This is a genomic window from Streptomyces sp. LS1784, from assembly GCF_020103755.1.
Classification (GTDB): Bacteria; Actinomycetota; Actinomycetes; order Streptomycetales; family Streptomycetaceae; genus Kitasatospora.
Window position 1 is genome coordinate 1 of sequence record NZ_JAHSQD010000016.1, and the last position, 40,483, is coordinate 40,483.

At 70.6% G+C, this 40,483-nt stretch carries 44 protein-coding genes, 1 tRNA gene and 2 pseudogenes; 9 read left to right on the forward strand and 38 right to left on the reverse strand.

Annotated features, from left to right (window positions below; all coding sequences use genetic code 11):
• From KS423_RS04105 to KS423_RS04115, 3 genes and pseudogenes are all read right to left on the reverse strand, one after another.
• Window positions 1-911: pseudogene (locus KS423_RS04105) on the reverse strand (hypothetical protein); the annotation flags it as partial.
• Complete coding sequence (locus KS423_RS04110) at window positions 904-1,167, reverse strand: hypothetical protein (RefSeq protein WP_224274920.1); 264 nt, start codon at window positions 1,165-1,167, stop codon at window positions 904-906. The pseudogene KS423_RS04105 and the gene KS423_RS04110, both read right to left, overlap by 8 nt.
• Before the next feature lie 5 nt (window positions 1,168-1,172).
• Entirely contained in the window at window positions 1,173-1,766 is a 594-nt protein-coding gene (locus KS423_RS04115; protein WP_224274922.1) for a hypothetical protein, read from the reverse strand.
• 394 nt (window positions 1,767-2,160) lie between these two features.
• Between KS423_RS04115 and KS423_RS04120 the strand changes: the two genes are divergently transcribed.
• Window positions 2,161-3,099, forward strand: a complete 939-nt coding sequence (locus KS423_RS04120; protein WP_224274923.1) for a hypothetical protein — start codon at window positions 2,161-2,163, stop codon at window positions 3,097-3,099.
• 164 nt (window positions 3,100-3,263) lie between these two features.
• Here the strand turns inward: KS423_RS04120 and KS423_RS04125 are convergent, their stop codons facing one another.
• The 13 genes from KS423_RS04125 to KS423_RS47175 form a co-directional block, all read right to left on the reverse strand.
• Complete coding sequence (locus KS423_RS04125; RefSeq protein ID WP_224274925.1) at window positions 3,264-3,833, reverse strand: hypothetical protein; 570 nt, start codon at window positions 3,831-3,833, stop codon at window positions 3,264-3,266.
• A 117-nt stretch (window positions 3,834-3,950) separates the two neighbouring features.
• A complete protein-coding gene (locus KS423_RS04130; protein WP_224274932.1) occupies window positions 3,951-4,379 on the reverse strand; it encodes a hypothetical protein in 429 nt (142 codons plus the stop codon).
• A complete protein-coding gene (locus KS423_RS04135; RefSeq protein WP_224274934.1) occupies window positions 4,372-4,620 on the reverse strand; it encodes a hypothetical protein in 249 nt (82 codons plus the stop codon). Before KS423_RS04135 ends, KS423_RS04130 begins: the two co-directional genes overlap by 8 nt.
• A gap of 111 nt (window positions 4,621-4,731) precedes the next feature.
• A complete protein-coding gene (locus KS423_RS04140; protein ID WP_224274936.1) occupies window positions 4,732-5,202 on the reverse strand; it encodes a phage head morphogenesis protein in 471 nt (156 codons plus the stop codon).
• Entirely contained in the window at window positions 5,202-5,543 is a 342-nt protein-coding gene (locus tag KS423_RS04145; protein WP_224274938.1) for a hypothetical protein, read from the reverse strand. Before KS423_RS04145 ends, KS423_RS04140 begins: the two co-directional genes overlap by 1 nt.
• Window positions 5,543-6,142, reverse strand: a complete 600-nt coding sequence (locus KS423_RS04150; RefSeq protein WP_224274940.1) for a hypothetical protein — start codon at window positions 6,140-6,142, stop codon at window positions 5,543-5,545. Before KS423_RS04150 ends, KS423_RS04145 begins: the two co-directional genes overlap by 1 nt.
• A 92-nt stretch (window positions 6,143-6,234) precedes the next feature.
• The gene (locus KS423_RS04155) at window positions 6,235-6,861 is read right to left on the reverse strand and encodes a hypothetical protein (RefSeq protein ID WP_224274941.1); all 627 of its coding nucleotides are present in this window, start codon (window positions 6,859-6,861) and stop codon (window positions 6,235-6,237) included.
• Window positions 6,862-7,043: 182 nt separating this feature from the next.
• A complete protein-coding gene (locus KS423_RS04160; protein WP_224274943.1) occupies window positions 7,044-8,303 on the reverse strand; it encodes a lipopolysaccharide assembly protein LapB in 1,260 nt (419 codons plus the stop codon).
• Between the two features lie 226 nt (window positions 8,304-8,529).
• Window positions 8,530-10,386, reverse strand: a complete 1,857-nt coding sequence (locus tag KS423_RS04165) for a glycoside hydrolase family 15 protein (protein WP_224274944.1) — start codon at window positions 10,384-10,386, stop codon at window positions 8,530-8,532.
• 177 nt (window positions 10,387-10,563) lie between these two features.
• Window positions 10,564-11,034: a hypothetical protein gene (locus KS423_RS04170; RefSeq protein ID WP_224274946.1), complete on the reverse strand. Its 471-nt coding sequence runs from the start codon at window positions 11,032-11,034 to the stop codon at window positions 10,564-10,566.
• Window positions 11,031-11,978 carry a phosphotransferase family protein gene (locus KS423_RS04175; protein WP_224274948.1) on the reverse strand — a complete coding sequence of 316 codons (948 nt, stop codon included), beginning with the start codon at window positions 11,976-11,978 and terminating at the stop codon, window positions 11,031-11,033. Before KS423_RS04175 ends, KS423_RS04170 begins: the two co-directional genes overlap by 4 nt.
• A gap of 32 nt (window positions 11,979-12,010) precedes the next feature.
• Window positions 12,011-13,174, reverse strand: a complete 1,164-nt coding sequence (locus KS423_RS04180; protein WP_224274949.1) for a ThiF family adenylyltransferase — start codon at window positions 13,172-13,174, stop codon at window positions 12,011-12,013.
• A gap of 84 nt (window positions 13,175-13,258) precedes the next feature.
• Window positions 13,259-13,387 (reverse strand): hypothetical protein, encoded by a 129-nt coding sequence (locus tag KS423_RS47175; protein WP_263454467.1) that lies wholly within the window; start codon window positions 13,385-13,387, stop codon window positions 13,259-13,261.
• A 185-nt stretch (window positions 13,388-13,572) separates the two neighbouring features.
• Between KS423_RS47175 and KS423_RS04185 the strand changes: the two genes are divergently transcribed.
• Window positions 13,573-14,883 (forward strand): M14 family zinc carboxypeptidase, encoded by a 1,311-nt coding sequence (locus KS423_RS04185; protein ID WP_224274951.1) that lies wholly within the window; start codon window positions 13,573-13,575, stop codon window positions 14,881-14,883.
• A gap of 62 nt (window positions 14,884-14,945) precedes the next feature.
• On the opposite strand, the gene KS423_RS04190 is transcribed toward KS423_RS04185, so the two are convergent.
• From KS423_RS04190 to KS423_RS04205, 4 genes are all read right to left on the reverse strand, one after another.
• Window positions 14,946-15,482, reverse strand: coding sequence for a LuxR C-terminal-related transcriptional regulator (locus KS423_RS04190; protein ID WP_224274952.1), 537 nt, complete (start codon window positions 15,480-15,482; stop codon window positions 14,946-14,948).
• A gap of 283 nt (window positions 15,483-15,765) precedes the next feature.
• The gene (locus KS423_RS04195) at window positions 15,766-16,269 is read right to left on the reverse strand and encodes a hypothetical protein (protein ID WP_224274954.1); all 504 of its coding nucleotides are present in this window, start codon (window positions 16,267-16,269) and stop codon (window positions 15,766-15,768) included.
• Window positions 16,270-16,283: 14 nt separating this feature from the next.
• Window positions 16,284-16,664, reverse strand: coding sequence for a hypothetical protein (locus KS423_RS04200; protein WP_224274955.1), 381 nt, complete (start codon window positions 16,662-16,664; stop codon window positions 16,284-16,286).
• A gap of 107 nt (window positions 16,665-16,771) precedes the next feature.
• Complete coding sequence (locus KS423_RS04205; protein WP_224274957.1) at window positions 16,772-17,212, reverse strand: ATP-binding protein; 441 nt, start codon at window positions 17,210-17,212, stop codon at window positions 16,772-16,774.
• Window positions 17,213-17,460: 248 nt separating this feature from the next.
• Between KS423_RS04205 and KS423_RS04210 the strand changes: the two genes are divergently transcribed.
• Window positions 17,461-18,798, forward strand: coding sequence for a hypothetical protein (locus KS423_RS04210; protein WP_224274959.1), 1,338 nt, complete (start codon window positions 17,461-17,463; stop codon window positions 18,796-18,798).
• Here the strand turns inward: KS423_RS04210 and KS423_RS04215 are convergent.
• The 7 genes from KS423_RS04215 to KS423_RS04245 form a co-directional block, all read right to left on the reverse strand.
• On the reverse strand, window positions 18,795-19,823 hold the full coding sequence (locus KS423_RS04215; RefSeq protein WP_224274961.1) for an NAD-dependent epimerase/dehydratase family protein: 1,029 nt from the start codon (window positions 19,821-19,823) through the stop codon (window positions 18,795-18,797). The two genes, KS423_RS04210 and KS423_RS04215, sit on opposite strands and share 4 nt — an antisense overlap.
• An 88-nt stretch (window positions 19,824-19,911) precedes the next feature.
• Window positions 19,912-20,457 carry an SUKH-4 family immunity protein gene (locus tag KS423_RS04220; RefSeq protein WP_224274962.1) on the reverse strand — a complete coding sequence of 182 codons (546 nt, stop codon included), beginning with the start codon at window positions 20,455-20,457 and terminating at the stop codon, window positions 19,912-19,914.
• 38 nt (window positions 20,458-20,495) lie between these two features.
• The gene (locus KS423_RS04225) at window positions 20,496-21,038 is read right to left on the reverse strand and encodes a hypothetical protein (protein ID WP_224274964.1); all 543 of its coding nucleotides are present in this window, start codon (window positions 21,036-21,038) and stop codon (window positions 20,496-20,498) included.
• The gene (locus tag KS423_RS04230; protein WP_224274966.1) at window positions 21,035-21,829 is read right to left on the reverse strand and encodes a hypothetical protein; all 795 of its coding nucleotides are present in this window, start codon (window positions 21,827-21,829) and stop codon (window positions 21,035-21,037) included. Before KS423_RS04230 ends, KS423_RS04225 begins: the two co-directional genes overlap by 4 nt.
• The gene (locus tag KS423_RS04235; RefSeq protein ID WP_224274968.1) at window positions 21,810-22,499 is read right to left on the reverse strand and encodes a hypothetical protein; all 690 of its coding nucleotides are present in this window, start codon (window positions 22,497-22,499) and stop codon (window positions 21,810-21,812) included. Before KS423_RS04235 ends, KS423_RS04230 begins: the two co-directional genes overlap by 20 nt.
• Before the next feature lie 284 nt (window positions 22,500-22,783).
• Complete coding sequence (locus tag KS423_RS04240; protein ID WP_224274969.1) at window positions 22,784-23,065, reverse strand: hypothetical protein; 282 nt, start codon at window positions 23,063-23,065, stop codon at window positions 22,784-22,786.
• A 173-nt stretch (window positions 23,066-23,238) separates the two neighbouring features.
• The gene (locus KS423_RS04245; protein ID WP_224274971.1) at window positions 23,239-24,555 is read right to left on the reverse strand and encodes a phage major capsid protein; all 1,317 of its coding nucleotides are present in this window, start codon (window positions 24,553-24,555) and stop codon (window positions 23,239-23,241) included.
• A gap of 307 nt (window positions 24,556-24,862) precedes the next feature.
• Between KS423_RS04245 and KS423_RS04250 the strand changes: the two genes are divergently transcribed.
• The 4 genes and pseudogenes from KS423_RS04250 to KS423_RS04265 all read left to right on the forward strand — a co-directional run bounded on the left by KS423_RS04250 (window position 24,863) and on the right by KS423_RS04265 (window position 27,642).
• Window positions 24,863-25,165 (forward strand): hypothetical protein, encoded by a 303-nt coding sequence (locus KS423_RS04250; protein WP_224274973.1) that lies wholly within the window; start codon window positions 24,863-24,865, stop codon window positions 25,163-25,165.
• Complete coding sequence (locus tag KS423_RS04255) at window positions 25,162-25,551, forward strand: hypothetical protein (RefSeq protein ID WP_224274975.1); 390 nt, start codon at window positions 25,162-25,164, stop codon at window positions 25,549-25,551. Before KS423_RS04250 ends, KS423_RS04255 begins: the two co-directional genes overlap by 4 nt.
• Window positions 25,552-25,995: 444 nt before the next feature.
• Window positions 25,996-26,946: pseudogene (locus KS423_RS04260) on the forward strand (glutamate--tRNA ligase); the annotation flags it as partial.
• 306 nt (window positions 26,947-27,252) lie between these two features.
• Window positions 27,253-27,642 carry a hypothetical protein gene (locus tag KS423_RS04265; protein ID WP_224274997.1) on the forward strand — a complete coding sequence of 130 codons (390 nt, stop codon included), beginning with the start codon at window positions 27,253-27,255 and terminating at the stop codon, window positions 27,640-27,642.
• A 60-nt stretch (window positions 27,643-27,702) separates the two neighbouring features.
• On the opposite strand, the gene KS423_RS04270 is transcribed toward KS423_RS04265, so the two are convergent.
• The 5 genes from KS423_RS04270 to KS423_RS47905 all read right to left on the reverse strand — a co-directional run bounded on the left by KS423_RS04270 (window position 27,703) and on the right by KS423_RS47905 (window position 32,197).
• Window positions 27,703-27,779, reverse strand: a tRNA-Met gene (locus KS423_RS04270).
• 49 nt (window positions 27,780-27,828) lie between these two features.
• Window positions 27,829-28,968 (reverse strand): HK97 family phage prohead protease, encoded by a 1,140-nt coding sequence (locus tag KS423_RS04275; protein WP_224274977.1) that lies wholly within the window; start codon window positions 28,966-28,968, stop codon window positions 27,829-27,831.
• Window positions 28,969-29,035: 67 nt separating this feature from the next.
• The gene (locus KS423_RS04280) at window positions 29,036-30,073 is read right to left on the reverse strand and encodes a hypothetical protein (RefSeq protein ID WP_224274978.1); all 1,038 of its coding nucleotides are present in this window, start codon (window positions 30,071-30,073) and stop codon (window positions 29,036-29,038) included.
• Window positions 30,074-30,158: 85 nt separating this feature from the next.
• On the reverse strand, window positions 30,159-31,184 hold the full coding sequence (locus KS423_RS04285) for a hypothetical protein (RefSeq protein WP_224274980.1): 1,026 nt from the start codon (window positions 31,182-31,184) through the stop codon (window positions 30,159-30,161).
• A 92-nt stretch (window positions 31,185-31,276) separates the two neighbouring features.
• The gene (locus KS423_RS47905; protein WP_224274982.1) at window positions 31,277-32,197 is read right to left on the reverse strand and encodes an Eco29kI family restriction endonuclease; all 921 of its coding nucleotides are present in this window, start codon (window positions 32,195-32,197) and stop codon (window positions 31,277-31,279) included.
• A 111-nt stretch (window positions 32,198-32,308) separates the two neighbouring features.
• Between KS423_RS47905 and KS423_RS04295 the strand changes: the two genes are divergently transcribed.
• The gene (locus KS423_RS04295) at window positions 32,309-32,488 is read left to right on the forward strand and encodes a hypothetical protein (protein ID WP_224274983.1); all 180 of its coding nucleotides are present in this window, start codon (window positions 32,309-32,311) and stop codon (window positions 32,486-32,488) included.
• A gap of 15 nt (window positions 32,489-32,503) precedes the next feature.
• On the opposite strand, the gene KS423_RS04300 is transcribed toward KS423_RS04295, so the two are convergent.
• The 6 genes from KS423_RS04300 to KS423_RS04325 form a co-directional block, all read right to left on the reverse strand.
• The gene (locus tag KS423_RS04300; protein WP_224274985.1) at window positions 32,504-32,749 is read right to left on the reverse strand and encodes a hypothetical protein; all 246 of its coding nucleotides are present in this window, start codon (window positions 32,747-32,749) and stop codon (window positions 32,504-32,506) included.
• Between the two features lie 9 nt (window positions 32,750-32,758).
• Window positions 32,759-34,867: a phage portal protein gene (locus KS423_RS04305; protein WP_224274987.1), complete on the reverse strand. Its 2,109-nt coding sequence runs from the start codon at window positions 34,865-34,867 to the stop codon at window positions 32,759-32,761.
• Window positions 34,868-34,876: 9 nt separating this feature from the next.
• Window positions 34,877-35,095 (reverse strand): hypothetical protein, encoded by a 219-nt coding sequence (locus tag KS423_RS04310; protein WP_224274989.1) that lies wholly within the window; start codon window positions 35,093-35,095, stop codon window positions 34,877-34,879.
• 26 nt (window positions 35,096-35,121) lie between these two features.
• Entirely contained in the window at window positions 35,122-35,490 is a 369-nt protein-coding gene (locus KS423_RS04315; protein ID WP_224274990.1) for a hypothetical protein, read from the reverse strand.
• A 468-nt stretch (window positions 35,491-35,958) separates the two neighbouring features.
• Entirely contained in the window at window positions 35,959-37,857 is a 1,899-nt protein-coding gene (locus KS423_RS04320) for a helix-turn-helix domain-containing protein (RefSeq protein ID WP_224274992.1), read from the reverse strand.
• 220 nt (window positions 37,858-38,077) lie between these two features.
• Entirely contained in the window at window positions 38,078-39,787 is a 1,710-nt protein-coding gene (locus tag KS423_RS04325) for a hypothetical protein (RefSeq protein WP_224274994.1), read from the reverse strand.
• A gap of 184 nt (window positions 39,788-39,971) precedes the next feature.
• Between KS423_RS04325 and KS423_RS04330 the strand changes: the two genes are divergently transcribed.
• Entirely contained in the window at window positions 39,972-40,421 is a 450-nt protein-coding gene (locus KS423_RS04330) for a hypothetical protein (RefSeq protein ID WP_224274995.1), read from the forward strand.
• Window positions 40,422-40,483 lie beyond the last annotated feature (62 nt).

Here is a 40,483-nt window from a genome sequence, read left to right on the forward strand (position 1 = left end):
GCCGCGCCGGCGGACTGCTTGTCCGCCTGGCCGAGCGCCTTAACGGCGGCACCGATGCCGGAGAAGGCGGCCAGCAGGGTGCCCAGGCCCTGGACGGCGGCGCCCGCCGCCCCGGGAAGGGCACCGAGCAGCCCGACCGCGGGCGCGGCTGCCGCACCCATCGCGAAGAGCCCGGCGGCAACCTGGGTGAGGGCCTGGCCGAGGGCGAGCGCCCCGGAGGCCATCGCGGGCAGGCGAGCCAGCCCGGCGACGGTGGAGCCGAAGCCCTCGGCAGCCTGGAGGAACCCCCCGGAGTCACCACCGCCGCCGGCGGAGCCCCGGGCGTTGAGGGGGACGTCGACCGGCCGGGACGCGAGCGTGCGGAACGCCGCGAGGCGGGTGGTCGCGGCGGCGGTGTCGACGTCGACCCGCACGCGTACCGACAGGCCGGTCAGCGCTTCCTTGACGCGGGCGCGCAGCCCGGCCGTCTCGACGTCCAGGTCGAGCTTGACGGTGGCGGCGGCAGCCTCGGCGGCGATCCGGACGCGCTGGCGCAGGTTGCCGGTGTCGAGGCCGACCCCGACGCGCACGTACGCGGCGCGGGCTGTCGCCGCCCGCACCTTCTCCGCCAGCCCGGATGTGTCCGGGTCGACGGCGACCTTGATGCGGGCGCGGGCGGCCTGCGTGGCCGCCTGGACGCGCTGGCGCAGCCCGGCAAGGTCGACGTCGACCGTGACCTTGATCCGGGCGCGGGTGGCCTGCGCGGCGGCTTCGACGCGCTCGCGCAGCCCGGAGGCATCCGGGTCCAACCGGACCTTGGCCCGCAGGTTGCGCACCGCCGCGTCGACACGGGCCTTCGCGTCCGTCGCGAACCCCGACGAGTCGGCGACGACCTCGACGACGAGGCGACCGGAGTCGATCTCCTCAGCCACGCCCGGCCGCCTTTCCGGTACGGCGCAGCACGGCGACAGCCCGGGCCATGCCCTGCCCGGCCTGCTCGTGCCCGCGGCCGGCCCTCAAATAGGCCGGACGCGGCAGCTCGACCGGCCTGCGCAGGCGGTGCTCCGCCGCCAGTACCGACACCAGTTCGACCAGCTGCGCCAGCAGCTCCTGCGTCAGCCCCCAGCGGTCCGCGCCGACCTCTGCCCCGTCCCGGCGCAGCAGGGCCTCAGCAGGCAGCCCCCGCATCAGGGTCAGGAGGCGTCGAGTGCCGACGAATCCAGGGTCACCAGGCCGTCGCCAGACACCGCGGGCGTCGAGCCGGTAGTACCGCTGGAAGTCGGCTTCGAGGTCGTCCCAGCGCTCGAAAGCAACTCGGACGGCCCCATGAGTTCCCCCAGGCCCGCACCGCCCGGGAAGTACTTCGCCCAGACCGCGCGCACCAGCTCGAAGATGTCCGGGTGGCTGGGGCGCTGCTCCATCAGCCGTGCGAACCCGTCCTCCCCGAGCAGACGGCGGCCCATCTCGGCGGCCGCGGCAAGCAGGTCGGACGGCAGCGACGGCTCCGAGCCGAGCACGTCCACGATCAGGCTCGCGGCCTCGGTCTGCTGATCGCCCTGCGCCTGCGCGGCCTCCACCAGGGAACGCAGCAGCAGCGGCAGGTACGGGATGCCGACCAGCGGCTCCCACACTGCGAGCGGCAGCTCGGCCGGCAGCATCGCCACGGTGGCGCCGCCGAAGATCAGCGGCTCCTCGCCGACGGTGTACTCGGCCTTGGCCGCGCGGGCCTTCTCGGCAGCGGCGGCCAGACGGCGCTCACGGGCGGCGTCGAGGTCGATCCCGGCCATGTCGGCTCCTCGGTCTGTCGGCAACGGATCGCCGCAGACGGTAGGAGCCCGTCGCGCTAGCGTCGCGCCGAGGCTTTAGAGCCGAGAATCCTGATGTCCATTCAGATTTCTCAAGTCAGCATGAAGGGTCATGAGTTGAGTACGCCTAGGAACCTGTGCTACATACCATCTCTCACGTGACTGCACCTTGGGGACTTCCATGACTTCTCAGCAGCCATCACCCCTCCCGCCTGGGGAGACCGGCCCCACCGCGTCCGGCACAGCGCCCGGACCTGGGTCGGGGGGAGGGGGCGGGCAGGCTCCGCCACCCCCGCCCAGCCCTGGGGCAGGAGAAGAAGCGGCGCAGGCCACTCCACCATCACCCAGCCCAAGGTGGTGGAGGAACGGCACGATCATGGCTCCGCTGATCGCGGCACTCGTCCCCACATTGATCTTCGGATCGATTCAAGCCTGGCAAACGACCCAGGGGAACGATTCAAATAAACGGAGCGCGGACGCCGCAAGTGCGGGCGAGCAGCGAGAAAAGCAGAAGGACGCCGAGGAGAAGGAGACCGCCGCCGGCCGGCCGGTCTCAATTACCATGGGATCGCCCGACTACTTGGCGGTCAACTATGCCATTCCCGGCCGGACGTACGATCTCGGCGACCTGGCGAAACGAACAGACTCGTTCGGCGATTGGCTAACGAAAAATAAGGCTCGCCCCATCAGCCTATATGCCATCAGGTTCACGATCAGGGCGCTTCGCGATGAAACTGCGATCATTCAGAATTTCAAGCTGAGAGACCGCGACTGCCCGAACGAGGTGGCCACAAGCGTCGAAGAGGTGATCAACCGTCCCAGAACCTTCGCCGGAACCCTCGTCTACCCTCCGCCAATCGGTGGATCGGGCGAGGACATCAAGCGCACCGTCATCGGTTTCGAGGTGAGCCAGTACGACGAAGCTGCAAGAAGCCTCTGGAGTGGCTATCCGAAACCCGGGAAGGTCTCAGGTGGAAAACCAACTGAGATCATGTTCGGCAAGCGCTTCACTGAGCGCCCGGTCGTCTTGAACAAGAAGGATGCGCGCACCTTCGACGTATTCTTCGCCGCGAAACTGGACTGCACGTTCTCTCTCGAGGTGAACGTCACCAGCGGTAATGACGATCTCTGGATTCCAATTAACGCCGGGGCGCGAGGAGAAAGTGAAGGCTCGATCGCAGCAGCGGAGGAACCCTACGACACACTCGTCAGGCCTAAGAGCGACGGTACAGCGATGGAACTCGGGAACCCTCTACGAGAGGGAGGGGTTCCTGGGCTGAGCATCACCGCCGACGACATCTCTCCCGGCTCGTAGGAAAGGAGTTGGGCCTGTCCACGGCGATGCCCCGGCCGAAGGGGAGGCCGGGGCATCGCGGGATCGGGCGACCCCAGGGGGGAGAGGGCTGCCCGACGTGATCCACAGTAGGTGCACGGGCCGCGAATGGGCACAGCCCCAAAACGGTTACTGACGAGGGAGGTTCACGGCGCCGCCGGGGTGAAGCCCGGGTCGTCGGTCAGGTCGTACCACGGGTCGACGGTATCCCCGCCGATCACCTTCAGCTCCAGCGGCAGGGTCGACTCCGCGTCGTTGGGGAACTTCTGGTTCACCGAGGCGACCTGCTCGCACAGCGGCACGATCCGCCGGTAGTGCTTCGCGCCGTCGACCAGCTCGACCACCGCCGCGAACTGCTTGCGCCCGCCCACCTTCGGCGGGTTGAACCGGTAGAAGGACTTGCCGCCCTGAGCGACGCTCGTGACCTCGCCGCCGCCGTACACCGCAACGATGTTGCCGGCGTTCCACTCCTGGAGCTCGACCTTGACAGTCGCGGCATCCTCGGTCTGGATGGTGCGGGCCGCGTACCGCAGCTGATGGCTCCGCAGCTCCTCGAACTTCGGGTCGGTGTTCCACTCCAGGCTGCCCGGCTTGAACAGCCCGGCCTCCTTCCACCCGGACGGCATCGCCGCCACCGGGTCCGTGGGCGCGACCGTACCCGGCGCCGCCAGGTACAGACGGGCCATCTGCGCAACGAACATGCTCTCCGCGGGCACGACCGGCCTCCTCAACGCGGACCGCCAGAAACGAGCCGGACCGTAGGCCGCGCCGAGCAGTAGCGTCGCGCCGTCACCGCGCGTGGGGCTGTCGCACAACTCGCGCAATTTCCCCCATCACCCGGTCGGCGGGTGCGCGGTGACGGCAACCACGGCGACGTACCGGGCCTGGCCGGTCGGCTCCGGCAGCCACCCGCCAGCCGACAGCGCCCGCACTGCTGTGACCACCGGCCGCCCCGGCACAGCGGACTGCTCAGCCAGCTCGTGCAGGGCCTTGATCGCGGTGGCGAACCCCCGGCGCAGCAGAGGACGGGGCGTCGACCGGTCCAGGTCGCCGAGCGCCTCCACCTGAAGGTGGAAGGTGGCGGTCCAGCGCCAGCCCGGCACAGAGCCCCCGGGAATCTGGGTGATGCGGATGCGGGGGTAGGGCGGGGTGTTGCGGGCCCCGACCCGGCCGGGCCCGCCGAGCGCCTTCGTCAGCTCGGCGTGCCCGGACAGCCAGGCGACAGCCAGTTCCTCGGGGTCGAGGGCGGCCAGGTCACCCACTCGCCAGCCCTGCCGCCTTGTTCGCCGTCGGCTTGGCCATGGCCGGCTTGCTCTCCGCCGGCGCGAGGGCCTTGGCGACCGCGGCCGAGTCGGCGGGGTCCACGTCGGCGACGTACCCGGCGCCGATCAGCTGCTGGGCCTCGTAGTGCGGGACCTCGATCTCGTCGCCGGGCAGCAGCTGCTCGCCGCCCCGGGTGAGGTGATGGGCGAGGACGATCCGGACGCTGTCGGGCTGGGCCATGGCGGTTCCTTCGTGCGGGAGTGGGTGACCGGCGAAGGAAAGCAGGGCGCGACCGCTACCGTCCGCCCCGCCGCACCGGACCTTGCGCTGGCCCAGGTACGGTGCGGCGGGTCAGCGGTGCCGGGCGGCGACCTGGGAGGCGGCACCGCTCATGAAGTGCGTGCCGTCGCCGTGCGCGAACTCCGCCTCGGCAGCACGCGGGAAGTCGCAGACGACTTCCGCCCGGGTACGCGTGCCGTCGATGGCGGCCTTGCCCGCCGAGATCGTCGCGGCGACGGCTTCCGGGTCCTCGGTGACCGTGCACCGGCACCCCGCGGTCTCCTCCACCGGGCCGTCGGGGTCGCGGGGGCCAGAGAGGGTGGTGTTGCCCACCGAGAACGGCAACGGCGCCGGTACGGTCTGGCCGTCGGCGGCCTGGTGGCTGGGGCGCGCGCGGCCATCTTCCTGGGTGTGCCAGGTCTTGGCCGCCGGGGCTCGCCGCCGGGCCTCCTCCTCGACTTCCCAGGCCAGGCGCTGGGTGTGTCGCAGCATCAGCGGGGCGAGGCGGCGGGCGATGTCGGAGGGCAGTTCGAGGTGCGCCATCACGGGTGTCCTTCCGGCCGGGTGCCGTCCAGGACACGGGCGCGTGCCTTGATCCGCACGTAGGCCAGCGCCGGGTCGTCGGTGTTCGCCAACTGGTCGGCCGCGAGGACGGTCCACTCGGCTCCGGTGGACGGCTCCACCACGACGTCACCGACCAGCAGGGTGCCGGCCTGCGCGTCCAGGGCCAGGTGCCACGTGCCGTCGGGCTGCGGCACGGCACGGCCTGGCCACCGTCCCCGCAGCGGGCCGAGCGGCCCGGTCACCTCCGCGCCGTGCGCGTCCAGGACGGGCACGCCGCGCGTGCGGACACCGAGCTGCCGGTCGGCCAGCAGGACCGCCATCAGAGCCCACCCGAGCCGAAGTGTCCGGGGATCGTGAGCCCGGGCGGGTTCGGCCTCGTCGGGGCCTGGTAGACCCGGCGGCCGCGCAGCCGCCACCGGTCGGTCGTGGCGAGGTCCGGCGGCGCGAGCATCACCGGCGGCTCGGCCGCAGTGTCGTAGGTGACCGACTGGCCCTCCACGGAGGCGGAGGCGACGCGACGCTGGCGTGCGGGCGCGTCCGCCAGCAACGGGTGGTGGCACGCTGTCGCGCGGACCCACAGGCGCAGCGGGGCGGTCTGCGGGTCCGCGCGGGCGTCGATGCCGGCGGTGTAGGTGACGGTGTACGTCGGCGTGCCGAAGGGGGCCGACGTTGTGCCCGTGTCCAGGACTGCGGAGATGACCGCGATGAGGGGGCCGTGGCTGAGCACCCAGCCGTCCGCCCCGGCCCGGACACCGCTCTCGGTGTACTGCGCGGGCAGCAGCGGCCGGCCGAGGTGCGCGGTCAGGGTGTCCTGGGCGTCCTCGACGGCGATCTCGATGCGCTGCCGTACCGGGTCGCCGAGGGGGGTGGGGTAGCCGAGGCGGCGGGCGACGTCCTCGGCTGTCACGATCAGCTCCACCGTCGTCCTCCTCGTGCTGCTGGGTGGCGAGGAGGGACGGTAGGTGGCGGCCGGGGGTCTTGTCGCTCCGGGCCGCCACCACCATTGTCCGGCTACCGGTCGGTGAGGGCCGTCTGCGGCCCTCCAGCCGGGGGCGCTACTGGAAGAGGGGGCTTCGGCACGTCGCACCGGGGCACGCCCGGCACGTTGATGATGCCGAGGACCGCTGCGATCAGGAGGGCGTGGTGGCTGTTCTTGGCGCAGAGATCAGCGCGCGCGGTGAGCAGGAGGTACTGGGCTTGGGCATAGCGGATCCCAAGTTTCGCGGCGGCTTTCTCCTGGCTCATGTTGCAGGCGAGGAGGGTCAGCAGGGCGGCGGTGTGGGCGGAGAGAGACACCTCGCCCCAGGCAAGCTCGCTGGGTACGACCTGCTCAGGCCGCACGTAGCCGCGTGCGAGCACGGCGAACATGGTCTGGAGCCGGCTCTTCATCCGCAAACCGGTGCTGATCCGGTGGTAGACGTGTTTCACCTGCTTCGCATTGGTGCAGTCCAGCTCGCCGAGTTCCTCGTACGACATGCCGTTCATGTAGCCGATCAGAAGCTTCACCTCGTGGCTCGTCAGTTCCGGTCGCGGTCCCGAGGCCACGTCGAGAGCTTCGAGCAGGTTTCCGCCCCACTCCAGCGCGGCCTTGGTGTCGTCGCCTCCCTCGAACGGTCGGCGGGGAGTCCGCTTCCCCACCCGCGGTGCCTCGGCCTGGAGCAGCGCCTGCGTTGCCCTCGCACGGCGCAGCCGCTGTATCCACCGGCCCCGGACCTGGCCGGGACGGTGACGCAGAACGCTCCTCACCGCTCGGCCACCAGATCGCATCGCAGGGCCGGGGCGCGGCCCACCTGCGTCTGTCCCGCCAGCCTGGCGCTCGCTCACGAGTTGGTCACCGCCCTGATGCGACGCTGAAGACGGTCGGTGTCGTGGCTGCTGGCGAGTTCGGTGTACTGAGCGAGGCTGGTGGAGTACCAGTCCATGGCGGCGTGGCGTTGGTCGGCGCGTAGGGCGGCTTGGCCCAGGAACTCCATGGTGTGCGCGGTCCAGTGGGGCGCGCGGAGGGAGCGGAACTGCTCCAGGGCCTTCACGAGGGCGCTGGCGGCCAGATCGTGGGCGCCCGCCAGCGAGTGGGCCTCACCGAGGTAGGCCAGCGCTCGTGAGATGTTGAGCGGGTCCGGGTCGGTCAGGCTGGAGAGAAGCGTGCAGGCCTCTTGGAGAACTGGCACGCCGGCGGCAGGGTTGCCCTGCCGGGCGTACGCCGAGCCCACGAGGATCAAGGCGAGGGCCTGGCCGCGCGCGTGGCCGAGCCGCTCGTAGCGGGTGGCGGCGGCGGTCAGCTGCGGCATGGCCTCCACGTAGCGGGCATCGGCGTGCAGGCACGCTCCGATGCCGCTGCTGCACTGGGCGATTCCCTCGAGATCGCCTTCCGCGAGGGTACGCGCGCGCTGGAGGCAGGAGGTCGCCTCGTTGTACTCACGGTTGTCGCGCAGGCCACCGGCGAGCGCAACCAGCATCTCGCGGATGGCCACGGTGTCGCCCCAGCGCTCGGCGGCGGCCAGGCCCTGGCGGTAGCTGGGAATCCACAGCTCGTGGCGTGTGTAGAGGAACAGCGGCCATGCCGCGTGAGTCACGCAGGTCGCGGCCTGGTAGTCACCGTGCCGAGTGGCGGCGGTGATCGCCGGGAGCAGCGCGCCGGCCATCGATTCCAGCCAGGCGAGCGCCACATGGCCGACAGCGAAACGGACGGGCTCGGCGGGCTCAGGCCGGCTGGCGTGCCCCAGCACGCGGTGATGGGGGGTGAGGACCCGAGCGGCGTTGTAGGCGGTGGTGGTCAGGTAGGCCAGGTAGCGCTGGAGGACGGCCGTACGGGTGCCGGGCCCGTCAGCGAGAGCCAGCGCCCGGTCGGCCGCCTCCGGGCGGATCGTGTACACCGGGCCGCGGGCGGCGACGACTCCGGCGTGCTCCAGCAGGTTCTTGGCCGTGAGTTCCCCGAGCCATTTCCTGGTGTGGCTGGTGAGAGTGCCGGTGGAAGCGGCGACGGCGTAGACGTCCAGATCCGGCGACGGAAGGTCGGCGATCTGGGCGAGCAGGCGTCGTTCTTCCGGGGACAGTCGGTCGATGGTGTCGGTGATCGTCATGAGCAGTGTTCCTCGTAGGGATGGGATCGGCCGGCGCTGGGGCCGGGCTGGTCTCGGGCGGCAGGCCGCCTCAGAGGTCGTCGGGGCGGGCTGCCTCTCGGAGTTCGGCGGCGACGCACTGCTCGCCGATCGTGCGGCGCAGCAGGGCGAGGACCTGCCTTGAGGCGGTCGGCGCCCGTGGAGGTGGCGCACGCCGCGGGCGGTGAGGGTAGGAGGCGCTGCGCCGCTACCCCTCTGCCACCGCCAGCACCAGTTCACCGTCGACGACGGTGGCCGTGCTCGCGGTGACGATGGCCAGGGCCGCCCGGATCAGACCGTCGTGCGACAGGCCCTGCGGGTAGTTGCCGAGCTGGGTTCCCTCGATGGGGTCGTACTGCTCGGCGAGGAGGCCGAGGTCGCTTCGCACTGCCAGCAGCCGGTCGAACAGATCCCGGGCGTCGGTGTTCCTGCCGATCAGAGCGAGGGCTTCGGCCATCCAGAACGCAGTGGCGAGGAAGGCGCCTTCGTGGCCGGACAGCCCGTCCACGTTGTCGGCCGCATCGGCTCGGGTCGGGTAGCGCTGGAGCATGCCGCCGCCGGCGGCGAGTTCGCGTTCGATCGCTTCGACGGTGCCGATCACCCGCTTGTCGTCCGGCGGCAGGAATCCGACGCGGACGATGTGCAGGAGGGAGGCGTCCAGGTCGTGGCCGTCGAGGTACTGGGTGAAGGTGTTGCGCCCCTGGTCGTAGCCCCGGGCGCACACCTCGGCGTGGATGGTCTCGGCGGTCGCCGCCAGCCGCAGCAGGGTCTCCTGGTCGGCGGCGCCGTGGCGTCCCAGCACGCGCACGGCGCGGTCGAGGGCCACCCAGGCCCACACCAGGGAGGAGACGTACCGGCGCGGGGTGCCCCTGCTCTCCCACATCCCGTCGTCGGGTTTCTCCCACAGTTCCTCGGCCTTGAGCGCGAGGCCGAGGAGCAAGTGGTCGGCGTCCGGGCAGGGCGAGATGCCTGCGTCGTCCATCTGGGCGAGCAGGTCGGCGAGTTCGCCGTAGACGTCCAGCTGGTGCTGGCCAGCGGCGGCGTTGCCGACCCGGACCGGCGTGGAGCTGCGGTAGCCCCGCAGGTGCGGCAAGTCCTCTTCGGCTGGCACCGGGCCGCCGCCGAGGCCGTACAGGGGCTTGAGGTCGTCCGGGTCGACGTGGGCGGTCAGCCAGTTCCGGTAAGCGGTGGGCTCCTCGATGAATCCCAGCACCAGGAGGGACTGCATCATCCACGCGGTGTCGCGAGGCCAGGTGTAGCGGTAGTCCCAGTTGCGCACGCCGCCGATGGGTGCGGGCAGCGAGGTGGTCGGGGCCGCGACCGCGGCGCCGCCGAGGTCGCACAGGCCCTTGAGGGTGAGCGCCGAGCGGAGTACGGCGTCCCGGTGGGGGCCGTCGTAGGTGCAGGCGGATGCCCACCGCGTCCAGTACCGCTTGGTCTCCTCCAGCGCGGTGGTGCCCGTCAGCGGGGCGGGTGCCGGGCTGCCGGTGCGTGTCCACGTCAGCGCGAAGACCAGGCTCTGTCCGGCCTTGAGCGGCATGTCGCAGGAGGCGCTGCCGCCGAGGTTGACGCTGTGACGGGGCGCGTCCAGCCAGTAGGTGTCGCTGCCGGCCGTCACGCGCAGCCGGGGTGTGCCGTGGCCGACGTATTGCAGGCTGGGGGTGAGTGAGCCGTAGTCGGGGCGGGGCCGGAACTCGGAGGCCAGGCGGACCATGCCGCTGCGGCAGGTGGCAATGCGGACGACCACCGGTGGCGCGTACCCGGTGGCGTCCGGGGCGGGCAGGACGTCGGTCACCTCCAGCACGCCGCTTTCGGTGTCCCAGGCGTGTTCGACGGCGAGGGTGTCGCCGACGTAGCGGCGCCGGCTCTCGGGCGGCGCGTTGGTGTACGTGGCCGGGCCGAGGCGCCAGGAGCCGTTCGAGGGGGTGCCGAGGAGGCTCGCGAAGACGGCAGGGGATTCGAAGCCAGGCAGACACAGCCAGGTCATCGTGCCGTCGGGCCGGGTGAGCGCTGCGGCGCGCGAGTTGCCGAGGAAGGCGTGCTCCTCGATCAACGGATCGGGCACGGTTGAACTCCTAAGGTGAGGTGGCCAGTTGGTGGGGTTGCGGCCCTAACCCGGACGGCCGCCATGGGTGGTGCGGGAGGTGCGAACGCGCGTGAGCGCGGTGTCTTCGCCGGGGCGCGGCCACGGCGATCCGCAGCAGGCCTCTTGCGGGCCTGCCAGCGTGGGTGGTGCATCCGGTCACGGACCAGGGACGGCTTCTTGTCCAGGGCGACCGGTGGGCAAGGATTCGGCGCCGACCAGCCGCAGCACCGGGAGACGTCCCCGGCCGCGCTGGTCGCGGGTCAGGTGGAACAGCGTCCAGCCATTCCAGATCCCGGCGCGCGCCGTCAGGCCGCCGTAGCTGGTCTCGGCGCCCCAGACCATCTCGCCGGGCGTGGCCAGGAGAACGGGCCGCGGCTTCGCGGCGTCGGGCAGCTCGCAGCGCACCAACTTCTCCGGCGTCGGGCCGCCGGGTGCGTGGACCTCGGCGCGCAGGCCGTCTTCGTACAGGGCGGTGGTGGAGGTGTAGCAGCGGGGCGTGCCGGTACCGATCGTCGCGGAGACCGTGGGCGTGCCGGGGTATCCGATGAGCAGGAGCACCGGGATGCCGGTGCGGGCCACAACGGCGGCGGCCTGGTCGCCCGGTGTCTGCGTAGTGTGGGCGGTCATCCTGCGGCCTTCATGACGGCCGCGTTGCCGAGGTTCCAGTGCCAGGGGGAGCCCGGCAGCGGGTCGGTGAGGAGGGTGGTGAGCCGCAGGTCGGCTTCGTGCTGCCAGTGGGGTTCGTCGCGTGCGTAGCTGGCGGCGGCCAGCCACGCGCTCACCGCGAACGCGGGGGTGAGCGCCTCACGGTAGGTGCGGCCGTCGGCGTGGCCGGTCACGTCGAGGCCGTAGGCGGCGGCGAACTCCTCGAATTCGGCGGGGTCGGCGCCTAACGCATCCCGGCGCCAGCCGTACGCGGCCAGGTCCCCCAGGACCGGCCCGACCGACATGCGCTCGAAGTCAATCAGGTGGGCGACACCGTCGGCGGTGACGATGCAGTTTCCCTGGCCGACGTCGCCGTGCAGCGGGGCCATCGGGCCCGGCCATGCGGCGGCCTGCCAGGCCTCGCGGGCCGCGTGGAGGAGCCGGTGCAGGCGTTGGCGGTCTCGGGCCGATCCGGCCGGGAAGAGTCCGTCGATGCCCAGGAACAGGCGGGAGAACGGGTCGATGGCCGGCAGGCGCAGGCGCGGCCCGATGGGCACCGGCAGTGCGTGAAGCCGACGCAGCAGGAGCGCGACCTGGTGCGGCGTGGCCGGGATGGTGCTCGGGCCGAGGTCTTCGGTGAACAAGACGTAGACGGTCTCGTGCCCGGTGTCGTGGCGGAACGGGTAGCGTTCCTGGCCCACCGGCCGGGCGGCCGGTATGCCGTGGCTCATCATGTACCGCGCGGCCTGCGTCTCCCGGTAGGTCTCCGTGAAGGTGGCGCCGCTGCGGGCCTTGGCGATGACCTTGCTGCCGGGCAGGCGCCAGGTGTGGTTCCGGCCTGGCTGAAGCAGCTGCGCACCGGTGGAGTCCAGGTGGTGCTTCCTGGCGGCCGCGCGGACGGCTGCCAGGCTGTCTTCTGGTGTCAACGTTCGTCCCGGGTTCGGTCGTTCGCCGCAGATCAGCGGGCGGCGAGGGTCTTCTTCGAGGTGGTGGGCGCGGCCTTGGGGTGGTACGGGGCGCAGGAGGGGCAGTCGGGGTTGCGGGGGTAAGTGATGGCGCGGGGCGTCTGGTCGGCGGGGGCGATGAGGCTGTGCCGCTGGATGGTGCCTGCCGGGTTGGTGCTACGGGTGCCGGTGAGGTGGGTGAGGGCGGCGTGGGCGGCGTAGGTGCCGGCGAGCAGTGCGCTGGTGGAGATGACGGGGTTGCCCAGGGGCCGGGGCAGGGCAGCGGCGAGGACGTCGCCGTGGGTGCCGGGCAGGCCGTAGGCGGTGGCGTCGAAGTGGCGCAGGCATTCCCAGCAGGGGCCGTCGCCGACGCCCGGCGTGTAGAGAGCGGTGCTGATCAGCGGGCCGTGGTAGCCGGGGTCGATCCACGCGCAGGAGGTGGTCAGGGCGGCGCGGTTGGCGGTCAGGCGCAGGTCGTCGGGTTCGTCGGCGGCGAGGATGAGCAGGTCGCACCGGCGCATCAGGCGCGCGAACTGCGCCTGGAAGGTGACCTGTTCGGGGTACAGGTCGATGTCGAGGTCAGGGTGGCGCTCCAGCAAGCGATCCCGGGCGGCGTCAACTTTGTACCGGCCGATGTCGGCGTGGGTGTAGAGGAGTTGACGGTTGAGGTTGGAGTCCTCGACACGGTCGTGGTCGGCCAGGATCAGGCAGCCGATTCCGGCGCCGGCCAGTGCAGCCGCGACGGTGAGGCCGACGCCGCCGATGCCAACGACAGTCACCACGGCACGAGCCAGGATCTGCTGGACGTCCGCACCGGAACGACCGGGGTCCTGGTCGACCATCTCCCAGTACTCGACGCCGCGTTCGTGGAGTCGGGCGCTGCCGGGGTCCAGTCGGATGGCCCGGCGGGCCGGGACGGCGTCCCGCACGTGGCCGGCCCGGGCGAGGTCGAGGAGCAGCTGGGCGACCTGGGCGGCCGAGACGTCAGGGTGGCGGCTGGTGACCGCCTGGCTGATCTGGTCTTCCGTCAAGGCACCGCCCAGGAGTCGAAGGAGGTGTCGGCGCCAGCCGCCCGGGTCTGGCAGGGTGCTCGCGAGGCCTGGCAGCGAGCCGATCTGGATTCGGCCGTCCGGTCGGATCGTGGGCTGGTGCTCGGCGCGCAGGCGGGGGTGACTCACGGTGGGGCTCCTCGGGTCGAGGGCGGGGTGGGGGCGGGGCGGGCCCGGCGCGCTGCCGGACCCGCCGCTGACGGTGCCGGTGCGCTACTGGCCGGAGACGGTGCAGCCGAGCAGTTCGTGGGCGGCGGCCGGGCGCAGACCGCTGTCCTGGGTCTGCTCGGCGTCCTGCGGGTCGGCGGTCGCGGTGCCAGCGGTGGTGTGGGTGGCGTCCATGACGTCCTCCTGGGTTTATCGAAAGGAATGGTGGCGGATAAGCCGGAACCCATGAAAGCATTCACGAGCCCTCCCCGGAAGTACTTTCTGGGGATTTCCCAAAAGGGTCTTTCATGCTCTTTTTGGGCAGCATTTCACCCCGCCTCTGAATTATTTCCGGGGCGGTTTCGAGAAAGGGTCTAGAAGTGGCTGATTTCCTTTCCAGCCTGGACAGTGCGCTGGCCGGGTACGCGGAGCTAGTGCCGACGGGGGAACTGGTGCCCTCGGTGGAGGAGCTGACCCGACGGTTGCACGAGGTGGCCCGGCGTGCGCCGGGATTGTGCCGGATGCGGCGGATCGGCAGTTCGCGTCAGGGGCGGGCGCTGGACGTGCTGTCGGTCGGGGCAGGACGGCGGCCAATGCTGGTGGTCGGTGGCCCTCACCCGAACGAACCGGTCGGCTACGCCACCATCGCGTTCCTGGCCGAGCTGGTAGCAGCCCGGCCGGAGTTGCGCGACGGGCTTTCGTGGCATTTCCTGCCGTGCGTGGACCCGGACGGCGCCGCCCTGAACGCGGAATGGACAAGCGCCCCGCTCGACCTGCACACCGAGCACCGCCATTTCTTCCGACCGGCCTTGGCGGAACAGCCGGAATGGACTTTCCCCATTCCATGGCGGCAGGGCGTCCACCGGTTCGGCCTGCCGGAGCAGCAGGCGCTGGCCGACCTGGTGGACGAGCTGGAACCGGCCGCCGTCGTGAGCCTGCACAACGCCGAGTTCGGCGAGCCCTTCTTCATCGTGAGCCGCGACGTGCCGGGCCTGGCGGCCCAGCTGGCTGCGGTCGCCGCACGGCACGGCCTGCCGGTCGGCGAGGCCGCCCCGTCGGACGTCGTCGGCTGGCCGGTCCTTGGCGACGGCGTCTACCGCATGCCGCCGATCGAGGAGTTGGTGATCCGCGACCACGACCGGCAGACCCCGACGTACGGCGCGCACCTGACCCACCACGCCGCCCGGCACGGGTCTCTCACCCTGCTGCCGGAGGTCCCCCGCTGGCACGCTGGCACCCGGTTCGACAGCGGCTCGCCGACCGCCCTCACGGCCCTGGCCCGGGCCCTGGCCGGTGAGAGCAACGAGGTACAGCGGCTGCTGGAGCAGGCTGGCCCGCACGACGATGTGTTCGCGCGCGCGGCCGCCGACACCGTGGCTGTGGCCGACACCGTCGCCCACTCCTGGCTGCGGCGGGCCGAGGACTCCACCCCGGTAACGGGGGTGGAGCTGGCCGAGGCCCACTACGCCCGGGTCGTCCTGACGCTGCGGTCGAACGCGATGGCCCTGCGCTCCATCGCCGAGGCACGGCCCGAGCGGGACGCACCGCACGTCCGCACGCAGCTGGAGAAGGTGCTGGCCGAACGCGCCAACCGCTGCCGGCGGCGGCTGCGCATCCGGCCGGTGGAGCTGCGCCGCTTGGTGGCGGTGCAGGCCTGCGCCGCGCTGGCGGCCGCCGCCCTCACCCGGTAGTCCGCGGTACCCGCGCGAAGGCCTTTCGCTCTGCGGCGCGGGCCGGCGCGGCCGGGTGCGGTTCACGAGGCACCTCCGGCCACGCAGAACGGGCACGGCGGAACAGTGGCGTTCAGGACCGGTGGCGCCACCCCGTGGAGCCGGTAGACCGCTGCCGCGTTCCACGAGGTGCGCATCCGGGCACGGACGACCGCCAGGTGGTTGGCGACCGTGTTCTCCGAGACCTTCTTGCGGGTGGCGATCCACGAGCGGGTGCCGCCCTCCGCCAGTGCCTGGAACGAGGTCACCGCGGTGACGGAGATCGGCGTCTTCAGCACGCCCCGGGGCGGGACCAGCAGTCCCGTCCGGCAGGCGACGTCGGTGATCTGCGGCGAGGTCGCCGCCCCGAGCTTGAGTCCCAGCGTGCTGAGACGGGTCCGGACGGCGTAGTCGGACGCGCGGGTGTGCTCGGCGATCTGCACGGCGCTGAGGTCGGCGGCGAGCAGTGCCATCACCTCGCCCTCCTTCGGCGTGAGGTCGGGGTAGTGCCCGCATGGGCGGACCCGTGGCTCCTCCAGCACCGGGATCTGGTGCTTGAGGGCCCGCTCGTGAAGAGGCATCTGGTCGACGCCAGCTTCCGCCGGCGTGTCGCTGGTGGAGCGCATCAGGGTCGCGCCTTTCCGGCCTGCCGTTGCGCAGGCCGTCGCGGTCGATCGTTGTGTGGGGCTGGGAGCTGACCGTCCCCAGGGGCGCGCAGCGGCACCACCCTGCGCGCGCCCGCGCCTGGGGACGGTCAGCGTGGGATCGGCCGTCTCCGATCCGTTCTGGCCTGGCCGTTCGGCGGGAGGTTAAACGGCCGGGCCAGGTGCCCGCTACGGCCCGAGCAGCCGGTCGTAGCGGGGTTCAGGGGTGGCCGTGGCGCAGGCGGGCATCGGCGTGCCGCAGGGCCACGGCCAGGTCTCCGAGGTCGGTCGGTTTTCGTTCGCCGTCCGGGAGGACGAGCCAGCTCCTTCCGGAGAGCCGCTGCATGCCGGGGGCCGGCATCGCGACCGTCAGGGGGTCGGCTCCGTCCGCTGGGCGGCCGATCAGTCGGGTCTGCGGCATGTCCCACTGCGTGGCAGCGCGGGTCGTAACCAGGAACTCGATGCACCGGTCGGCGCGGTTGTGCAGGACTGGGCCGACCGGTACGTCGGCCTGCCACAGGTCCGTCAGCGCGGCCAGGCCTTTCTGCACGTCGCTGATCCGCACGACGTTGAAGAGCTCGCCGGTCTCGATGTCGGCGAGCCGGCCCGCCTTCCACTGGTCGATGGCCGATGCCGGCTCCCGGTTGGCAGAGGCGAGCCAGGTCGCGCCGAGGTTGAAGTTCGGGGCAGCCGCTCGGAGTCGGCCGCGTCGCGTGTACGTCATGAGGGTCGTTCCCGTCAGACCGAGCAGAGCAGGTCTTGGATCGCAGGCTCCGTCTCGGCGCGAGCGGCCCGGGTGACGTTGATGATGTAGACGACGTTGCCGTGGGTGATCGCGATGGCGTGGGGGCGGCCCTTGGCGAGGTCGTCGGCGGCCCGTCCCTCGGCGGACGGGGCATCCAGCCACAGCAGCTGCTCGTCGCCCTCCGGCAGGCCGAGGTCGACGGCGAGAGCCTCGACTCGGTCGCGCAACGCCCTGACGGCCAGGCGGACACTGCCTGCGCCGCCGCTCCAGAGCGTGATCGGCTGCCCGAATCGGTAGTAGGCAGTAACCGTGCACCAGAACGGCGCTGGCGGTGTCCAGGGTCGCTCCCTGAGGAAGACGTTCTGGTCGGTCACGCGGTGGCGCTGCGGCGTGGAGGGCCTCGGACGAGGCGGTACGGGCCTCCGTCGGCGGCCGGGCGCGGGCCGCCGGCCGAACACCTGGGCAAGTTGGCTGAGCAAGGTCACCGCGTGGCTCCTGGCTTGTCGTCGGCGAGACGAACGCTCGCCCATACCTTCTTGGTTGTGGCCGTCGTCGCCACCCCCACGGCGAGCGCCAGGCCGTCGACGAGGATCAGTCCGCGGCCGTGCTCTCCACGGAACATGAAGACCTCGGGCAGCAGCCGGTCGGGCCGGGAATCCTGGACCTCGACCTGGCAGGTGCCGCTGCTCTCGTCAAGCTGCACCACGACGGGGTCGCCCGGCCTGCTGCCGTGCCGGATGGCGTTCGTCACCAACTCCGTGAGGATGAGCAGCAGATCGTCGGCACAGTCGCCGTTCACGTCCCATCCCCACTTCCCCAGTTCCGACCGCACGCTGTGACGCACCATGGGGACCACGGCCGTATCCGCCCCGAAGGTGCCCTTCCAACGGCGGACGGGCTTCGGCTGTTCGACGGCCACCATGTGCATCGCTCCCGTCAGCAGGAGCGCCTGAACGCCCCGTTCTTGGTTCGCTTGCAGTGATCAACCCTGGACTGGGGACGCGGACATAACCACTGGCAAAGCAGGGACACTTGATCTCCATTCCGGTGAGCCGAGGGACAAACCATGGACAGTTCGCGGACACTTCTCCCCGGCCTGTGTGATCTCCGGGCCGGCGGTGGTAGGCAGGGAGCGACGCAGTTCGCACGGGCTGCGGCGAAGGGTGCGCAATGAACCTGTTCGATGCCTTAGTCATCAAGTCCGGTATGGACTTTCGCAACTTCTTGTCCGAGTACCGGCGGGCTGCCGCGTTGCTCTACGAGAAGACCGGTGATCTCTCCTTCAGGAACGTCGCCCTGACGGAAAAGAGCTACGCGCGGTGGCGCTCCGGACAGGTCACTCGGCCCCACCACCCGGCGCCCGCGATCCTCAGGGAGCTCTTCGGCAGGCCGCTGGACGAGCTCTTCGCGCCCTACACCGACGAGCAGGCCCAGGCGCTGCGGACGGCAACCGCTCCTGTGTTCGACGAAAGTGAACTCGCCATGACTGCACGAGATGCCCGCGCCCACGCCTCGGATGCGGCTGCTCAGCTGCTGCCCGACCTCACGCTCGACCAACTTGAGGACGATCTGGTGGGCCTGGTCCAGGACACCAGTACGAAGCCGCCGCACCTGGTCTTCGTGTCGGCGACGGAGGTGCTCGGAGTCTCAAAGGCGCTGCTGGATCGCACCCAGGTGCTCTCGCAGCGCCGACGCCTGTACCTTGTGGCTGGCCAGGCTTCAGCGCTTCTCTCCGCCTGCGCCTTCGACCTTGGCGCGATACCTCACGCGTTCGAGCTGGCCCGGGCAGCTGCGCTGTACGGCCAGGTTGCCGAGTACGGGCCCCTCCAGGCCTACGCGCACAGCTACTTGGCCGTTCTGTACTACTGGACGGGCAAGCCCGCCCAGGCGGTCGGCAAGATCGAGGAGGCCCGGTCATTCCCCGATGTCGGTGCGACGGGCAAGGCCCGGCTGGCCGCGATCGCGGCCCGCGCCTACGCGCACCGCGGCCGGGCCGAGGATGCCCAACTGGCTATCGGGGAGAGCCTGGTCGATCGCGGCCCGGCCGAGGATGACCTCCATGGCATTGGTGGCGAGTTCGACTTCGACCTGGAGCGAGTCGCCATGAGCAACAGCTCCACCCTGCTGCTCCTTCAAGACGGACCGGGAGCTGAGACATCCGCCCGCCGATCGCTGGAACTGATCGCGGCCCGCTCGACCAGTTCCAGCCCGCTCGTCGTGGCTCCCCAGGCCCGAGCCGACCTGGCGTCCGCCCTGCTGATGCGAAACGACCTGGACGGAGCCGCCGAAGCTCTCAGCCCGGTGCTCGGCCTCCCCCGGGAGTGGCGCGGGGCCGGACTCACAGCAAGGGTCAACACGATCCAGGCCGCGCTGGCATCGCCCGCCTTCCGCGACGCCCGACTCGCGCAAGACCTCGCGGAGCGGATCGAAGCCTTCACCCTCGTGGCTACCCCGCAGGTCCTGGGCCCCGGTGCGGTAAGGCTTGCTCTCGGCGGGAGCAACGGTTAGCCCACGCTCGCCAGGACGGCGTGCTCCTTGTCCGGATCAATTCCGTGCTTCGCCCAGCGCCTGTGCGGGACAGGCATGTTGCCCTGGCTCAGCCAGGCCCACGTGTCGGCCACCGTCTCCGTGAGAGGTCGGCTGGCGAAGCCGGCCGTAACCGCCGAGGACGAGTCGATGGCGGACGTACCCGGGTGGCTCCACCACAACGGTAGCTCGGTCCACTGGCGCAGCCCATGGCGAAGCAGGACCTCGTCCTGCACCCACACCAACCTCCCGGTGCTCCCGGTCACGTCCAAGCACGCCTGGAGTAGCCTGCCCATCGTCTCCCGCCCGATCGGCGCGGCAAGGTTGTGGACTTGGTGGCCGACACGCAGGGCTTGGTCGAGCGCAAACACAGCGGCATCCCGGACATCGACAGGCTGGATACTCCTCGAGGGATCGCCAGGCGCGAGGATTCGTCCGCCCCGCTTGGCCCGGTGTAGCCACCACGGCAGGCGCCCAACGTACTCCCCGGGTCCAAGGAGCACGCCCGGCCTGAGAAGGCTCGTCCGGGCGAGTCCGAACGTCTCGGTCACCGCGCGTTCTGTGCCGGCTTTCCGTCGCCCGTAGAACGGGTTGATGCCCGACGTCGCCTCGGGCGGCTGTCCGAGCTCCGGACCTGCGTTGGCTGGGGCCGCCCACACCGCCGAGTCGGTACTCAGGGGTTCGGTGGGCCAGCCTTCGTACACCGCCACCGTGGACACGTACACATACCGGTTGGCGACCGGTTCCAAGGCGCGGGCACCGGCCAGCACGTCACGTGAGCTGAGAGCCGAGGCGGACGTGTCGATCACGGCGTCCCAGGGGCCGTACTCGGCCAGCCGGGCAAGGTCGTCGGGCCGCTCTCGATCACCGTGCACTGCGGTCGCTCCGGGCATGGTGCTTCCGGAGCGTCCACGCGTGAACGTGGTCACTTCCCAGCCCCGTGCCAGCGCGCCGGCCACGACGGCCGGTCCCAGGAACCAGCCGCCGCCCAGGACGAGAATCCTCATGAGGTTGATCCTGCCAGCCGCCGGCTCCACCCGCAGCCCTGAAAGATCAGAAGGGCTCTCACCGTCTCCGCCCGGGCCCGTTGCGGGTTCAGGCCTGAAGGTCCTTGCCGAGGAGGTGGTCGAAGACCATGCTCCACCAGGTGTCCTCCGCGGCGAAGGCCTGGGGGTCGCGGGCGGTGAGGTAGTCGCGGAGCTTGCGGGTGTAGTCGTCAGCTTCTTCGTCGGTCCTGCCGTGGATGTGCTCGTAGCGCAGGCCGATGCGGTACAGGAACTCGGTGAACTGCGCGAGCGTGGTGTTGACGATCTCGGCGGCGGGCTGCTCTCCGAGCTGGAGCAGGATGATGTACCCGTCCTCCAGGTCGAGGCAGAATCGTCCGTCGGTTGCGGCGGGCGGGCCGCCGAGGCACAGCACGTTGACGACTGCGTCGCCGGTGTCGATCGGGACCAGAGCGAACGCAGAGGGTTCGCCGGTGACGTTGATGGTGAAGAACGCGTCGAGGTGAGCGGGCAGGCCGACGTCCGCGAGGGCGTCGACGTCGGCATCCGGCAGGTTGTTCCGGACGGCTTCCTCACGGGGGAGCGTGATCACCCCCTGGGGGCTGAACAGCTTCGTGAGTTCTGCGTGCGTGGCCACGGTGCTCCTCGGGCGATCGGATGGTTCAGACAGTGAGGTTACGCGGCGAGGCCGCTGAGCCGCAGCAGCTGGTACCAGTGGCTGCTGTCCAGGTCGTCGGGGGCGACGCCAGCGAGGTCTTGGAACCGGGGGGATGCCACCCAGGTTCGGAAGAACTCGTCGACGCTGCCTGCGATCGGCTCGATCCGGCAGCCGGTGAACCAGACGTAGCCTTCGTCGGGGGCCCGCCACACGCTCCCGTCACGGTCTACGAGCAGCGGGTTTTCGCATGCCAGGCCGAAGAAGAAGAACCTGGATGTGTCTTCAACGGGTGAGCCGTCGGGAAGTTCGGCTTCCTCCAGTCCTTCGGGGAACTGCCTACTCATCAGCTCGCTGGCGGTGAAGAGCATTGTGGAGTGGGTCAGGTAGAGGCCGTTGGAGGCGGCGAGCAGGCCGGCGACGCCCGCAGGGATGTCTGGCGGGATTTCGTCGGGGTCGGCTCCGGCGGGAATCCCTGGGTCCCAGAGTTCGAGTTTATTCTCGTGTGCGGCCAGGGTGTCACGCAGGAGCGCGATCGTGCCGGGAATGTCGAGATCCGTCATTTCCATTTCACTTTGACCTTGATGGGTGTTCCGTCCGGGGAGCGGCTAATAGTTCGCCATAGTTGCGCGGTTCCGGTTTCGTAGTTCGTTGTTTTGTCTAGCATTCTAAGGTTCTGCCAGTGGTCGAGTCCACCGGCCTGCAAATCTATGACATGGTCTGGCTGCATTGTTGTGCGAACAGCCAGTTTGGCCTTCTCGGCCAGCTCGGGATTGTCCTTATTGTTCTTCAGGATCAGGTGAATGAGGGCACCCTTGTAGGTGTCCGTGATCTCACGGTCGCGCAGCACCTTGTTGGTTGCCTTGTACATTTCGCCGCGACGGCTCGCCCCAGCCAGGCTCTGAGCCTTCCAAGCGAACGCCGACCTCGGCATCCCCGGCTTCCACTGGATTGCCACCGTGACCGGAGGTTTCGTCGGATCCGGGCCCTGCACGTGGTCGGGCGCTGTTCTCAGCGCCTTGACCTGGGCCTCTGATCGACTGTTGATCTTGGTGAGCATGGTCGCCAGGGCCTTGTCGTTCTGATGATGGTTCCTTGACGTGTGTTCCAGGCCCTGCTGGACAAGCCGAAGATGCCGGTGGAGGTCTCTTTCGGCCTTCCGAATGACGTTCATGATCTGCTCCGCGCCGTGAACGGCCGCGTTGGCCAGCGGATCTTTCCCTCGAACCTTCTTCAACCTGTTCGCGACATGGTGCGTGTGTCCGCCGGCCGTGGCCTCTAGGTGATCCGCGTGTTCACCCATTCGCTTCGCGAGCTGCGCAGTCTCCTCGTGGTTATGCCGGATGTCCGCCATTTCCGCCCCCTGTTACAGCTGCTCCGAGATCAGTGTTCTTGGCGCCTTCGACGCCTGAGCCAGCCACCGATTTCCAGTTGACGCCGTTCTGGGCTCCGGCGGAAATGCTGACGGCTTGGATCGCGAGATCCGTTGCCATTCCGGCGAGAGCGTTCATGATCGGAGCCTTCGCGATCTCCATGAGCTGGGCCACGACCTGCTGCTCCGCTTCCTTGAGGAGCTTCTTCACCGCGATCCGCGTGACCTGCGTGGCGCCCAGCGCACCGAACTCGGACAGGCCGAGCGTCAAAGGCGCCGCTGCCTGAGCTGCAACCACCTCGCCGGCGAGGATGCCCAACTGCACGATTGCCGCGCCCTTCGCACCCGCGATCACGAGGGCGACCCCATCAAGGGCGGTGGCCAGCATCCGCCCGCCCTCAGCAAGGTTGTGCAAGTGCTTGCCGTTGAGCTTGTTCCAGTGGGCCTCGAACGCCTCGGTGGCCGGTCCGACGTTCTCCGCAAGCATTCGCTGAACCGCAACGACCGTGCCGGCACGGCCGTTGTCGACCTCGTCGGCGAAGCTACGCAGAGCGGTCGCCATCTCGTTGAACTCGTCCTCGTCAACGTTCGGCCAATGGACACCGATAAGATCAAGGAGCCAAGCCAGCTCGTCGGGAAGAACTACGCCCATCTGATCGCCCCCTGCGCCGCTTGGTCCTGACCGACCGGTAGGCCGCGCTTCCCCCTGCCGCACGGCCACTACGTGCGGATCGCAGGCTACCAGCCTGCCGTCGGCAAGCGAACGGTGCGCGGACTCCAGTGCTCCCCACTCAGCCATCAGCTAGAGCGGTTGAGCAGCCAGGACGGCTCGCTCGACAACCAACAGGGTCGACCTGGTCCTCGAGATTGGTCACGGGCGTCTGCTGGCTTCAACACCAGGAGCCTGCCCCAGCGGTCGGGACAGGCTCCGTCGGATCACTGTGGCTGCTCCCAGCCGAGTGCCAGCCGGAGACGCTCGAACTCGTCGCGCGGGATCGACTGGGTCGGCACGTAGAGCAGTTGCGTGACCGTCCGGTGGGTTCCGGGATAGGTGCGGGACTGGTAGATCCGTAGCCGGGCGAAGACGACGGTCTGCTCGGGGTGGGTGAGGTCGAACAGCTGCTCCAGGTCGTGGGGCAGCGGGGTGCCGTCCTCGTCCACCAGCTCGGCGTGGCCTGTGGCCAGGGGCTGGTGGGCGGTGATTCCCGGGGTAGGCACATCGGGCTGGCTCGGCTCTGGTGCAGCCGTGCGGCTGGGCGGCGGGTCGAGCGGAGCGGCGGCCGACAGTTCGGCCGGCGGGGCCTCCTGTCCCTCGCCTCCTAGGCCAGCGGGCTCCTTCGCCACGGCCGCGGTTTCTGCGGCCGGCTTCGCGGTGGGCTTGCGGGCGGCCATCAGCGCGCCTTGAAGGTGCCGTAAACAAAGGACTCGGGGCGGGGAACCTCGAGGCCGATGCGCTCGGAGCCGCGCATGGTGACGACGCCGCGTTCGAAGTTGTCGCGGTTCTCGGTGCTGACCTGGACGGAGACCTGCTCGCGGTCGTACAGGCGCGCGCCAAGGCCGAAGGAACCGACGAGGAACTTGCCCTGGTTGATCGCCATGGAGTCCACGACGCTGAGACGCCAGACAACCTTCTGTGCCCCGATCGCGACGTTCACAGCAACCCTGTAGGCACCCTGGCCGTCGGTCTCCAGTTCCAGGTCCTCGAAGTCGAACGGGTGCAGGACGATCCCGGTCGGCGGGAAGTACGCGAGGAACGCCCGGGTGGCGGCGCGGCGGATCGCGGCGGACTGCTTGTCCGGATCGGCCTGCGCGTAGGTCTGGACGCCGGCCGTGTTGACGATGCCGGTGATCTTCTCGTCGCCGCCGACGCCGTAGAGGATCTCGTTGTCCTCAGCCATCTTGACACCGTCGACGAGTTCGCTGTCGATGATGTCGCGCAGCCGCGGCTCGTCGGCGAGCGTGTTCTTGTGGATGGGGAGCGTGGTCGCGATCTCGGCGACCGGGTAGGTGACGGTCCTGAACGTCAGCTCGGACTGCGGGGCGCGCGCGTACACCTCGACGGCGGCGCCGCCGCCGGGCGGCACCTCCATGGCCCGCTCGGGGACGATCGCCGCCGCGTTGGTGAAGCCGGTGACGCGCACCCCGTAGAGCAGGTTCGCGGTGGTGCTCTGGGAGGGGAACAGATCCCGGATTCGGCCGGGCCGCACCGCGCGCGGAACGATGTCCAGGTGCTCGGGGGTGCCGAAGCCGAGGACACCGGCGGTACCAGCGCTCCGGCTGAACACGTCCTTGCGGCCGAGCTGGTCCAGGGCGCTGCCGTCGATGGTCACCACCTGGTCGAACGAACCGCGGAAGCCGGCGGCCTTGAGGCCCTTGAACTCGTCGCTGTCGAGGAACTGCTGGCCGAGCGACTTCACCTGGCTGGCGAGGTGGGCCGCGAGAGCGGCGTCCTGCGGGGCGAAGGGCTGCGAGGTGGGCTCGTTGAGGAAGGCGTGGACGGTCGCCACGCCCTCCAGGTCGGTGATCAGCTGCTTGATCTCCTGCGCCTCGCCGAGGACCTTGCGGAACGCGGCGGCCTTCTCGGCCGAGACGGTGACTCCGCCGTCCTCGACGGTGAAGGACGCGCTGATGGTGTCGAGTTCGGCGGCCTTGGCGCGCAGCGCGCCGTTCAGCTCCTTGAGTCGGGTCTTGTCGGTGGTGGTGGGCACGGTGTGGCGCTCCTTGGGATGGTGCCGGGCCACCCCGCCAGCGCGGGACGGAAGGGGTCCAGCCGTGCGACCGGTCAGCACCGGATCGCCACGACGATCGGCACACCGTAGGAAGACCTGATCGTTAGTGTCGCGTCGAGGTTCACGGCCGGGACCGGCACTGCGGCACGCGCCGCGCGATGCCTTCAAGTCGGCTTCTTACCAGGTCATTTGGCTACGCCCATGCCTATGGGGCGCGGGTGAGTGTGGTGCTGTCCGGCAGGGTGCCGGACGGCCGGTCATCCGCCGGCCAGTGCACGGGAGACCCATGTACCCCTTCCCCAAGCCCCAGCTACCGCCCCTGGACGTCGCCTCGCGCCCGCCTGCCGACCTCGTCCACGAGGTGAAGCCGCTCCTGACCATCGAAGGAAGGGAACTGCGGGTCGTTCGGGCCGCCGCCGGGTGGGCGCTGCGGATCAGTACCTCCTCCACGGTCGAGCTGTACGGGTCGTCGGACACCTCCGCGCAGGCGGAGGAGTGGCTGCACCAGTACGCGGCATGGCGCCTGTGGCAACTGGCCCGGAGCCGCGGGCCCTGGGCTGCCTCGCCCAGGCTCCGGAGGGCTGGATGACCGCGCTGGCACGCACCGCCCTGCCCCCGGCCGTGCAGGTGCACCTCGGCGTGCAGGACGCCGAGGTTCACGCGGCCGCTCACCTGATCGCCCCGGCCTGGTGGTCGGCTGTGCACGACACCAGCCTGTCGCCGGGGGTCTGGGCGATCGAGACCCAGTTCTGGGTGCGGGAGGGCTACCGGGTGTTGGCGACGTGGGCCACTGCCGACCTGGGGACGATCACTCGGGACGCCTACCGGAACCACGAGTTGGGGCGCGGAAACTACTCGGCGACGGACCTGGCGGAGCGGCTCGGCGTCTCGCACGCGGCGATCTCCGCCGCCGCGGCCGGGCGTGGATGGAATCCCACAATCAGCAGAGCAGTTGGTGTGCTGGCGAGCCGGTGAAGCTCTGGCCAGACGCCCGCCCGGGCGACCGCCGCCGATCCGGAGCTCGGCGAGACGCTCACCGACCTGGCCCGCGGGCCTGCGCGGTCCCGCTCGTCAGCGGCGCCTCCCAGCCCATGAGCCAGGCGCTCGCCCACTTCCTGAGGCTACGCGGGCGCCGGGCGACGGCGGTGTACGGCGTCCAGGAGGGGCGCCCCGGGCCCCGGTACTGGGTGGAGACCTTCACGGCCCACGTGGACGTCCACGGCGCGGAAACTCCTCTCGCACCGGCCCCGGAGGTGACGAGTCATCGCCTGTCGAACTCCCGTCCGGCCAGATGACGTTAGGGCAGACCGGGCTGCTCGCTCGCGTACCATGCGGGCCAGCGGCCCGGCCCGCCGGCACCGACCGAACCGCCGCCCGTCCGCCGTCACGGCGAGAACACACCGCACCCGGAGGACCCCCGTGCTCAAACCCAGCGAGATCAATGCGCTCTTCGACCCGGACCTGCCCGGGCCGTCCTTCTGGGAGCAGCAGTACCCCGCCCGCCAGCTGCCTGTTGGCGCGGAGGTCACCCGGTTCTGCCCCAGCCCCACCGGCCACGCGCACATCGGTGGCATCCACGTCGCCGCGATCGACGCGGCCATCGCCCGCCAGAGCGGCGGCGTGTACTTCGTGCGCATCGAGGACACCGACCAGGCCCGCGAAGTCGAAGGCGCCGTCGACCGCTTCGACCGCGCCTTCCGCCACTTCGGCGTCGCCTCCGACGAGACCGACTCCACCGGCCTCTACGGGCCCTACACCCAGTCCCGGCGCGCCCGCATCTACCAGACCTACGTCCGCGAGCTGATGCGCCAGGGCCGGGCCTACCCGTGCTTCGCCACGAAGGACGATCTCGAGGCCCTGCGCGCCGACCAGCTCGCCAAGAAGGTGCCCAGCGGATACTACGGCGAGTGAGCGCCGTGGCGTGATGCCGTCGACGACGCGGTCCGTGAACGGCTCGCCGCCGGTGTCCCGTACGTCGTGCGGTTCCGCTCTCCGGGCACCGACGCGGGACGCACCACCTTCCACGACCTGATCCGCGGCACGATCGAGATGGACGACAACCGCGCCGACACCGTCATCCTCAAGACCTCCGACAGCCCGCTGCGCCTGCCCACCTACCACCTCGCCCACGCCGTCGACGACCATCTGATGGGCGTCACCATCGTGATCCGCGGCGACGAATGGCTCTCCTCCGTCCCCGTCCACCACCAGCTCTTCGACGCCCTCGGTTTCCCTCGCATCCCCTACGCCCACATCGCCCCCCTGATGAAGCAGGAGGGCAAGACGCGCCGCAAGCTCTCCAAGCGCAAGGACCCCGAAGCAGACGTCGAGTACTACTCCCAGGCCGGCTACCCGACCGAGGCCGTCCTGTACTACCTGCGCGGCCTGGCCAACGGCCGGCTCGCCGAGATGCCCGTCGGCGAGGCCCTGCGCGAGCCCCTGCGCCTGGAGGAGTGCGGGGTGACTGGCGCGCTGATCAACCTCGCGAAGCTGGAGGACATCTGCGCCGACCACGTCGCCGCCCTGCCCGGCGCCACCATCCTGGAGCGCGTCAAGGAGTGGGCCAAGGCGTACGACGTGCCGCTCGCCGAGGTGTTGGAGACCGACGAGGACCTGGCGCTGCGGGCCCTCGCGGTGGAGCGCGACGGATTCGACAACCCGCGCAAGGACCTCCGCATGTGGAGCAACTTCCGCACCCACTACGGCTTCTTCTTCCAGCAGCTCTTCTCCACCGTCACCGATCCCGCCGATCCGCGGTTCGGCGGCCTGGCCCCGGACGTGGTCCAGGAACTCGGCCGGCGCCTGTTCGACCGCTACCAGCCCATCGAGGACGGTGACGGCTGGTTTGACCAGATCCGCGCCGTCGCCGCCGAGCTGAACTTCGCCGACAGCGCGAGGACTTACAAGCAGAACCCTGGCCTGCACCCGGGCTCCATCAAGGAGGCGGCCCAGGCCATTCGCGTACTGCTCACCGGATCGACCCGGAGCCCCGCTCTGCACCTGGTGGCGGCGACGCTCGGAGAGGCCGAGGTACGACGGCGCCTGGACGCCGTGCGGACGGCCTGACCACGGGCTGGGACGCCGAAGGGGCGGACACACATCGTGTGTCCGCCCCTTCGGCGTACGTGGTAGCGGGGACAGGATTTGAACCTGCGACCTCTGGGTTATGAGCCCAGCGAGCTACCGAGCTGCTCCACCCCGCGTCGGTAGGCCCGACTCTACGGCACAAGCGGGTGATCACAAACCCGATGGTCAGCTGGTGGTCCGCGCGTCCGCGAACAGGGCGAGGGCCGCGCTGATCTCGCCCGGTTCGATCACCGCCGTGGCCAGAGCCTTGCCCTCATCAGCCGGCGGCTCGGGCGGCTGCCAGTCGATGCCGGCCGCTGTGAGCACGGCGACCAGGTGCTGCACGGCGGAGGCCAGGCGGTCGGCGTTCTCGCCGGAGAGGACCCGCCCTGCCTTGTGCTGGAGGGCCGCGAGGGTCTTCATCTGGGAGGCGACCCGTTCGACGTCGGGTGCCAGGGCGGCCAGTGCCGCGTCGGAACCGGTTCCTTCGACGTCGAGGACCAGGCGCACGGGGCTGGGCTGGCCGACGGTCGGAACGCCGTCGCCGGAGAGCGTGTACGGGACCTCCCAGCTGCTGGAGCCGAAGCCGTCCTCGGTGTACCTCCAGATGGTCGCGATGACCCGGTCCGGGTAGGTGCCGATGATCTCCACCGTGCCGAACTCGAGGCGGTCGTCTTCGGTGGGGCGCAGGCGTTGCTCCACGGCGGAGGCGATGGCGCCGATCCGCTCCTCCAGCGTGCCGGCCAGCGGTGCCAGTTCCACCTGGGTGTCGCCCAGGACCCCGCGGGCCTTGTGCTGCTTGAGGTCGAGGGTTGAGGTGTAGGGGTTCGCGCCGAACAGCACCGGGCTGTACTCGTACAGGTCGAGGTCGGTGATGCGGCGAACCCCTTTGGAGCGTTTGGCCGTTCGGACCTGGTAGCCGATCGACCACTGCACCTGGTCGCCGAAGAACAGCAGGTTGGCGTACATGTCCTTCCCGGCCTGGGTGGCCAGGTTGCAGCGGCCCTTGACGAGGAGCGCGCCGGCCTCGGCGGGCCAGGGCTGGCCGTTCGGCAGGGCGGCGGGCAGTCGGTCGTCGCCGGGCAGCAGCTCCTCGGTGTGTTCGGTGCGGGCGGTCCACACGTTCCAGTCGTGCGACCACACGCCCTTCGGCGTGATCTCCGCGAGGGTGCGGGCGTAGGCGCCGGGCTCGATCACGTCGCCGTCGTGGTCGCGCAGCCCGGTGATCGACACGAGCGTGGTGAAGGTGCCCTGGTCGTCGTCGGTCTCCAGCACGCCGAGCATCGCCTGCTTGTGGTCCAGCGTGCTGCTGGGGGTCGGTGCCACCGTCTCGCTCCCGGTTCGCTGGGTTGGTGGCGGTCACGGTAGGCGGACGGCGGGCTTGGGTCTCGTTCTACTCGTCGTACCAGTTGTCGTCGCCGGTCTCGGCGTAGACCTGCTGGACGTGCCAGTCGCCGGGGCCGGCGAGGATGACGATCTCGGACTCGTCCAGGCAGCCAATGCCGGTCCCCGGGACGGCCAGGATGCGGGTGACGGGCACGTCGCCGCTGATCGTGTAGCCGACGTGGACCTCGCCGCCGTGCGTGGCGAACGCGGTGGCGACGTGTTCTTCGGTGGTGAAGGACGACAGCGGGCGCAGGGGCAGGTCCGTGACCGTGCCCTGGCCGTCGATCTCGCTGACGTGGGTGTCGTCGTAGCCGCCGGTGAAGCCGCGGTGGACGGTGACGTGGGTGACGCCGAGGTCGGCGAAGTGCGCCTGGGTGTTCTCCCACATGGCGGTGAGGAAGGCGTGCAGCACGGGGCCGTCTTCGGCCAGGGCCTGGGCGGTTTCGGCGTCGAGGTCGGCGTCCCCGTGCTCCCAGGCCATGGTGTCGGTGAGGTTGAAGGTCCGGCCGGCGGCCTCCTGGAGGGCGAGGGCGTTCGCGTCGTGGTCGTTGGAGGTCGCCGCCCACCCGGCGACGAGGTGGGAGACGGCCTCGGCGCGGGCGAAGTCCCGGTACTCCTCGGCGCCCATCCTCACGTAGCCCCAGGGCTCGCGGCGGGCGCCGCTGTCGAGGTCGGCTTGGTCGACGTAGTCGGCGTAGCCGTTGGCCCCGGACTCCGGCCGGTACGCGGCGAGGTCTCCGGAACGGACCCGGGCGAGGCGGTCGCGCTGACGGTCGGACAGCAGCTGCTCGTCGGGGACGTCGCTCATCTTCTTGGCGAGCGAGTCGCACATGGCGGCCTTGAGCTTCGCGGGGGACCTCCCCCGTTTCCCGAGCAGGTCTCCCTGGCTCACCGCGTGGTCGTCGGCGAGGGTGCCCGGGAGGCCAGCTCGGCTGGCGCCCGGGTGGTGGGCGAAGCGGCCTTGGAGGTCACGCGCGTGCCGGGCCTCGTCCCAGAGCCGGTTCTTGCGGCGCAGCCGCAGGGTGACGGTGGGGAAGGCGTGCACCGCACCACACCGCCTTCTGCTGGGGATCAGGACGGCGGCAGCGTGGCACCGGACCGGGGGTGGTGTCGCGCCGAGCGGTACGGGGCTACTCCGCGGCCTGCCAGTGCCAGGTGCCGGGGCCCGCCAGGATGACAACCTCCGACTCGTCCAGGCATCCGAGCCCCGTGGCCGGCGTCGCGATCACCCGTTCCGCGGGCACGATCGCGCTCATCACGAAGCCGGGTCCCTCGTCCGTGGCGAAGCCGTGGGCTACGTCCGGGTCGAGGGAGAACGCGGAGAGCGGGCGCAGCAGCGGGTCGGTGAGGGTGCTGCCGTCGACCGTCCAGCCCGCGGGTGGCCGCCCGTCGGAGGTGGCCACGCCGCGCCACACGGTCAGGGAGCCGAGTTGGGCTTCGACCAGGTGGTTCTGGGTGCGTTCCCACATCGCCGTCAGGATCGCCGCATGGCCGGTGCCGAGGGCGGACCGCTGGTTGGCGGTCTCCCGCGCGAGCTGGTCGGTGCTGGGCCAGTCGGCGGCCGGGTGGAGGCCGAAGGCATCCCGTGCGGTCTCCTGGAGGGCGAGGGCTCCGGGGTCTTCGTCGTTGGAGGTCATCGCCCAGGTGGCGACCACCTGGTTGACGGCGTCGCGGCGCAGGAGCTCGCGTGCCCGGTCCGCGTCGACGGGAGTCCAGGACGCGTCCGCCGGGGAGTCGCCCGGCCGGACGGAGTTGGCGATACCGGTCGCGTGGTCCTCGTACGCGTGCACCTGCCCCGAGCGCACCTTGTCGAGCCAGGCCCGGTCGGGCTCCAGCAGCAACGTCTCGTCCGGCATGTCCCGCAGGTCGCGGGTGATCCCCTCCACCACATTCGCCTTGTACGCCTTGGCGACGCGCTCGCCCTGCCCGTCGCGGAACACCAGGCCGTGCTGCTCCTCATCGAAGCGGGGCTCGGAGCGCGGCGCCCTGGACGGCCGGCTCGCGGCCGCCCTGATGCGCTCCAACAGCGGGTTCAGCCCCATGCCAGGGCCGTACGCGAACCGGCCTCGGCCGTCCCGCGGGTGCAGGTCCTCGCGGAACGGCTCGGTCTTCCAGCGCAGGCGTAGGCGCACTTCACGAGCTGCGGGGAGGGCCACTCGAACTCCTGGTGATTGTGCGCAGGTCGAACCGGCACGATCGCAGGAGAACTGCCTACCGTCGCGGTGTGCTCACCGTGGGGACGCCTGTGTCAACGAAGCCAGGCTGCGAAGTGCTGGCGGACCTCGTTCTCTAGTTCGTCAGGGGTCCGCTTCGATCGCATCTCGGCTGCCCAGGAGTCAGGACCAGCGTGCAGTTCATGCCACTTCGGTCGGGCAGCGTGCTGAATCCTGGACCGCCCCGGATGACGGAGGTTGAAACCCTCAAGGGTCGTGTTCCACACCGGCTTGAACTCCGATGTCAGCTCAGCCACTGCTGGCGCAATGAAGAGGTCGTCAATGAACAGCACTCGGACACAGAAGTCCATCGGGTCGAGGTTCCGGCTCTGGTCGAGGGTTCGGCAGTGCTCATCGAGTCGCACGCTCACCGCGGGGGGCTTGAGGTATGCGTTCATCGGCACCGACCCCGACCCCTTCTGAACACCGCCCACGTACAGCGGAACCGGAGTTCCGGAAACCGGGGCGTAGAGCTCGTGAGCACCGATGTAGTAGATCGCGTAGATCCCCGAGTCCCGCGCCCATGAAGCGGCCTTTACGAGGCTGCCGGCCTCGACCGAGCGGAGCCTCTCGACGACGCTGTGTACCAGGTTCTCGGGGCGCAGCGGGTCGAAGTTGTACTCGCGCAAGCGCGGGTCCGCCGGCTCCCGGGCGATCCGGTGCACCGGCTCGCCGATCCGGAGAGTCTCGGCGGCCACGGATCGTGGTTGTACTGCTTCCTCGTTGCGGGCGATCGCAAGAAGGTTCCGCAGCGGGGCAGGGTCGGCGTTCAAGGTTTCCGCGAGCACCTCAAGGGTTCGGTCAGACGGAGGCGGGCTGTCAGGGCTGAACGCCGCCGAGACCGTCGTTCGGGACAGGTTTCCTTCGCTGGCCACCTGCGCCTTGGTCTTCCGTGACTGAGCGAGCAAGTCGGCGAGGGCGTCACTCAGTTGCTGCCGACCACTCTGGTCACCCACGGGACTCACTCCTCGACTCTCAGGTGTACAGTTGCGTTCAATCCGGCGGATTGAACATACGCTGAACGCTGGCGTGCTTCACACTCTCCCAATTCTCCAGGAAGGGCGGCCATGCGGGCCCTCGTGTTCGTGACCATCGCTCTGGCGAGCCTCGTCGTTGCTCTCACCAGCGGCCTGCTCCGCTACTGGCGCACCCGTTCCTTCCCCGAAGCAGTCGAGCGCGGCGCTGCCGCCACTGGAGCCACACTCGCCCTCGGCGCCGCCTACCTGGCCGTCCTTTGGGTGAAGTAACGAGCGGAGACCCGGCTACCGACTGCGTTCAGCACCGGGCAGCGACTCCGCCTCTTGCCGCAGGCTGGCTGGCGCGGCCTTGCCGAAGGGCTGGGCCAGGACCCGCCGGGCGGCTCCCTGCCGGTCGACGCGGAGTACCTGGGCGAGTCCGTCGAGCGTGGTGACGGGCTCGCCGTTCGGGTAGCGGATGTCCCAGCGCCGGCTGCGCAGCCAGTCCTCGTTGAGCTGCTGGCGGTCGCTGGGCGGCGTTCCGGTGGTCATGCTTCATCCTCACACGGGGGTACGGGCGGGGTGGTCGCGGCCCGTCGGCCGGGGCGGGTGGTCAGCGTTCGTCCAAGCGAGGCGGCAGCGGCAGCCGACGGCCTGCCCGGGTGGGGCGGTGGTGTCACCGGGGTGGCGCAGCAGGTCGTCGCCGATGGTGAAAGGCTGGCCGTAGGGCTGGGTCTGGCCGTCGGCCGCGTCGTGGTCGGGCCTGGTCCGGCCGTCATGGTGGGCGACCCAGCGGCGGACGAGGCCGGTGCGGGCGCTGGCGGCGGCGGCCTGGTCTCGGGCGCTCTCGACGGTGGCGGTGGCGAGGTGGCTCGCCTTGACGCTCGCCCAGTTCGCGAGGGAGCGGCCCCAGCCGCGGGTGGCCTCGGCGATGCCCGCCAGGCTCTTGCCCTCCCGGTCGGCGCCGGCCACGTCGTCGGCGAGGGCCTGGGCCTGCTTGGCGAGCCAGGTGGTGAGCAGCGGGGCGATCGTGGGCCAGACGGTGGCGGTGGCGGTGCCGGTCGACCCGAGGGCGGTGTGGAGCTCGGTCGCGGCCGTGGTGGCGGCCTGTTCGATTAGGGGCTGGAGGGCCTGGGCGGCCTCCTGCTGCCAAGTGGCGACGTCAATCACCTGGTCGACGGGCAGGCCCTTGACGCCAGTGCGGGCGGTGGTGTCGCCTCGGTCGTCCCAGTGCCGGGTGCCCTTGCGGTGCCGGGGGGAGTTGAGCCGGGCGATGGTGCGTTCCGTCCAGCGGGTGGTGAGCGTCTGGAGGGCGTCGTCCAGGCGGCCTCGGAGGGAGTCGGCCGCGGTCTCGTCCAGGACGAGGTCGGAGGCGGGTGTCAGGGTTTTGCCTGTGGCCGGCGCCGGGGGTGGTGTCGTGGTGTCAACGGCCGGGGCATCTGCCGCGCGGGCGGGTAGGGCGGTCCGGCCGGAGGCCAGCCACAGGGCCCGGGTCTCGGGGGTGTCATCGATCTCGTCGGCGTATCCGGCGAGTTCGGCGTAGGAGCGGATCGAGCGGACGCCGGCGGCGACTTCCTCTCGGGCTTCGGACAGGCGTTTGGTGCGGGGTTCGCGCAGCACGTCGATGTCGGAGGTGTCGAAGTAGACCTCGTTGTCGTCCCCGGCGTCGTCCTGGAAGGCGTCGGCGATCAGCCGCAGGTGCGGCGGCATGGTGATCTCCCAGAACGTCGTCTTCTCGGCGCGGGCGTTGTCGAACGTCCTGCCCGAGGCGTTACCGAGCTGGGACTCCGGAACGCCGAACGCGGCAAGCAGCTCGATCTTGGACAGGGCGGCGACGGTCTCGTAGGCCATGTCCCGGGGTGTGACGGAGGTGTCCGTGACGGTGACGTTGCCGCCGTTCAGCACCGTCCAGGAGCCGGCCGCGGACGGCCCGGTGCCGAACCTGGCGCGCAGCAGGCGCAGTTCGTCGTCGTCCATGTCGCCGTCGATGCCGATCACGCCGCCGGGCCTGGCATCGTTGTTGACGAACGACAGGTTGTAGTGGCGGGTGAAGAAGTCAAGGTCGGCGGACAGGCCGGCGGCTTCCAGCGGGGTGATGCCGGAGTAGGGGTCGAGCGGGTGGGGGTTGCGGATCCACCGCACCTGGTCGACGTCGAGGCGGCGCAGCTCACCGGTGATCGTGACGGTCTCGAAGTGCGAGATGAGGTCGGCGCCGGTGGACGGTACCGGCCGGGTTCGGCCCGGTGGCAGCAGGTCGATCCGCAGCAGGTCACCTCCGCGTGAGAACGTCGGCTCGAGGAACACCCCGCGCTTGGACAGCAGGAGCTGCATGCTGGCGCGCTTCTTGAAGGTCCACGCGCCCTCGGCCGGGTTGGACCGGATGTTCATCGCGCGGTAGAGCGGGTGCGCGTCGTGGGGAGGCATCGGCTCGTCGGAGGTGCCGCTGCGTGGGCGGACCCGAAGCGGCCTGTCCGCGGCGTGGTTGGAGATCGTGTCGACCGCCTTGTAGATCCACACGGCCCGCTCCATGCCGTCGCGCACCGCGCGCTCGACGGACCACGGACGGGCCCGGTCCACGCCTGCGGGCGTCCAGCCGATCGTGTACTCCGGCCCGGACTTGATGGCCGGCGCGGGACGTCGCAGGGTGGGGAGCCAGCGGTGGCGGGGCATCGATTCCTCCTACTGCTCGGTGTGGTGGCCGAGGACGGCGGCGACCGCGAGCGCGAGCAGGCTGGTGCAGGCGAGGCCGAGGCGGGGGTCGGTGGCGTAGGCGGCCGCGTTGAGGCCGATGACGCCGAGAACGAGCAGGACGACGGCGACGGCGTCGCGCACCCGGCGTGCAGTCAGGTGCGCGACGTCGTCCGTCAGATGGGGCTGGTGCCTGCTGGGTATGGTCACGGCAGGCAGGCTAGGCACTTCGGTGCCTAGCGTCCCGGCGGCTGCTCCCGCATCCGGTTGCCAGGGTCCCTGGGATCCGGCTTGCGGAAGTTCGCGGCCGCGGCGACTTGGTGCGGGTTCTCGGGGACGGGACGGCGCTTGCGGGTGCCGATGGGGCCACCGTGCAGCATCGGGTCGGAGCCGGCGCACGGGCTTTCGCTGACCTCGTCGTAGGGCCTGCGGCAGCGGATGCACATCACGTCGGCGGAGCGGATCTTGGTCTTGGCCGGGACGCGGTAGACACCGCGGCGGCGCGCGTAGGCTGCGCCCTGCGTGTCCACGGGGACGTAGGCGGCGATCACCCACTCGTGGAGGTCGGCGTTGGTGTCGTCGGTCGGCGTGCTTTCGGCGTTCAAGCTGCACTCCCCTCGCCAGCGGCGCCCTGTGGGTGGGCGCCGGCGGCAGCAGCGGTTGTTCTTCGTGTACATGGGCCCCGTGGTGCCGGTGGCCCCGTCTCGCATGTGGCCTTCGGGGCGTTGCCCGAAGGGGCGGTGGCATCAGCCTTGGCAGGCTGGCCCGTTGTCTTCGATCACCGTGGCCTCAGCGCCCCCACCCGGCTCCCCGACATACGGGTGTCCGGCGCGCCGCTGTGCCTGATACGCCCCGGACAAACTGAGTGGTGCGCAACGGTAAGTTGAGTCCCAATCAGATTTGCGTGCTGGCTCGTCCACGGCCCGGCATGGGTGCGCAAGCTTCTCCCCCCCATTCTGATAGTTGCGGATTCGGGGATTCCCCCCTTAGTCGACCGTAGATGGTGAGCGGCCGATGCGGAATCTGCTCAATGCACAGTTGGCGTATCACCGCTGCACAGCGAACACTGACAGCTACGATTCGTCACCGGCGGTAGTCAGCCGTGGGTGTCGGGCTAGCGGCAACGGGAGCGGGAGGTTGAACTCGGCGGAGATCGCGAGCACAACGTCGTACACGTCGGCGGACTGCCCGAGCAGATCCCGCTGGAGGAAGCGGCCCGCGATCCGCAGCCGCTTACGGACGGTCTGCGCGTGAATCCCGAGGACGTCGGCTACGCGGGCGGTGTCGCCGTCGGCCAGCACCCACGCCCGCAGGATGTCGATCAGTTCCTCCACGAGCACATGAAGGAACTCGGCCTTCCAGGCGTGGACTTCGGGGCTGGCCATGAGGCCCTGGAGGTCGACAAGCCCGCCGTGTGCCGCCTCGCCTGCCCGCTCATCCAGGAAGAGGGCGTCCAGCGCGGCCGCCACCAAGGCCCGGTCGCGAATGTATTCGAGGTTGACCCCCAGGATGCCCGCCGCGGAGCGCACCCGGCTGGCGATGGTGTTGCGGTGGGCGCCGGTGAGTTCGGCGGCCGCCCGTACGGACGACTGGAGCGTGAGCGTGAGTGCCTGGAGCAGCACGTCACGATCCGCTTCCTCCTGCTGGAGAAGCGGGTGCAGCACGGCGGTGGCCCAGCCCGGGTGCAACTGGTTGAGCAGCTCGGGCAGGCGCCCCTGGGAGTTGAAGAGCGCAGTCCTGCTGCGGTTGATGCGGGCGCTGGTGAGGGCCCTGAGGGCGTGCCGGTGGGACCGGTCGGTCTCGGTGATCAGCCGAAGCCCGCTGGCTCCGAGGTGCCGGTAGGGGCGCAGGGCGACCAGGTCGCGCAGCGCGGCGCTCACCTCGTCGTCGGTCTCCGTGGAAGTGCACGGCTGCGGGGCGACGATAACCAGGTGCTCTTCGTAGACCGGGCACGGCGCGACCAGGCAGAGCCGGTCGAGGATGCGCCGGCACTCGGCGTACAGCTCGTCGCGCTCGCTGGGACGGGTCTCCAGGATGTAGACCCGTACGGCTGCTGCGTCGAGCAGGCCGGGGTGGACCTGGGCGGCCGTACGGCGGGCTTTGGGCACCTCGCCCGTCAGCAGCAGTTCCAGGATGGCGACGTGCAGCGCCGTCGCTGCGGCCTGGTGGTTCTGGATCGTGGTGTCGGCGTCCTCGACTGCGAGGTGGAGGGAGAGCAGGTCGGCGGTGCGGGTGGTGATCTGGGTGAGCGCGGGGTCGAACGGGGAGTTCCTGGCGACGGCCAGCACGGCGCGCGGCCGGGTGTTGCCGACGGCAACGAGGCGGATCTCGGCACCGTCGCTCTCCAGGGCGGCCGATTCAAGGGCTCCCGCCGCGATCTGCTGGATCTTGTCGGCGACTGCTGCGAGTTTGCTCGCCGAGCGCTGCGGCGCCATGGCGACGACGGCGCCGTCCCGGCCGATCAGCGCGACCCTGCCGCCGGTCTCGCGGGCCAGCCGCCGCACGATGCGGCCGGTGTGCCGGCCGTCCGCCGTGGGACGCGCCTGTCCGAGCAGCCAGTCTCGCCATTCGATGGCCCGGCGCAGGTCGGTCATGCGCTCGCGGGTCACCGCCTCCGCGAGGTCGGTCCACGAGGTGGTGGCGGGAAGGGTGAGCAGCGGTGCCTGCCGGTGTCGCAGGGCGCCAAGAAGCTCTGCTGGCACGTGGCCAGTGCTGGAGACGACCGCGAGGGCGCCGGCTCCGGCTCCGACGGTACGGCTCACAAGTTCGTCGAAGCCGGGATCGACCGGGGCCCAGTCGTCCAGGGCTGCGACGGCGAGGGTCGCGGCGAGGCTGCCTCGCCCCCGCTGCCGGTCGCTCGGGTAAGCGGGCCACACGGAGTTGATGGTGCGGGCCAGTTCGTGCGGCAGCGTGCCCGGGAATTCCGTCAATCCGAATTCGAGCATCCCGGTGAGACGCTTTAGCGATGGCATGATCCCCCCTGCTTACTGAAATTTCGCGTGCTCGATCACCGGGGCGCGAACATGCCAAAATCGGCGACTCCCCTTCGCCGTTCCGGACGCCCGCACTCCGGAAGAGTTGCCATCAAAGCCCGGCCCATCTCCGCTGTCAATGGGAATAGTTGGGACAAGCATTACCGCCAGATTGCCTCCCAATTCTCCTTCCGTAAGCCCGGTCGATGCCGCCCGTTCGTCAGGCGATCACCCGGACCCGGCGTCGGCCGGTGTGCGGCTCGTAGGGGGCCAGCAGGACCGCCTCGGCGCGGTCGGGCGAGCTGACGCCACGTCGACGCATCGACCGCTTGGACTCGATGACGGTCCGTCCGCCCGAGTTGGTTTCCAGCTTCGGGGCGGACATCTGGGCCTGGGTTCGGCGATCAACTCGCAGCCGCAGCGAACCCCGCCCGTGGGGCGACAGCAGCGATCGCATCGCCAGCCACATCTCGTCCCGCTTGTTGGAGGGGCGCAGCGTCGCGGCCTCGTCGTCCCGGCCCGTGCTCTCGCTGGCCAGCACGGTGACGATCTCCGCATGGTGAAGGCCTTCGCGCCGCCAGGCTTCCAGCAGGCCGGCGACGCCCCAGCCGATGCCGACTCCGTCGACCTTGACGCGCACGGGGGCGGTGCTGCCGAGTGCGGTGGCGAGGGCCTGGGCGGCCTTGATCTCCCGCAGGACGACTCCGGCGACGACCACGGCGTCCGCGTTGTCCTGGCCGGCGGTGGCGTGGCGCAGCTCGACCAGGTCGCCGACGGAGCGGGCAATGGCGAACTCGTCGCCTCCGTCGGCGGCGACGTCGACGCCGAGCCTGACCCAGGCGCCACGCCGCACCCGGTAGGCGCTGGTCTCGCCGTCCAGGCCGAGGGTGTTGAGGGCGACGTAGTCCGGGCCGTCAGGTTCGGGGTTGTCGCTGGCCCGCTCGACCCAGGAGGAGGGGATGGCGCGGGCCTGGCCCCCGCGGGGGAACCTCGCGTGCACCTTCGCCTGGACGAAGGGGGCGTCCTCGCCGTGGTCGCGGATGGCCTCTTCCACCCACTGGGGGTCCACGAGGTGGGTGGCGAGCAGGTGAGCGGGAGCCTGAGGCGGGCAGGCACGGCAGCGCCGGGTGCGTTCACCGGACAGCAGCGGGGTGTCGTAGACGCTGATCGGCAGCACGCGTACGGCGGGGTCGGCGCAGGTCTGCTCAAACCAGCTGCCCTCGTCGTCGGTGGGCGGGTTGCCGATCAGCAGGGCCCGGGTGTGCTCGCCGGTGAGCAGGCCGCGCATCGCGGCGCCGATGATCCGGCCGATGCCGCCGGCCTCGTCCACGATGACCATCAGGCGGGGCGCGTGGATGCCCTGGACGGCGGACTCGTCGTGCGGCGGGGCGCTGAAGCCGTAGGCGACCACGGTGTCCGAGCCGTGGCGGTCGGGCATCTTCCACTGGGCGACGCCGACTTCGCCAGGCAGGCCCGCGCGGGCGACGATCTGGCGGATGTGGGGCCACATCTGGCGCTGGACCTGGCGGGCCCGGGTGGCGGTGGTGACGGTGAGGGCGGTGCCGGGCGGGTGGACGACGGAGGACCAGACGGCGGCGCGGGCGGCGATGTGGGTCTTGCCGGAGCCGAAGCAGCTCGGGACGGCGACGCGGCGCTGGTCGACCAGCGCTTCGAGGATGTCCCGCTGGCGGCTCCACTGGGATTCGCCGAGCACGTCCTCTACGAAGCCGACTGGGTCGTCGGCCCACAGGGCGTAGGGGGCGCCGGCCTCGGCATCGGCCGCTGCGAGGACCTGCGCCCAGTCGCCGGTGTCGAGGGTGGCGTAGAAGCACCGGCGGACGGCGGGTGCCGAGGCGGCGAGGTCCGCGTAGAGGCCGCGGCCGAGCCTGCCGGGGCGGGGCGCGGGCACCGCGGGCAGCGGCTTGGTCACGTGGCCCTCCTAGTCGTGTCGGTCGGCAGGCCACGGTGCCGGACCTGCGGTCGGGTGTCGCGCCGAGCAGCCCCCGAGAAATTTACCGTGCTCTTTTTTATAGACCTGAGTCAAGTTCTCTGCGAGGCTGGTACCGCCAGCCGGGGACCGCGAACCCCCGGCCCCAACCTCAAGGAGACCAACCATGGCCCGCATCACCGCCCGGCACGCGGCAGCCGCCTTCGCCCTCACCACCGCCTTCACCACCGGCATGGTCATCAGCACCCGCCCGACCACCGCCCCGGCCAACCCGGCGGCCGTGACCCTCAGCCCCACCCCGGCACAGCCGCTGCCCGCCCCCGCCGTGGCCCCGCAGGCCGCCCTCTCCCCGGCGGCCGTCTGCCCCGCCCCCGCCGACGCCCCGAACCCAGCCCCCATCACCCTGCCCGAGACGCCCGCCACGGTCACCGTCACCGCCCCGGCAGCCACGTTCACCGAGCCCGCCCCGACCGTCACCGTGACCGTCACCGCCACGCAGATCGTGACCGCCCCGACGGTCTCGGCCCCCTCCCCGTCCCCGACCGCCACCCTGCTCCCGACCTCGGCCCCCTCCCCAACCCCGAGCACCCCGCGCGGCCCCCAGCCGAGTCACTGACCTGACACCGGGGCTCCTCTACCCGAGGAGCCCCGGCCCGGCAGGGACAGCACCCAGCCGCC

Bases quoted from the DNA above. Each gene is read 5' to 3' on its own strand.
- KS423_RS04110 (WP_224274920.1), bottom strand. From the start codon at position 1,167: ATGCGGGGGCTGCCTGCTGAGGCCCTGCTGCGCCGGGACGGGGCAGAG.
- KS423_RS04115 (WP_224274922.1), bottom strand. From the start codon at position 1,766: ATGGCCGGGATCGACCTCGACGCCGCCCGTGAGCGCCGTCTGGCCGCC.
- KS423_RS04120 (WP_224274923.1), top strand. From the start codon at position 2,161: ATGGCTCCGCTGATCGCGGCACTCGTCCCCACATTGATCTTCGGATCG.
- KS423_RS04135 (WP_224274934.1), bottom strand. From the start codon at position 4,620: ATGGCCCAGCCCGACAGCGTCCGGATCGTCCTCGCCCATCACCTCACC.
- KS423_RS04140 (WP_224274936.1), bottom strand. From the start codon at position 5,202: ATGGCGCACCTCGAACTGCCCTCCGACATCGCCCGCCGCCTCGCCCCG.
- KS423_RS04145 (WP_224274938.1), bottom strand. From the start codon at position 5,543: ATGGCGGTCCTGCTGGCCGACCGGCAGCTCGGTGTCCGCACGCGCGGC.
- KS423_RS04160 (WP_224274943.1), bottom strand. From the start codon at position 8,303: ATGACGATCACCGACACCATCGACCGACTGTCCCCGGAAGAACGACGC.
- KS423_RS04170 (WP_224274946.1), bottom strand. From the start codon at position 11,034: ATGACCGCCCACACTACGCAGACACCGGGCGACCAGGCCGCCGCCGTT.
- KS423_RS47175 (WP_263454467.1), bottom strand. From the start codon at position 13,387: ATGGACGCCACCCACACCACCGCTGGCACCGCGACCGCCGACCCGCAG.
- KS423_RS04190 (WP_224274952.1), bottom strand. From the start codon at position 15,482: ATGCCTCTTCACGAGCGGGCCCTCAAGCACCAGATCCCGGTGCTGGAG.
- KS423_RS04195 (WP_224274954.1), bottom strand. From the start codon at position 16,269: ATGACGTACACGCGACGCGGCCGACTCCGAGCGGCTGCCCCGAACTTC.
- KS423_RS04205 (WP_224274957.1), bottom strand. From the start codon at position 17,212: ATGGTGGCCGTCGAACAGCCGAAGCCCGTCCGCCGTTGGAAGGGCACC.
- KS423_RS04210 (WP_224274959.1), top strand. From the start codon at position 17,461: ATGAACCTGTTCGATGCCTTAGTCATCAAGTCCGGTATGGACTTTCGC.
- KS423_RS04215 (WP_224274961.1), bottom strand. From the start codon at position 19,823: ATGAGGATTCTCGTCCTGGGCGGCGGCTGGTTCCTGGGACCGGCCGTC.
- KS423_RS04225 (WP_224274964.1), bottom strand. From the start codon at position 21,038: ATGACGGATCTCGACATTCCCGGCACGATCGCGCTCCTGCGTGACACC.
- KS423_RS04230 (WP_224274966.1), bottom strand. From the start codon at position 21,829: ATGGCGGACATCCGGCATAACCACGAGGAGACTGCGCAGCTCGCGAAG.
- KS423_RS04235 (WP_224274968.1), bottom strand. From the start codon at position 22,499: ATGGGCGTAGTTCTTCCCGACGAGCTGGCTTGGCTCCTTGATCTTATC.
- KS423_RS04250 (WP_224274973.1), top strand. From the start codon at position 24,863: ATGTACCCCTTCCCCAAGCCCCAGCTACCGCCCCTGGACGTCGCCTCG.
- KS423_RS04255 (WP_224274975.1), top strand. From the start codon at position 25,162: ATGACCGCGCTGGCACGCACCGCCCTGCCCCCGGCCGTGCAGGTGCAC.
- KS423_RS04265 (WP_224274997.1), top strand. From the start codon at position 27,253: ATGTGGAGCAACTTCCGCACCCACTACGGCTTCTTCTTCCAGCAGCTC.
- KS423_RS04295 (WP_224274983.1), top strand. From the start codon at position 32,309: ATGCGGGCCCTCGTGTTCGTGACCATCGCTCTGGCGAGCCTCGTCGTT.
- KS423_RS04300 (WP_224274985.1), bottom strand. From the start codon at position 32,749: ATGACCACCGGAACGCCGCCCAGCGACCGCCAGCAGCTCAACGAGGAC.
- KS423_RS04305 (WP_224274987.1), bottom strand. From the start codon at position 34,867: ATGCCCCGCCACCGCTGGCTCCCCACCCTGCGACGTCCCGCGCCGGCC.
- KS423_RS04320 (WP_224274992.1), bottom strand. From the start codon at position 37,857: ATGCCATCGCTAAAGCGTCTCACCGGGATGCTCGAATTCGGATTGACG.
- KS423_RS04330 (WP_224274995.1), top strand. From the start codon at position 39,972: ATGGCCCGCATCACCGCCCGGCACGCGGCAGCCGCCTTCGCCCTCACC.